This window comes from Bradyrhizobium viridifuturi, assembly GCF_001238275.1.
Taxonomy (GTDB): domain Bacteria; phylum Pseudomonadota; class Alphaproteobacteria; order Rhizobiales; family Xanthobacteraceae; genus Bradyrhizobium; species Bradyrhizobium viridifuturi.
This window is the reverse complement of the sequence record NZ_LGTB01000007.1, coordinates 1-57,671: the sequence shown is the minus strand read 5'-3', so window position 1 is coordinate 57,671 and position 57,671 is coordinate 1. Positions and strand designations below refer to the sequence as shown.

The 57,671-nt window shown below is 65.7% G+C and carries 47 protein-coding genes, 4 pseudogenes and 1 riboswitch (1 of these 52 running past the window's edge); of the genes and pseudogenes, 33 read left to right on the top strand and 18 right to left on the bottom strand.

Annotated features, from left to right (window positions below):
- Positions 1–1,555, bottom strand: a pseudogene (gene hrpB, locus ALC15_RS08235) (ATP-dependent helicase HrpB) (it extends 913 nt beyond the left edge of the window).
- Between the two features lie 217 nt (positions 1,556–1,772).
- On the opposite strand from hrpB, the gene ALC15_RS08230 reads away from it, so the two are divergent.
- The 9 genes and pseudogenes from ALC15_RS08230 to ALC15_RS08195 all read left to right on the top strand — a co-directional run bounded on the left by ALC15_RS08230 (position 1,773) and on the right by ALC15_RS08195 (position 9,954).
- Positions 1,773–2,864, top strand: coding sequence for an acyltransferase family protein (locus ALC15_RS08230; RefSeq protein ID WP_050626808.1), 1,092 nt, complete (start codon positions 1,773–1,775; stop codon positions 2,862–2,864).
- Positions 2,865–3,109: 245 nt separating this feature from the next.
- Positions 3,110–3,721, top strand: a complete 612-nt coding sequence (locus tag ALC15_RS08225) for a sigma-70 family RNA polymerase sigma factor (RefSeq protein WP_050626807.1) — start codon at positions 3,110–3,112, stop codon at positions 3,719–3,721.
- 413 nt (positions 3,722–4,134) lie between these two features.
- Positions 4,135–4,830: a cytochrome c biogenesis CcdA family protein gene (locus tag ALC15_RS08220; protein WP_050626806.1), complete on the top strand. Its 696-nt coding sequence runs from the start codon at positions 4,135–4,137 to the stop codon at positions 4,828–4,830.
- Positions 4,831–4,848: 18 nt separating this feature from the next.
- Positions 4,849–5,427 carry a thioredoxin family protein gene (locus tag ALC15_RS08215; RefSeq protein ID WP_050626805.1) on the top strand — a complete coding sequence of 193 codons (579 nt, stop codon included), beginning with the start codon at positions 4,849–4,851 and terminating at the stop codon, positions 5,425–5,427.
- A gap of 127 nt (positions 5,428–5,554) precedes the next feature.
- Entirely contained in the window at positions 5,555–6,961 is a 1,407-nt protein-coding gene (locus ALC15_RS08210; protein ID WP_050626804.1) for a cytochrome ubiquinol oxidase subunit I, read from the top strand.
- A pseudogene (cydB, locus tag ALC15_RS08205) lies at positions 6,958–7,958 on the top strand (cytochrome d ubiquinol oxidase subunit II). The gene ALC15_RS08210 and the pseudogene cydB overlap by 4 nt, the downstream one beginning before the upstream one ends.
- Complete coding sequence (locus ALC15_RS41715) at positions 7,958–8,086, top strand: DUF2474 domain-containing protein (RefSeq protein WP_094193759.1); 129 nt, start codon at positions 7,958–7,960, stop codon at positions 8,084–8,086. The pseudogene cydB and the gene ALC15_RS41715 overlap by 1 nt, the downstream one beginning before the upstream one ends.
- A gap of 172 nt (positions 8,087–8,258) precedes the next feature.
- A complete protein-coding gene (locus ALC15_RS08200; RefSeq protein WP_050626803.1) occupies positions 8,259–8,852 on the top strand; it encodes a L,D-transpeptidase in 594 nt (197 codons plus the stop codon).
- Positions 8,853–8,916: 64 nt separating this feature from the next.
- Entirely contained in the window at positions 8,917–9,954 is a 1,038-nt protein-coding gene (locus ALC15_RS08195) for an amino acid ABC transporter substrate-binding protein (protein ID WP_050626802.1), read from the top strand.
- A gap of 286 nt (positions 9,955–10,240) precedes the next feature.
- On the opposite strand, the gene ALC15_RS08190 is transcribed toward ALC15_RS08195, so the two are convergent.
- Both ALC15_RS08190 and ALC15_RS08185 read right to left on the bottom strand, forming a co-directional pair.
- Positions 10,241–11,380 (bottom strand): acyl-CoA dehydrogenase family protein, encoded by a 1,140-nt coding sequence (locus tag ALC15_RS08190; RefSeq protein ID WP_050626801.1) that lies wholly within the window; start codon positions 11,378–11,380, stop codon positions 10,241–10,243.
- A 131-nt stretch (positions 11,381–11,511) separates the two neighbouring features.
- Complete coding sequence (locus tag ALC15_RS08185; RefSeq protein ID WP_050626800.1) at positions 11,512–12,696, bottom strand: acyl-CoA dehydrogenase family protein; 1,185 nt, start codon at positions 12,694–12,696, stop codon at positions 11,512–11,514.
- A 168-nt stretch (positions 12,697–12,864) separates the two neighbouring features.
- Between ALC15_RS08185 and ALC15_RS08180 the strand changes: the two genes are divergently transcribed.
- Both ALC15_RS08180 and ALC15_RS08175 read left to right on the top strand, forming a co-directional pair.
- Positions 12,865–13,410, top strand: coding sequence for a carboxymuconolactone decarboxylase family protein (locus ALC15_RS08180; RefSeq protein WP_050626799.1), 546 nt, complete (start codon positions 12,865–12,867; stop codon positions 13,408–13,410).
- A 133-nt stretch (positions 13,411–13,543) separates the two neighbouring features.
- Entirely contained in the window at positions 13,544–14,038 is a 495-nt protein-coding gene (locus ALC15_RS08175; protein ID WP_050626798.1) for a VOC family protein, read from the top strand.
- Positions 14,039–14,052: 14 nt separating this feature from the next.
- Here ALC15_RS08175 and ALC15_RS08170 read toward each other — a convergent pair whose 3' ends face one another.
- Positions 14,053–14,553 carry a DUF2938 domain-containing protein gene (locus ALC15_RS08170; protein ID WP_050626797.1) on the bottom strand — a complete coding sequence of 167 codons (501 nt, stop codon included), beginning with the start codon at positions 14,551–14,553 and terminating at the stop codon, positions 14,053–14,055.
- On the bottom strand, positions 14,546–15,409 hold the full coding sequence (locus ALC15_RS08165) for a class I SAM-dependent methyltransferase (protein WP_050626796.1): 864 nt from the start codon (positions 15,407–15,409) through the stop codon (positions 14,546–14,548). The genes ALC15_RS08170 and ALC15_RS08165 overlap by 8 nt, the downstream gene beginning before the upstream one ends.
- 98 nt (positions 15,410–15,507) lie before the next feature.
- Between ALC15_RS08165 and ALC15_RS08160 the strand changes: the two genes are divergently transcribed.
- Positions 15,508–15,945: a helix-turn-helix domain-containing protein gene (locus ALC15_RS08160; protein WP_050626795.1), complete on the top strand. Its 438-nt coding sequence runs from the start codon at positions 15,508–15,510 to the stop codon at positions 15,943–15,945.
- On the opposite strand, the gene ALC15_RS08155 is transcribed toward ALC15_RS08160, so the two are convergent.
- The 3 genes from ALC15_RS08155 to ALC15_RS08145 form a co-directional block, all read right to left on the bottom strand.
- Positions 15,940–17,172, bottom strand: a complete 1,233-nt coding sequence (locus ALC15_RS08155) for an MFS transporter (RefSeq protein WP_050626794.1) — start codon at positions 17,170–17,172, stop codon at positions 15,940–15,942. The genes ALC15_RS08160 and ALC15_RS08155 overlap by 6 nt on opposite strands.
- 170 nt (positions 17,173–17,342) lie before the next feature.
- Entirely contained in the window at positions 17,343–18,587 is a 1,245-nt protein-coding gene (locus ALC15_RS08150; protein ID WP_050626905.1) for an MFS transporter, read from the bottom strand.
- Positions 18,588–18,785: 198 nt separating this feature from the next.
- Positions 18,786–19,283, bottom strand: coding sequence for a type II toxin-antitoxin system HicB family antitoxin (locus ALC15_RS08145; RefSeq protein ID WP_050626793.1), 498 nt, complete (start codon positions 19,281–19,283; stop codon positions 18,786–18,788).
- Positions 19,284–19,365: 82 nt separating this feature from the next.
- Between ALC15_RS08145 and ALC15_RS08140 the strand changes: the two genes are divergently transcribed.
- Positions 19,366–20,238, top strand: coding sequence for a protein-L-isoaspartate O-methyltransferase family protein (locus ALC15_RS08140; protein WP_094193772.1), 873 nt, complete (start codon positions 19,366–19,368; stop codon positions 20,236–20,238).
- Here the strand turns inward: ALC15_RS08140 and ALC15_RS08135 are convergent.
- A complete protein-coding gene (locus tag ALC15_RS08135) occupies positions 20,229–20,918 on the bottom strand; it encodes a DUF938 domain-containing protein (protein ID WP_050626792.1) in 690 nt (229 codons plus the stop codon). The two genes, ALC15_RS08140 and ALC15_RS08135, sit on opposite strands and share 10 nt — an antisense overlap.
- Before the next feature lie 401 nt (positions 20,919–21,319).
- On the opposite strand from ALC15_RS08135, the gene soxX reads away from it, so the two are divergent.
- The 9 genes and pseudogenes from soxX (at position 21,320) to ALC15_RS08090 (ending at position 27,766) form a co-directional block, all read left to right on the top strand.
- On the top strand, positions 21,320–21,610 hold the full coding sequence (gene soxX, locus ALC15_RS08130) for a sulfur oxidation c-type cytochrome SoxX (RefSeq protein WP_050626903.1): 291 nt from the start codon (positions 21,320–21,322) through the stop codon (positions 21,608–21,610).
- 28 nt (positions 21,611–21,638) lie between these two features.
- Positions 21,639–22,133, top strand: a complete 495-nt coding sequence (gene soxY / locus ALC15_RS08125; RefSeq protein WP_050626791.1) for a thiosulfate oxidation carrier protein SoxY — start codon at positions 21,639–21,641, stop codon at positions 22,131–22,133.
- Positions 22,134–22,155: 22 nt separating this feature from the next.
- Positions 22,156–22,467, top strand: a complete 312-nt coding sequence (gene soxZ, locus ALC15_RS08120; protein ID WP_050626790.1) for a thiosulfate oxidation carrier complex protein SoxZ — start codon at positions 22,156–22,158, stop codon at positions 22,465–22,467.
- Positions 22,464–23,321, top strand: coding sequence for a sulfur oxidation c-type cytochrome SoxA (gene soxA, locus ALC15_RS08115; RefSeq protein ID WP_050626789.1), 858 nt, complete (start codon positions 22,464–22,466; stop codon positions 23,319–23,321). Before soxZ ends, soxA begins: the two co-directional genes overlap by 4 nt.
- Positions 23,318–23,623 carry a hypothetical protein gene (locus tag ALC15_RS08110; RefSeq protein ID WP_050626788.1) on the top strand — a complete coding sequence of 102 codons (306 nt, stop codon included), beginning with the start codon at positions 23,318–23,320 and terminating at the stop codon, positions 23,621–23,623. Before soxA ends, ALC15_RS08110 begins: the two co-directional genes overlap by 4 nt.
- Before the next feature lie 34 nt (positions 23,624–23,657).
- Positions 23,658–25,405, top strand: a pseudogene (soxB, locus tag ALC15_RS08105) (thiosulfohydrolase SoxB).
- Positions 25,402–25,857 carry a DsrE family protein gene (locus ALC15_RS08100; protein WP_050626787.1) on the top strand — a complete coding sequence of 152 codons (456 nt, stop codon included), beginning with the start codon at positions 25,402–25,404 and terminating at the stop codon, positions 25,855–25,857. The pseudogene soxB and the gene ALC15_RS08100 overlap by 4 nt, the downstream one beginning before the upstream one ends.
- Before the next feature lie 126 nt (positions 25,858–25,983).
- Positions 25,984–26,427 carry a DsrE family protein gene (locus ALC15_RS08095; protein WP_094193757.1) on the top strand — a complete coding sequence of 148 codons (444 nt, stop codon included), beginning with the start codon at positions 25,984–25,986 and terminating at the stop codon, positions 26,425–26,427.
- 299 nt (positions 26,428–26,726) lie between these two features.
- Positions 26,727–27,766 (top strand): annotated as a pseudogene (locus tag ALC15_RS08090) (MBL fold metallo-hydrolase).
- Positions 27,767–27,870: 104 nt separating this feature from the next.
- Here ALC15_RS08090 and ALC15_RS08085 read toward each other — a convergent pair.
- The 3 genes from ALC15_RS08085 to ALC15_RS08075 are packed head-to-tail and all read right to left on the bottom strand — an operon-like array spanning position 27,871 to position 30,517.
- A complete protein-coding gene (locus ALC15_RS08085; protein ID WP_050626901.1) occupies positions 27,871–28,701 on the bottom strand; it encodes an ABC transporter substrate-binding protein in 831 nt (276 codons plus the stop codon).
- Between the two features lie 2 nt (positions 28,702–28,703).
- Positions 28,704–29,477 (bottom strand): ABC transporter ATP-binding protein, encoded by a 774-nt coding sequence (locus ALC15_RS08080; protein WP_050626786.1) that lies wholly within the window; start codon positions 29,475–29,477, stop codon positions 28,704–28,706.
- Positions 29,474–30,517 carry a FecCD family ABC transporter permease gene (locus tag ALC15_RS08075; protein ID WP_050626785.1) on the bottom strand — a complete coding sequence of 348 codons (1,044 nt, stop codon included), beginning with the start codon at positions 30,515–30,517 and terminating at the stop codon, positions 29,474–29,476. The genes ALC15_RS08080 and ALC15_RS08075 overlap by 4 nt, the downstream gene beginning before the upstream one ends.
- A 112-nt stretch (positions 30,518–30,629) precedes the next feature.
- Positions 30,630–30,827: riboswitch (cobalamin riboswitch) on the top strand.
- 158 nt (positions 30,828–30,985) lie between these two features.
- On the opposite strand from ALC15_RS08075, the gene ALC15_RS08070 reads away from it, so the two are divergent.
- Both ALC15_RS08070 and ALC15_RS44755 read left to right on the top strand, forming a co-directional pair.
- A complete protein-coding gene (locus ALC15_RS08070) occupies positions 30,986–33,199 on the top strand; it encodes a TonB-dependent receptor (protein WP_050626784.1) in 2,214 nt (737 codons plus the stop codon).
- A 160-nt stretch (positions 33,200–33,359) separates the two neighbouring features.
- Complete coding sequence (locus ALC15_RS44755) at positions 33,360–33,530, top strand: hypothetical protein (protein WP_094193756.1); 171 nt, start codon at positions 33,360–33,362, stop codon at positions 33,528–33,530.
- A 126-nt stretch (positions 33,531–33,656) separates the two neighbouring features.
- On the opposite strand, the gene ALC15_RS08065 is transcribed toward ALC15_RS44755, so the two are convergent.
- Positions 33,657–34,946, bottom strand: coding sequence for an ATP-grasp domain-containing protein (locus tag ALC15_RS08065; protein ID WP_050626783.1), 1,290 nt, complete (start codon positions 34,944–34,946; stop codon positions 33,657–33,659).
- Positions 34,947–35,118: 172 nt separating this feature from the next.
- On the opposite strand from ALC15_RS08065, the gene ALC15_RS08060 reads away from it, so the two are divergent.
- Entirely contained in the window at positions 35,119–36,351 is a 1,233-nt protein-coding gene (locus tag ALC15_RS08060) for an MFS transporter (protein ID WP_050626782.1), read from the top strand.
- Positions 36,352–36,365: 14 nt separating this feature from the next.
- Here ALC15_RS08060 and ALC15_RS08055 read toward each other — a convergent pair whose 3' ends face one another.
- Positions 36,366–37,934 carry a CYTH and CHAD domain-containing protein gene (locus tag ALC15_RS08055; protein ID WP_050626781.1) on the bottom strand — a complete coding sequence of 523 codons (1,569 nt, stop codon included), beginning with the start codon at positions 37,932–37,934 and terminating at the stop codon, positions 36,366–36,368.
- A gap of 385 nt (positions 37,935–38,319) precedes the next feature.
- On the opposite strand from ALC15_RS08055, the gene ALC15_RS08050 reads away from it, so the two are divergent.
- Both ALC15_RS08050 and ALC15_RS08045 read left to right on the top strand, forming a co-directional pair.
- Positions 38,320–40,089 carry a chloride channel protein gene (locus ALC15_RS08050; RefSeq protein WP_050626900.1) on the top strand — a complete coding sequence of 590 codons (1,770 nt, stop codon included), beginning with the start codon at positions 38,320–38,322 and terminating at the stop codon, positions 40,087–40,089.
- Between the two features lie 161 nt (positions 40,090–40,250).
- Complete coding sequence (locus ALC15_RS08045; RefSeq protein WP_050626780.1) at positions 40,251–41,969, top strand: N-acyl-D-amino-acid deacylase family protein; 1,719 nt, start codon at positions 40,251–40,253, stop codon at positions 41,967–41,969.
- A 185-nt stretch (positions 41,970–42,154) separates the two neighbouring features.
- On the opposite strand, the gene ALC15_RS08040 is transcribed toward ALC15_RS08045, so the two are convergent.
- Positions 42,155–43,471 (bottom strand): MFS transporter, encoded by a 1,317-nt coding sequence (locus tag ALC15_RS08040; protein WP_050626779.1) that lies wholly within the window; start codon positions 43,469–43,471, stop codon positions 42,155–42,157.
- A gap of 221 nt (positions 43,472–43,692) precedes the next feature.
- Here ALC15_RS08040 and ALC15_RS08035 point away from each other — a divergent pair, with 221 nt between their 5' ends.
- The 5 genes from ALC15_RS08035 to ALC15_RS08015 all read left to right on the top strand — a co-directional run bounded on the left by ALC15_RS08035 (position 43,693) and on the right by ALC15_RS08015 (position 49,167).
- A complete protein-coding gene (locus ALC15_RS08035; RefSeq protein ID WP_050626899.1) occupies positions 43,693–44,454 on the top strand; it encodes a class I SAM-dependent methyltransferase in 762 nt (253 codons plus the stop codon).
- 36 nt (positions 44,455–44,490) lie between these two features.
- Positions 44,491–45,144 (top strand): ABC transporter ATP-binding protein, encoded by a 654-nt coding sequence (locus ALC15_RS08030; protein WP_094193754.1) that lies wholly within the window; start codon positions 44,491–44,493, stop codon positions 45,142–45,144.
- Entirely contained in the window at positions 45,141–47,600 is a 2,460-nt protein-coding gene (locus ALC15_RS08025) for an ABC transporter permease (RefSeq protein ID WP_050626777.1), read from the top strand. The genes ALC15_RS08030 and ALC15_RS08025 overlap by 4 nt, the downstream gene beginning before the upstream one ends.
- On the top strand, positions 47,590–48,675 hold the full coding sequence (locus ALC15_RS08020) for a lipocalin-like domain-containing protein (protein ID WP_050626776.1): 1,086 nt from the start codon (positions 47,590–47,592) through the stop codon (positions 48,673–48,675). Before ALC15_RS08025 ends, ALC15_RS08020 begins: the two co-directional genes overlap by 11 nt.
- A 102-nt stretch (positions 48,676–48,777) precedes the next feature.
- Entirely contained in the window at positions 48,778–49,167 is a 390-nt protein-coding gene (locus ALC15_RS08015; RefSeq protein WP_050626775.1) for an MAPEG family protein, read from the top strand.
- A gap of 175 nt (positions 49,168–49,342) precedes the next feature.
- Here the strand turns inward: ALC15_RS08015 and ALC15_RS08010 are convergent, their stop codons facing one another.
- From ALC15_RS08010 to ALC15_RS08000, 3 genes are all read right to left on the bottom strand, one after another.
- Entirely contained in the window at positions 49,343–50,533 is a 1,191-nt protein-coding gene (locus tag ALC15_RS08010) for an ABC transporter substrate-binding protein (RefSeq protein WP_050626774.1), read from the bottom strand.
- Between the two features lie 290 nt (positions 50,534–50,823).
- Positions 50,824–53,994, bottom strand: coding sequence for an efflux RND transporter permease subunit (locus ALC15_RS08005; RefSeq protein WP_050626773.1), 3,171 nt, complete (start codon positions 53,992–53,994; stop codon positions 50,824–50,826).
- Positions 53,991–55,226, bottom strand: coding sequence for an efflux RND transporter periplasmic adaptor subunit (locus tag ALC15_RS08000; RefSeq protein ID WP_050626772.1), 1,236 nt, complete (start codon positions 55,224–55,226; stop codon positions 53,991–53,993). Before ALC15_RS08000 ends, ALC15_RS08005 begins: the two co-directional genes overlap by 4 nt.
- A gap of 800 nt (positions 55,227–56,026) precedes the next feature.
- Here ALC15_RS08000 and ALC15_RS07995 point away from each other — a divergent pair.
- Positions 56,027–57,671 (top strand): cadherin repeat domain-containing protein (locus ALC15_RS07995; protein ID WP_162240479.1); only part of this gene is annotated, 1,645 nt, incomplete at its 3' end.

The following is a 57,671-nucleotide window of genomic DNA, read 5'->3' as shown; positions in this document are numbered from 1 at the left end:
TTCTTCGCGACGCGATCCGGGAATGCGAAGGCCAGCATGACGCCGGTGGAGAGATCCTTCTGCTCGCTCACCGCCGCCTTCACCTGCGAGGCCCAGCGCGCGGCCATGCTGCGGGCGCTCGAGGCGCGCTGCGAACGGTCGCGGCGGAACTGGTCGAGCCTGACGTCGAGATCGACGCTGTCGCCGCCAAGCCCGCGCTCGGTCAGCACGGCGGCGATCTCGGCCGCCTCCTCGCCCATGCCGAAGCGGGCGGAATCCACGATCATGCGCGCCAGCCGCGGCGGCAGCGCCAGCGCGCGCAGGCTCTGACCCTCCTCGGTGATCCGGCCGGCTGCGTCGAGGGCGCCGAGTTCGGACAAGAGCGATCTCGCTTCCTTCAGCGCCGGTCCCGGCGGCGGATCGAGGAAGGCGAGGCCTGAGGGATCGCTGACACCCCATTGCGCGAGGTCGAGCACCAGCGATGACAGATCGGCGGAGAGGATCTCGGGCGCGGTATAGGCCGGCAGCGACGCGGTCTGCGGCTCGTCCCAGAGCCGGTAGCAGATCCCGGGCTCGATACGGCCGGCGCGGCCGCGCCGCTGATCGACCGCGGCGCGCGAGGCCCGCACCGTCTCGAGCCGGGTCAGCGCCATGTCAGGCTCGTAGCGCGGCACCCGCGCGAGGCCGGAATCGACCACGATGCGCACGCCTTCGATGGTCAGCGAGGTCTCGGCAATCGAGGTCGCCAGCACCACCTTGCGAATGCCCTTCGGCGCCGGCGCGATGGCGCGGTCCTGCACGGCGGCGTCGAGCGCACCGAACAGCGGCACGATCTCGACCGAGGCATCGTGCACGCGCTCGGTGAGGAAGGTCTGGGTGCGGCGGATCTCGCTGCGCCCGGCAGGAAGGCGAGCACCGAGCCGGCATCGGCGCGCAGCGCGGTCGCGATCGTCTCGGCCATCTGCCGCTCGACCGGCGCGTCGACCTTGCGGCCGACATAGCGGGTCTCGACCGGAAAGGCGCGGCCCTCGCTCTCGACCACGGGCGCATCGCCGAGCAGCTTTGCGACCCGCGCGCCGTCGAGCGTTGCCGACATCACGAGGATGCGCAGGTCCTCGCGCAGGCCGATCTGCGCGTCGCGCGCCAGCGCCAGGCCAAGATCGGCATCGAGCGAACGCTCGTGGAATTCGTCGAACAGCACCGCGGCGACGCCATTGAGCTCGGGATCGTCGAGGATCTGGCGCGAGAAGATGCCCTCGGTGACGACCTCGATCCGCGTCGCGCGCGACACTTTCGAGCCGAACCGCACCCGATAGCCGACGGTCTCCCCGGGGCGCTCACGAAGCGTCTTCGCCATCCGCTCGGCGCTGGCGCGCGCGGCGATGCGGCGCGGCTCCAGCACGATGATCTTTTTGCCCTTGGCCCAGGGTGCATCGAGCAGCGCCAGCGGCACGCGCGTGGTCTTGCCGGCGCCCGGCGGCGCCACCAGCACGGCAGCGTTGTGGCGATCGAGCGTGCGGTCGAGCTCATCGAGCACGGCGTCGATCGGCAGCGGGCTATCGAATTGGTGCGGCAAGGAGTCTCATCGCAGGCCACGGCACTCAGCCAACCCTGCGTCCCGTGGTTAACGAACGTCGGATTCTCTTAGGATTTCCAGGCCTCTTAGACCATTCGCCCGGTCCAGGGAACCGGGGACAGAGCCCAGGGTTCGCTGGCACATCCTTTGTATTGATAAAGGAGAAAGCAACCGGTCGGGTCGATGATAGGCCCGATTTCGCCGAAACGGGACAAGGATGACCACAAACGGCACAGTCGCTGCGACAGATCGTTCCCTCGGTCGATCACTTGATCGATCCCTTGGGAACGCGGCCGCGCGTGTCGATTGGGTCGATTATGCCAAGGGCATCTGCATCATCATGGTCGTGATGATGCACTCTGTGCTGGGGGTCGAGAAGGCCGCCGACCAGACCGGCTTCATGCATTATGTCGTGATGTTCGCGAAGCCGTTCCGGATGCCGGACTTCTTCCTGATCTCGGGACTGTTCCTCTCGGTGGTGATCGATCGCGACTGGCGCACCTATCTCGACCGCAAGGTGATGCACTTCGCCTATTTCTACGTGCTGTGGGTGACGATCCAGTTCGGCTTCAAGGCACCGCTGATAGCTGCCGAGGCCGGCTGGGCCGAGGCCGGACTGCAATACCTCGAATCCTTCGTCCAGCCGTTCGGCACGCTGTGGTTCATCTATCTGCTGCCGATCTTCTTCGTCGTCACCAAGCTGACGCGCAACGTCCACCCGCTCATCATCTGGCTGATCGCAGCCGCATTGGAGTCGGCGCACGTCACGACCGGCTGGTACGTGATCGACGAGTTCAGCGCCCGTTTCGTCTATTTCTACACCGGCTATATGCTGGCCGATCATGTGTTCGCGCTGTCGGACCGTGCGCGATCGCGGCCTGCGCTGGCGCTGCTCGGGCTTGGCCTCTGGGCGCTCGTCAATGGCGGTTTGGTTGCGCTCGATGTCAGCGAGTGGCCTGTTGTCTCGCTGGTGCTCGGCTTTGCCGGTGCCTGTGCGATCATCGTGACCGGCACGCTGCTGGCGCGGGCGCAATGGCTCGGCTTCCTGCGCTTCTGCGGCGAGCACTCGATCGTGATCTACCTCGCCTTCTTCCTGCCGATGGCTGCGACCCGCACGGTTCTGCTGCGGTTCGACGTCATCCCCGACATCGGCCTGATTTCGCTGATCGTGACCGCGGTCGGCGTTGCCGGCTCGCTGCTGATCTGGCGGCTGGCGCTGGCGGTCCGGGCCAATTTCCTGTTCGAGCGGCCCGATGCGTTCTGGATTGCCCCGAAAAAGGCAACGCCCGCTTTGCAGGCGGCCGAATAGACCGCAGGTAGTGCCGAAAGTCATAAGCCGGATTCGTTCCCCAAGGGCCGGATTCGACCGTTCGAATTTTCCGTGCATTGAAATGACAGGCCTTTTGGCCGCGAATGTTTCGTCGCCCGGGCTGCGACGAAACAATTCTCCCGGTCACGAAACCATTTTCCGCTTTTGGCGCAGACATCCGGAAACGGGCGCTAACTAGCTTTCTCCCAACGAACCGCCGCCCAACGGCGAACTGGGAGCCTGTCATGCCGAACGTCATCGCCATCAACTCTGCAGCCAAGAAGCACATCGACGCTGCTCGCGCGACCTCGGATGAAATGCTGCTCGCGCGTATCGCCAAGAACGACCGCACCTCGATGCACACGCTCTACGCCCGTCACAACGTCCGGGTTTACCGCTTCGTGCTGCGCATGGTGCGCGACACCACCATGGCCGAGGATCTGGTCAGCCAGGTGTTCCTGGACGTCTGGCGCACCGCGGCCCAGTTCGAGGGCCGCTCGCAGGTCTCGACCTGGCTGCTCTCGATCGCCCGCTTCAAGGCGCTGACCGCGCTGCGCCAGCGCAAGCACGAGGACATCGACCAGGACGACGTGCTGGAGATCGCCGACGGCGCCGACACGCCGGAAACCTCGCTCGATCGCGCCACCACCAGCGAGATCCTGCGCGCCTGCGTCGCCAAGCTGTCGCCGGCCCACCGCGAGATCATCAATCTGGTCTACTACCATGAGAAGTCGGTCGAGGAGGCCGGCCAGATCATCGGGATCCCGCAGAGCACGGTGAAGACCCGCATGTTCTATGCCCGCAAGCAGCTCGCCGACCTCCTGAGGGGCGCCGGCGTGGACAGCGTCGCGGCATAAAGCTAAGCAAATTCAGTTACTTAGAAGGAGATTGAGGAGCCCGGGCAATTGTCCACGAAGCCAAAAAAGTCAGGCGACGAAACAATTGAAACAATCGACGACATCACCCGGAAAAACGCGATCTCTATACCGATATCCAACGACGCAACCCCAACCCAAGTGACTGACTCAGTTTCGAGACTTCCCTAGTTCTAACCTCCCAAGTAAACCTCCAACGACCCGGCCGGGATGCCCCCCAGCCGGGTCGCTCTGTTTCTGGCGCATGGTCGCGAAGCCGATCACGGCTTGTCTCACACGGACGTGACGGCGCCTGCGATGGCTCCGCCGTAACGGCCGCCCCGCCCCAGCGAAGACCATCAGGCGTACCCGGCACGGCCCTCTGGCGCGCCGGGACTTCTGATGGACGGACGACGATGCTCAGCCTTGCTCTTGCCCTGCTTGCCGGTGTCGCCACCGTCGCTGCCCCTTGCACCCTGCCGATGCTGCCGATTCTGCTTGGGGTATCGATAGGCCAGACCGGCAAGGCGCGGCCCGCGATGATCGCGCTCGGCTTCGTGATGTCATTCTCTGCCGTGGCATTGCTGCTGAGCGCGATCACGCGCGCCTTCGATTTCGATCCGAACGTGCTGCGGACCGGCGCAGCCGTCCTGCTCGCCGGCTTCGGCCTGCTGATGATCTGGCCGGCGCCGTTCGAATGGCTGGCGATCCGGCTGACCGGTGCCGCTGGCGGCTTCAGTCAGACCATGCCGTCGCAAAGCCTGTTCGGCGGCTTTTTGCTCGGCTCGACGCTCGGCCTGGTGTGGACGCCGTGCGCCGGTCCGGTGCTGGGCTCGATCCTGACCATCGTCGCGACTTCGAAGGACACGGCGTGGGCGAGCCTGCAGCTCATCACCTACGCGGTCGGCGCCGCGATCCCGATGCTTGCCATCGCCTATGGCGGACAGGCCGTCACCACCCGCGTGCGCAGCATGGCGCGGATCGCGCCGCGCCTACAGCAGGGCTTCGGCGTCGTGATCATCGGCTTCGCCGCGCTGTCCTACCTGCAATACGACACACTGATCGTGGCGTGGCTGACCCAGTTCTATCCCAACGGCCAGATCGGCCTGTGAATCGCAAAGGAGACATCGATGCCCGTCCGCTTGCTCGCCGTATCAGCCCTCGTCGCTGCCCTTGGCCTCGGCGGCGCCGTGATCCCCGGCCTCTGCACCGAATCCGATGCACCGGCACAGCCGGTGCCGCGCGCAGTTGCCATGACGACTGAACAGAGCCAGACCGCGCCCGAATTCGCCGGTATCAGCAACTGGTTCAACTCGCAGCCGCTCAGGCTTGCCGACCTGCGCGGCAAGGTCGTGGTGGTTGATTTCTGGACCTATGGCTGCGTCAACTGCGTCAACACGCTGCCGCATGTCACCCAACTTTATTCAAAGTACCGGGATCGCGGCCTCGTCGTGATCGGGGTTCATACGCCGGAATTCCCGTTCGAGCATTCGGCCACCAACGTACAGGCGGCGCTGAAGCGGCACGGCATCCTCTACCCGGTGGCGCAGGACAACAATTCGCAGACCTGGAACGCGTACCACAACGAGTATTGGCCGGCGCAATACATCATCGACCAGAACGGCAAGATCGTCTTCCAGCATGCCGGCGAGGGCCAGTACGACGAGATCGACCGCACCGTCGCCCGGCTGCTCAACGCCAATAGCTGATTGGACGTTCCGTCCTGTATTGTCGTCATCCCCGGCGTGGTAGGGTCCACGCCGGGGATGACGCGATTCCGAATGCGCATGCCGTGACCGGATCGCGCCCCAGAGCATTGGCAATGGATGGTGCGGAATGTTCGAAGGCTGGGATGCGGTCGTACTCGCCCGCGCGCAATTCGCTTTCACGATGTCGTTCCACATCGTGTTTCCCGCATTCTCGATCGGGCTTGCGAGCTATCTCGCGGTGCTGGAGGCGCTGTGGCTTGCCACCGGGCGCGAGGTCTACATCAACCTGTTCAATTACTGGCTGAAGATCTTCGCGGTCGCGTTCGGCATGGGCGTGGTGTCGGGCATCGTGATGTCCTACCAGTTCGGCACCAACTGGTCGTCCTTTGCCGACAAGACCGGGCCGGTGATCGGCCCGATGATGGCCTATGAGGTCTTGACCGCGTTCTTCCTCGAGGCCGGCTTCCTCGGCGTGATGCTGTTCGGGCTGTCGCGGGTCGGCCCGAGACTGCACTTCCTGGCAACGTTGATGGTTGCGATCGGCACGCTGATCTCCGCGTTCTGGATCCTGTCGGCCAATTCCTGGATGCAGACCCCGGCCGGTCACGCGATCAATGCCGACGGCCAGTTCGTCGCCGCCGACTGGCTCAAGGTGATCTTCAATCCCTCGTTCCCCTATCGCCTCGTGCACATGGTGCTGGCGGCCTACCTCACCACCTCGCTGGTGGTCGGCGCGGTCGGCGCCTGGCACCTGCTGCGCGACCAGCATCTGGCCGGAGCGCGCGTGATGTTCTCGATGGCGATGTGGATGGCGACCCTGGTGGCGCCGATCCAGATCCTCGCCGGCGACCAGCACGGCCTCAACACGCTGGAGCACCAGCCGGCCAAGGTGATGGCGATGGAAGGCCACTTCCAGAGCCACAAGGACGGCGCGCCGCTGATCCTGTTCGGCTGGCCCGACGAGCGCGACGCCAAGGTGAAATACGCGATCGAGGTGCCGAAGCTGTCGTCGCTGATCCTGAAGCATTCGCTCGACGCGCCGCTCGCCGGCCTCGACACCGTGCCGCGCGAGAACTGGCCGCCGGTGCCGATCACCTTCTGGGCGTTCCGCGTCATGGTCGGGCTCGGCTTCCTGATCCTGGGGCTCGGCCTGTTCAGCCTGCTGATGCGCTGGCGCGGCTTGATGTACCAGTCACCGCTGCTGCACCGCTTCGCGGTGCTGATGGGGCCGGCCGGCTTCATCGCGGTGCTCGCCGGCTGGATCACCACGGAAACCGGGCGGCAACCGTTCACGGTCTACGGGCTGCTGCGCACGACGGATTCGGCCTCGCCGCTGGCGGCGCCCGCCGTGGGCTCCTCGCTGATCGCCTTCATCATCGTCTACTTCGCCGTGTTCATCGCGGGCGTGATCTACATCCTGCGGCTGATGGCGCAGCCGCCGCACCCCGGCGAGCAGGGCCCGGCAACAAACATCCCCGCGCGCGCCGCCGGCATCACGCCGGCCGCCGGCGCTGCCGTGGAGGGCGCGCGATGATCGACCTGACCACGATCTGGGCCTTCATCATCGCCTTCGCCGTGTTCGTCTATGTCGTGATGGACGGCTTCGACCTCGGCCTCGGCATCCTGTTTCCGCTATTCCCGCAGAAGACGGATCGCGACGTCATCATGAACACGGTGGCGCCGGTGTGGGACGGCAACGAGACCTGGCTGGTGCTCGGCGGCGGCGGCATGATGGCGGCGTTTCCGCTGGCCTATGCGGTGCTGATGCCGGCGCTCTACACGCCCATGATCGCGATGCTGCTCGGCCTCGTGTTCCGCGGCGTCGCCTTCGAATTCCGCTGGCGCACCCAGAAGGCGCGCAACAATGGGATCTCGCCTTTGCCGGCGGCTCGCTGGTCGCGACCCTGGCGCAGGGCATCGCGCTCGGCGCCATCCTGCAGGGCATCCATGTCGAGGGCCGCCACTACGCCGGCGGCTGGTGGGACTGGCTGACGCCGTTCAGCGTGCTGACCGGCGTTGCGCTCGTGATCGGCTATGCGCTGCTGGGCGCGACCTGGCTGGTGATGAAGACCGAGGGTGAGCTGCGCGAGCGCGCCTATCAGCTGAGCTGGATCCTGCTGGTCGCGATGCTCTGTGCGATCGGCGCCGTCAGCATCGCAACGCCGTTCCTGGCCGTGCAATACACCCAGCGCTGGTTCGCCTGGCCCAACATCATCCTGACCGCGCCGGTGCCGATCGCGGTCGCCGCCGTCACCGCGCTCTTGCTGCGCGCGCTCGGCAACAGGAACGACCACCAGCCGTTCTTCCTGACGCTGGCGCTGTTCGCACTGTCCTATGCCGGGCTCGGCATCAGCATGTACCCGTACATCGTGCCGCAGAGCATCACGATCTGGCAGGCGGCGGCGCCGGCCAACAGCCAGATCTTCATGCTGGTCGGGGTCTCGATTCTGGTGCCGCTGATCCTCGGCTACACCGCCTGGGCCTATTGGGTGTTCCGCGGCAAGGTACGCCCCGGCCACGGATACCATTGATGCCGCCGGATCCGAGTCAGCGGCCGCTCGGCCAGCGCCTGCTGTGGTTCGCCGTGCTGTGGCTCGGCGGCGTCGGCACGGTGACCCTGGTCTCGTTCGCGTTGCGACTCTGGATCGCGCCGAAATAAGGCCGGCGGGGCCGCACCCCACACGGCCCCGTCGACAAAAAACGGAAGCATTACAGTGATATAGTGTGATGCCCGCCCTAAACTTGCCATCAAGCTGCCGCTGAGATTTGATGCTTCCGAGCGATTTGGGTGGAGCAACCATTTGGCCGCTTGCCAACAAGGAGAGCTTTGCATGACGAAACTTCGTCACCTGGTCTGGATGTTGATCGCCACGGGCGCGCTCGTGCTGTCGACATCGCATGGCTTCGCCCAGAGCCGCCCGGACGCCGACGAGCCGGGCCTGATCGCCGACGACAGCTACGAGCTCGATCCGGAATGGCAGAAGCAGGTCGTCTACTACCGGACCAATGAGGCGCCGGGCACCATCATCGTCTCCACCGCCGAACGCCATCTCTACCTCGTGCAAGGCAATGGCCGCGCGCTCCGCTACGGCATCGGCGTCGGCCGCGATGGTTTCCAGTGGCAGGGCCTCGTGACCATCACCCGCAAGGCCGAGTGGCCGGATTGGGTGCCGCCGCCGGAAATGATCGCTCGCCAGCCCTACCTGCCGCGCTTCATGGCGGGCGGCCCGGGCAATCCGCTCGGCGCGCGCGCGATGTATCTCGGCACCACGGTGTACCGCATCCACGGCACCAACCGGCCCGACACCATCGGCACCGCGATCTCGTCCGGCTGCTTCCGGCTGGTCAATGCCGACGTCGCCGATCTCTACAACCGCGTCCCCGTCGGCACCAAGGTGATCATCCGCCAGAAGCCCGAACTGTAATCGCTACCCGCCCGCCTTCGATATCCGACCTGTTTTTCCCCCGATCATTCGCGAGAGAGAACCCATGCGTACATTTCGAGGCGGCCTGACGATCGGGCTCGCGGTCGCCGCGCTGGTTGCGGCCGCCGCCATCACCTATGAGCGTTACGACACCCGCACGCTGAAGCGCACCGTCCGCCGCGGCGACGTGCTGTGCGGCGTCAACAAGGGCCTGCCGGGCTTCTCGAATCCGGACGATAAGGGCAACTGGACCGGCTTCGACGTCGATTTCTGCCGCGCGGTGGCCTCGGCGATCTTCGACGATCCGACCAAGGCAAAGTTCGTTCCGCTCGACGCCAGCGAGCGCTTCAAGGAGCTGCAGAACCGCAAGGTCGACATCCTGTCGCGTAACTCCACCTGGAGCATGTCGCGCGAGACCAATTACGACCTCTATTTCCCGGCGGTCGCCTATTATGACGGCCAGGGCTTCATGATTCCGCGCTCGCGCAACATCGATTCCGCGCTCGATCTGAACGGCAGCAAGGTCTGCGTGCAGGCCAACACCACGACCCAGCTCAATCTCGCCGACTATTTCCGTGCCAACAACATGAAGTACACGGAGATGAAGTTCGAAAAGCTCGACGACGTGGTGAAGGCCTATGACAGCGGCCAGTGCGACACGCTGACTTCGGACGCCTCGCAGCTCTATGCGCTGCGGCTCAACCTCGCCAAGCCGAACGACCACACCATCCTGGCCGACATCATCTCCAAGGAGCCGCTGGCGCCGGTGGTCCGGCAGCGCGACGACGACTGGATGATGATCGTGAAGTGGACGCTCTATGCCATGATCAACGCCGAAGAGCTCGGCATCACCTCGAAGAACATCGACGAGGCGCTAAAGTCGAAGAAGCCGGAAGTGATGCGGCTGGTCGGCACCGAGGGCTCCTATGGCGAGGATCTCGGCCTGACCAAGGACTGGGCGGTGCGCATCATCCGCCATGTCGGCAATTACGGCGAGGTCTACGACCGCAACGTCGGCGCCGATTCCAAGCTGAAGATCCCGCGCGGCATGAACCAGCTCTGGAACGCCGGCGGCGTGCAATACGCACCGCCGATCAGGTAGCCTTTCTGCGGCGTCATTGCGAGGAGCAATAGCGACGAAGCAATCCATCGCTCCGCACACGCGGTGAAGTGGATTGCTTCGCGTCGCCCGCAATGACGGGCCTACTCAGGCCGCCAACCCTCCGCTGTCATCACCCGCGAAAGCGGGTGATCCAGTACGTCGCGGCTTCTCCGCTCAAGCACCACTGTCTCTGGAATACTGGATCGCCCAGTCGAGCCGGGCGATGACAGTGTGCGGTGTGGCGGCGTCGTTGCGCTGCGCTGTTACGCGGCGCTGACGCGTCGGCTCAGTAGCCCTTGCCGCTGGCGAGCTGGTCAGTGTGGAAATTGCTGTCGCCGAACAGCTCCTGGCAGACGCGGGCGCGCTTCATGAAGAAGCCGATGTCGAACTGGTCGGTCATGCCCATGCCGCCATGCATCTGCACGCCTTCCTGCACGGCCAGCGTCGCGGTGGTGCCGGCGCGCGCCTTTGCTACCGCGACCGCAGTGGCGGCCTTCGCGACGTCGGCATCGAGCGCCTGCAGCGCCTTCAGGACTGCGGCGCGGGTGATCTCGATATCGATGTAGAGCTCGGCGGCGCGGTGCTGCAGCGCCTGGAATTCGCCGATCGCCTTGCCGAACTGCTTGCGCTCCTTAAGGTAGGTCACGGTGCGGCCGAACACCTCGTCGGAGAGGCCGACCATTTCGGATGCGACCGCGCCGCGGCCGATATTGAGCACGCCCTCGAGCAGTCCAAAGCCCTGATCGACCTCGCCGAGCACGCTGTCGGCGTTGACCTCGACATTGTCGAACACGATGCGCGCCGCGTTGTGCGAATCGACCATCGCGGTACGCTCGACCGCGAGTCCCTTGGCTTTGGGATCAACCAGGAACAGGGTCAGCCCGTTCTTGTCGCCGGCGCTGCCCGCGCTGCGTGCGGCGACGATCAGGAGATCGGCGGTGTGGCCGTCGACCACGAAAGCCTTGTCGCCGGACAGCTTGAAGCCGTTGCCGGCACGCGTCGCCTGCAATTTGGTCTGCAGCGGCCGATGCTTGGCGCCCTCATCGATCGCGAGCGCCGCGAGCAACGAGCCGTCGGCGATCTTGGGCAGATGCTGCGCCTTCTGCGCCTCGCTGCCGCCGCGCGACAGCGCTGAGGCCGCAAGCACCGAGGTCGCGAGGAACGGCGACGGCATCAAGGTGCGGCCGATCTCCTCCATGACGATGCCGGCCTCGACGCAGCCGAGACCGCTGCCGCCGAACTGGTCCGGCACCAAGAGGCCGGAGAAGCCCATCTCGGCAAAGGTTGTCCAGAGCTCGCGCGAGAAGCCGGTGGTGTCCTTGGCATCGCGCAGGCCGCGCAGATGCGCCACCGGCGCCTTGTCGCTGATGAGACCGCGCGCACTGTCGCGCAGCATGGATTGTTCTTCGGTGAGGACGAGGGCCATGGATGGATCCGATCTAACGTTCTAAGCAGAAAAATTCCGAGTCCGTCATTCCGGGGCGATGCGGCAGCATCGAACCCGGAATCTCGAGGTTCCGGGTTCGCCGCTTCGCGCCGCCCCGGAACGACCGGTAGCTACGCCCCCGGCAGATCGAGGATGCGCTTGGCGACGATGCCGAGCATCACCTCCGAGGTGCCGCCCTCGATCGAGTTGGCCTTGGTGCGCAGCCAGGCGCGCGGGCGGGCGCCGCCGCGGGAACGGTCGCTTTCCCATTCCAGGGCGTCGATGCCGCCGGCCGACATCAGGATCTCGTAGCGCCGCTTGTTGAGCTCGGTGCCGTAATACTTCATCGCCGACGAGAACGCCGGATGCGACTGCCCGGCCTTGGCGAGATCGACCGCGCGCTCCGCGGCGGCGGCAAGCGCGGCCTCATCGACCTCGAAATTCGCGATCTGGCTGCGCAGCTGCGCGTCGTCGAGCTTGCCTTGCGCATCCGCGCCGACCGAGTCGGCCGCGATCTGGCCGAGCGGACGGCCGACGCCACGCTCGCCCATGCCCGAGATCATCGCGCGCTCGTGCTGCAGCAGGTACTTCGCGACATCCCAGCCGCGATTGACGGTGCCGACGACATGCGACTTCGGCACGCGGACATTGTCGAAGAAGGTTTCGCAGAACGGCGAATAGCCGGAGATCAGCAGGATCGGTTTTGTGGACACCCCCTTCGACGTCATGTCGAAGAGAATAAAACTGATGCCGTCGTGCTTCTTGGCCGCGGGATCGGTGCGCACCAGGCAGAAGATCCAGTCGGCATAGTTGGCGTAGGAGGTCCAGATCTTCTGGCCGTTGATGATGTAATCATCGCCGTCGCCGACCGCGCGGGTTTGTAGCGAGGCGAGATCGGAGCCGGCGTTCGGCTCGGAATAGCCCTGGCACCAGCGGATCAGACCCGCGGTGATCTTCGGCAGATGCTCCTTCTTCTGCTCCTCGGTGCCGTATTTCAACAGCGCCGGTCCGAGCATCGAGATGCCGAACGAGGTCAGCGGCTGGCGCGCCCCGATCGCCGCCATCTCCTGGCGCACGATCTTGGCTTCCTCGCCGTCGAGGCCTCCGCCGCCATATTCCTTCGGCCAATGCGGCACGGTCCATCCCTTGTCGCGCATCCGCTCGAACCAGACCCGCCGCGCCTCGGAGGAGAATTTCGTGTTGCGGCCACCCCAGAAGGTGTCGCCATCCGAGGTCATCGGTTTGCGCATCTCGGCCGGGCAGTTCTGCTCCAGCCAGGCGCGGGTCTCAGCGCGGAATTTCTCGAGGTCAGCCATGGTGCGTTTCCAGTCAAAATCGACGAATTGGATTCGACCTTAGACCTACGCAGCCGCCGAATTCAATATGCCTCGCGGCCGCGCCATGCTCTGGCGTCGCTACTCACCTTGCGCGATCGGGTGTATCGCCGAGACGGGGTAGCGATTGAAAAACAAGAGGAAACGGACATGCGGCTGAAACTGCTTTCGCCTAGCGAAATGAACGCCGCCCAGAAAGAAACCTACGACGAGTCGATTGCCGGCAAGCGCGGCGCGCCACCGGCGCCGATGATGGCCTGGCTCAACAGCCCGGAGATGGCGCGGCATGCCACGCGGCTCGGCGAGGTCTTGCGCTTCGACACGATCTTTCCGCCGAAGCTGTCGGAGATCGCGATCCTCGTCACCGCGCGGCACTGGACCGCGCATTACGAATGGTATGCCCACAAGCGCCTCGCACTGAAGGGCGGGCTCGACCCGAAGATCATCGAAGACATTCGCGTGCGTCGGACGCCGACCTTCGACGATCCCAAGGCCAGGGTGATCTACGACGTCGCCAAGGCGCTGCACGAAGGTCACGGCCTGCCGAAGGCACTGTATGACGAGGCGATCGAGGTGCTGAGCCAGCGCGGCCTGGTCGAGGTGATCGGGCTCTGCGGCTACTACACCATGGTGTCGATGACGCTGAACACGTTCGAATTCCAGCTGCCCGGCGGCGAGCTGTCGGAGCTATGCTAGATCCGGCCGCCGTGGCGTCATTCGGAAACGCTGCGTTTCCGAATGGATCGCTCCGGCCCCGGCAAATCCAGACTATATCAGGCGGCGAAGCCCTGCCCTGATGGCACGGCATTGATGCCAACGGAGCCAGGTCATGCCGGAAAATCCCCCCATCGTCGCGGGCACGCGGATCGGGCATGTCCACCTCAAGGTCGCCGATCTCGAGCGGGCGCTCGGCTTCTATTGCGGCGTGCTCGGTTTCGAGTTGCAGCAACGCCTCGGGACCGATGCGGCCTTCATCTCGGCCGGCGGCTATCACCACCACATCGGTCTCAACACCTGGGAGAGCAAGGGCGGCCGTCCGCCGCCGCCCGGCACCACCGGCCTGTTCCACACCGCCATCCTGTACCCGACCCGCCCGGCGCTCGCCGACGCGCTGCATCGGGTGCTGTCGGCCGGCATCCAGCTCGACGGCGCCAGCGACCACGGCGTCAGCCAGGCGCTGTACCTGCGCGATCCCGATGAGAACGGCGTCGAGCTCTATTGGGACCGCCCCGAAGCCGAGTGGCCGCGCAGCGCGGACGGCAAGCTTTCGATGTTCACGCGTCGGCTCGACCTCGAGGAATTGCTGAAGCAGCGCGCAGCGTAATTTCGCGATACGGACTATGGCAGCAGCGCGCGCACCAGCCAGCCGGCCGCATAGAGTCCGAGGCCGAACACCGTGTGCGTCACGAGGCTCTGCAGCCGTGCGAACCATGGATGCGGCATCCGGCTCGCGGCAATGCCGGCGCCCATCGCGGGCTGCATGATCAGGAACGGCGCGGCGACAGTGCCGATCCCGACCAGCAAAGCCGGACCGATCGTGGGCTGCCGCGCCCAATCGAGGCCGAAGATCGCGAGCAGCACGCCGGCAAAGCCGATCCCGATCAGATAATGCGCGGCCCATCCGACGGCCCGCTCGCCCGCAACTGGCGGCGACGCGGCGATGCGGTCGTGATGCAGGCGCCCGGATGCGAGGTGGCCGAGCCAGCGGCCGACCAACGCGTAATCCAGCGACGGCATGCCGAGCAGATGCTTGCGGACCATCCCCCAGATATCCATCGCGACGGTCGCGCCGGTGCCGATCAGCACCGCACTCGCCAGATAGCCCACGGCGTCAGCCATTGGCAGCCTCCACCGGCGTTCGCGCCGCGACCATCCAGCAGGCCGCGGTGAAGCGAACTTCACCGGCCTCGAGATAGCGGTCGAACGCACTGCGCACGGTGTCGATCACCTGCGAGCGACGCGGCTCTTCCATCGCCTGCAGCATCGTGCCGACCGGGCCGAGCCAGCTCACGTAACGGGTCAGCTCCGCTGCCGGAAAACTCAAGGCGATATCGATCGGCGCGACCGCGACCGCGTCCCAGCCGCTATCCGCCAGGATGCTCTCGACCCGCTTGCGGTCCGCGAAGCCGAACTGCCCCGGCGCATCGGCGCGCCGCGGCGGAAGATCCGGCAGCAGCGGCTTCGCCGCCCGTTCCGCCGTCGTCATGAACGGGTTCTCGGCGGCGCTCCGCCAGACGATCAAACGGAGTGCAGCGCCCGGGCGGGTAGCGCGGCGGAGATTGGCGAAGGCCTGCGCCGGGTCGGCAAAGAACATCACGCCGAGACGCGAGATGATCATGTCGAAGCTCGCCGGCGTGAACGGATGGGTCTGCGCGTCCGCGCAGATGAAGCCCGCGGATCGCCGTTCCCGCTCGGCGCGATCGCGCGCCGCTGCGATCATCGGCTGGGAGATGTCGATGCCGGTGCAATGCCCCTGCGGGCCGAGCGCCTGGGCAACCGCAAACGTCGTGGCGCCGGTGCCGCAGCCGATATCGAGCACGCGGCCGGGCCCGACATCGGACACAGCCCGAACCAGCAGCGCTTCGAGCGGCTCGAACATCGCTTCGAGCACGTCCCGTGTCTCGACCCAGGCGCGCCCGGCGGCGCCGTTCCAGAGCTTGACCTGTTCGTCCCTGTCCTGTGATGCGGTACTCATGATCTCGTCCTTCTTGCCTGGCTGGCAACGATGATGCTTGCTCCAGGCAAGCGTTAGGCTGCACACTGCCAGTTCAAGTGAACTTGAGGTCAAGAGCCATGCGGGACATCGACATCGCGGAGGTAGCGGAACTGTCGGGCGTTCGCGCCTCCACGCTGCGTTTCTACGAGGAAAAGGGACTGATCGCCTCGCATGGACGGCGTGGGCTGCGCCGCCTGTTCGATCCTGCCGTGCTGGACCGGCTGGCGCTGATCGCGCTCGGCCGCGCCTCCGGCTTCACGCTCGACGAGATCGGACGAATGTTCGCGCCCGACGGCAGGCCGCGGATCGACCGGAAGATGCTGGCAACCAAGGCGGACGAGCTCGACCGCACCATTCGCAGGCTCAACGCGATGCGCGACGGCCTGCGCCACGCCGCCGTCTGCCCGGCGCCGAGCCACATGGAATGTCCGACCTTCCGCCGTCTGCTGCGGGTCGCTGCGGCCGGGAAGATGGAGGCACCGAAGAAGACGAAGAAGTCACGTCGAAAATCATAACCGGGATTGCTGGCTTCGTCCGCGAGTCATGATCGTCACCGCCGCGATCAGCTCCAGGCCGATGCAGCCGTAGAACGGCAGCGTGTAGCTGCCCGAGAGATCGTGCAGCAGCCCGATCACGCCGGGACCGAACGCATAGGTGATCTGGTTGATCGCGGTGATCAGGCTGACCAGCACGCCGAACGCCCGCGGGTCGAACTCGCGCTGCACGATCAGCGCCGGCAGCGTGATCAGATTGCCGACCGAGAATCCGAACAGCGCGCAGGCCGCGATCTGCACGACGTCATTGTGCACGTTGATGATGAGAGCCAACGCGATCGCCTGGCTGACAAAGGACAACGCCGACGCGAGGCGCTGGTTGAGCTGGTCGATCACGAAGGAGAACGAGACCCGGCCGACCACGGCCATCGCGGTCAGCAGCGCCATCGCCACCGTGGCGCGCTCGCGGCCGATCACCTGGTCGAGATAGGCGATCAGATGAACGATGAAGCCGACCTGGGCGAACAGCACCAGCGCGAACGCGATCGAGACCGAGAGGAAGCGGATGTCGCGCAGCGCCCGGGCTCGCACCTGGGTCGCCGACGGGGCATCGGCGGCCGCAGCCGTCACGGCGTGCAGGTGCGCCGGCGGCCGCCCGACGAAGATCAGGATCACCGGCACCATGATCACGATCAGCAGCACCGCGGCCGCGATCATCGCGCCGGAGAAGCCGAACGCGCCGATCCCCGCGACCAGCAGCGGTACGCCGACGATGCCGCCGAAGCTCGCGCCGTTCAGCGCCAGGCTGATCGCCATGCCGCGCTTCTTGTCGAACCACAGGCCGAGCGTGTTGGTGATGATGCCGAGGCTGGTGCCGGCCCAGCCGAACGCCAGCAGCGCGTCGGCAAGATAGAGCTGCCACGGTTCGCGCACCTCGCCGATCGCAACCGCCGCCACCGCCATCGCGAAGGTGCCTGCGATCAGGCAGCTGCGCGCGCCGAACGCCTTGATCGCCTCGCTGACGAAGGCGACCAGCGCGGCGCCGAACAGATAGAAGAAGGTGGTGCCCGACGAGATCAGCGACGCCGGCCAGCCGTGCAGCTTGTGCAGCTCGGCGACATAGACGCTCTGGCCGTAGAAGCCCAATCCCCAGCCGAAGGTCGCAAGCAGGAAGCAGACGACGACGATGCGCCAGCCCTCGTAACCAAGCGAGGATTCATCTGGCAGCGTGGGTGATGATGCGTCCATTTCTTGCTCTTGCTTCCGACATCGTCAGGACCGGATTATCCGTTCTCACGATGTAAGGAGCCGTGCAAGCCGATCATTTCGAAGCTGATCGAAGTGTCAGCAATTGGCAGCAGCATGATCCGGAAAAGTGCGAAGCGGTTTTCCGAAAAGATCATGCTTAAGACAAAGCTTTAGATGCTCGGATCCGGGATTTCTTCCACCGCGCGCAATTTCGCCCGCCGCCTGGCGAACGAGGCCAGCGACAGCACGGCAAGCCCGAGCAGCACCGGCGGAAACACCACCATGTTGACGGCGTTCCAGCCGTAATGCGCGAGCAGCTGGCCCGACGAGAACGAGCCGATCGCCATCATGCCGAACACAAGGAAATCGTTGAACGCCTGCACCTTGTTGCGCTCCTGCGGGCGGTGCGTCTCCAGCACCAGCGCGGAGGCGCCGACGAAGGCGAAATTCCAGCCGACGCCGAGCACGAACAGCGTCGCCCAGAAGTGCGGCGCCGTGATGCCCGACAGCCCAATCGTCGCGGCCACCGCCTCCAGCACCAGGCCGAGCGCGACGATGACGGGCGCACCGAACCGCGCGATCAGCGAGCCGGTGAAGAAACTCGGGCCATACATCGCCACGATGTGCCACTGGATGCCGAAATTGGAATCGCTGACCGTGAGCCCGCACATCTTCATGGCGAGCGGCGCCGAGGTCATCACCAGGTTCATCATCGGATAGGCGATTACGCCGCACAGCGCCGCCGCGACGAAGCGCGGCTGCCTGGCGATCTCGAGCAGGGGACGGCCGCCATGCAGGTCCGCCGCCGCGGGCTTCGGCGCGTCGACGCCCGACAGCACCGCCATCGCCACCAGCGCGACCAGCGCCTGCATCACGAACGAAAACGCGAACAGATAAGGCGGCCAGATGTCCATGGTCCATTGCACGAGCTGCGGCCCGAGCACGCCGGCGAACACGCCGCCGGCCATCACCCACGACACCGCCTTGGGCCGGAACGCGACGCTGGCGCCATCGGCCGCCGCGAAGCGATAGGACTGCGCGACGGCGCCATAGAGTCCGCCGAGGAAGGTCGCGCCGCAGAACAGCCAGAACGACGAGTGCAGAATCGCGAAGGCGCCGAGCGCGCCGGTGAGCGTGCCGCAGAAGGTGCCGACGATGAAGGCGATGCGCCTTCCATAGGCGCGCGAGATCGCGCCGGTCGGCAGCGTGCCCGCGGCAAGCCCGAGCACATACATCGAGAGCGGCACCGTCGCGAGCGAGATGTCGGGCGCCAGCGTCGCGCCGACGATCGAGCCGGTGGCGAAGATCACGGCCGAATTGGCGCCGGTCAGCGCCTGCGCCGCCGCAAGCCGCCACACATTGCTGCGCGCCCGCGCGTCATCGCTGGTCTCGTCGGCTGCTGTCACGTCGATCATCGGCATTCCCGCATGGAAGCCCCGGCGGGAGCCTCGAATTTGCCGGCACTATGGAGAGCAGGCGCAGGGCGATCAACCAGCGCAAACGGACGTAGGCCATGCGGGAGGCGCACGGGGGATGGCCGCTCGAATACCCACACGTTGGCGTCGTCCTGGCGAAAGCCAGGACGACGTCACATGTATTCCAACAGGCGCCGCCTACCGCACCGGCTTCTTGGCCGGCCGCTTCTCGGCGCGCAGCGCGCCGGTCTTGTGCACCTTGGAGCGCGGCGCGATCGGGGCGCCGCGCGGATAGCCGCCCGGCCATTCGAGCGCGAGCGAACTCGCAAAGCCGAAGAAGCTCGAACGGCTCATGCCGAGCTCGGCGGCACGCTTGTCGATCCGCGTGATCAGGCTCTTCGGCAAGTAGACATTCACGCGCTCGGACGGGTCGGGCGGATCGACGCCGACCATGAAGAACGCCGCGACGTCGGAGCCCTTGGGCGGCACGATCCGCTCGATCGGCGTCGGCTCCGGCAACGCGTTGCCCTGCTCGACCCAGCCGTCGACCGCCTGCGCCAGCGCATGCTCGGCGCGTTCGATCGCCTCCTCCTGCGACTTGCCGCCGGCAACGCAGCCGGGAAAGTCCGGAAACCATGCCCCGAACGTGCCGCGCGGTCCGCGTTCCAGCACAGCCGGATAGAGCCGTCTCTTCATTCTGGCCTCCGTCGTCGATGTATGCTATTTCACACACCCCGGTGTGTCAAATGACACAATGAAAATGCAGGAGGCCGCGGCCATGGACCCGCAAGCCGAACTCCGCATCGTCCGCGCAGCCTATGCCAAGCAGATCCTGGCTGCCGCCAACGTCGTCGATGCGCGCCTGGCCGCGGCCTTCGCCGCGATTCCCCGCGAGGACTTCGTCGGTCCGGGGCCATGGATGATGCTGCGATGGTGGACACGCGACTACGTGCCGACGCCCGATGCCGATCCGGTCTACCTCTACACTAACGACCTCGTCGCGTTGCTGCCCGAGCGCCGCCTCAACAACGGCCAGCCCTCGCTGCACGCCCATCTGATGCACCAGGCCGCCCCCGCTCACGGCGAACACGTGGTGCATGTCGGAACCGGCACCGGATACTACACGGCTCTGCTCGCGCATCTGGTCGGAGCGACCGGCCGGGTCACCGGCATTGAATACGACCCGGAGCTTGCGGCGCGCGCCCGCGCCAATCTCGCCCCTTATGAGAATGTCGAGATCATCGCGGGCGACGGCACGCAGGTGCCATTTGGGCCAGCCGACGTGATCTACGTCAATGCCGGCTGTACCCGGCCCGCCACGCGATGGCTCGACGGCCTCGCCGACGGCGGTCGCCTGATCCTGCCGCTGACATCGGATGAGGGATTCAAGGGCGGCACGCCGGAGCAGGTGGCGCGGTCCGGCGCGGTGTTCCGGGTCCGGCGCAACGGCGCGGAATATCATGCCGACTGGATATCAGGGGTTGCGATCATTCCGTGCGACGGCGGCCGTGACGAACGATCAGAAAAGGCCCTGGCCGAAGCCTTCGCCCGCGGCGGCTGGCAGAAGGTGACGCGACTCATCCGCGACGCGGAGATTCCCGACGAACGCCGCTGGCTACGCGGGGATGGGTGGTGCTTGGCCTACGACTGAGCCACATCCTTCCGCACGAACATCAGGATCATGTTGTTGGCCGGCATCTCGAAGCTGCCGTCGAGCTTGAGCCCGACGCGCTCCGCGAGCGCTTCGAGATCGGCGATGTCGCGCACGCCCCACTCGGCATCGCGCTCGCGCAGCGAGGTGTCGAACACCGCATTGCTGAGCGCGGTGTGCTTGCCGCCGCGTTTGAACGGGCCGTAGAGGAACAGCCGGCCATCGGCGCGCAGATGCCGCGCGGCGCCGGCGAACAGGCCCTCGGCGACGCGCCACGGCGCGATGTGGATCACGTTGGCGCAGAAGATCGCGAGCAGCTTGTCCGGACCTTTGCCGTCCGGCGGCATCGGTGACCAGTCGGGATCAGACAGATCGATCGGCTGCGGCGGCCGGATGTTGGCAAGCCCGGCGTGGACGCGCCAGGCCTCGATGCTGCGCAGATGCGCGGCATGGAGGTCGCTCGGCCACCAGATGATGTCGGGCGTCTGTCGGGCAAAATGGACGACATGCTGGCCGGTGCCGCTGCCGGCCTCCAGCACGTCGCCGGATCGGTTGGCGAGGTAATTCTTGAGGACCGCCCAGATCGGCTGATGGTTGCGGTGGAAGGCCGCCGCGTCGAGCCGTCCGTCCGCCTCGACCGGCCTGCCGTCCTTGCCGAACTCCACCACAAACTCCGCCACGCCACTTCTCCTGTTAGCTGTATGTAGCCGCACCTGGCAAAAGCGGAACCGCCGGACTGCCTGATCCGTCACCCCCGCGCAAGGGCTTTGCCCTTGTCGCTGGAGGCGCGAGCCCTTGCGAGCCTCGAAGGATGCACGGCCACCAGCCGGACCGTCCACCCTTCGAGGCTCGCTTCGCTCGCACCTCAGGGTGACGGAAGCGATTTCATGCCCGCGGCCATTTCCGCAAAGGCATTAACCCCGTCGCAACGCGCCTATTCTCCAAGTTGCCAGCCGATGGCCTTTGTGCTTTCCACTCTTTATATTGCGATGGGATCATCGAGATTGAAGCCCGGGAAACGTCCTTGATCGCCACTTTCTCCAAGCCAGCCTTCGTTCTGGCGCTGCTGGCCGGCATCGCCATGGCTGTGCCCGCGCAGGCCCAGTCCGCCGCCGACGGCCAGAAGCTCGCTTTCGACCGCGGCAAGGGCAATTGCCTGACCTGCCATGTCATCAGGGGCGGCGAGCTGCCCGGCACGATCGGCCCCGAGCTGACCGGCCTGAAGGCGAAATACAGCCGCGACGAGCTGATCGCGATCGTGACCGATGAGACCAAGCGCAACCCGCAGACCGTGATGCCGCCGTTCGGCCGAAACCGGATCTTGAGCGAGAAGGAAATCAACGCGGTGGTGGACTTCCTGCAGACGCTGTGACGCCGCACCGCTTGAGGAGAATGTTTCGATGAACATCACGACCAGCGAATTTTCCGGAACACGCCGCCTGCTGCTGAAAGGCGCGGGTGTCGCCGCACTGATCGGCCTTGGCGTCATTCCGTTCGACGTCCCGCAGGCGCTCGCCGCCGCCAACGACAAATATCCGGAAGAGGCGTTCAAGCAGAAGAACCTGGCCGACGCGATCAAGGCGCTCTACGGCAAGACCGCCGAGCCCTCGGACAAGGTCAAGATGGACGCGCCCGAGATCGCCGAGAACGGCGCTGTGGTGCCGATCTCCGCCACCACGACGCTATCAGACGTCACCTCGATCTCGTTCCTGGTCAGCGAGAACCCGATCTCGCTGATCGCATCGTACAAGATTCCGGCCGGCACGCTGCCGAGCGTCGCCAACCGCATCAAGATGGCCAAGACCAGCAACGTCACCGTGATCGTCGAGGCCGGCGGCAAGCTCTACAGCGCCCAGAAGGAAATCAAGGTCACCGTCGGCGGCTGCGGCGGCTGAGCTCAATCAAGGGACAATCAAGATGGCATCGAGCATTCGCGTGCGCGCCACCTCAAACGGCGACACCACCGAGGTGCAGGCGCTGATCCAGCATCCGATGGATTCCGGCTTCGTCAAGGACGCCAAGGGTGAGATCATCCCGCCGCACTTCATCCAGGTGCTGACGTTCGAATATGACGGCAAGCCGGTGTTCGTCGCCGACTGGGGCGGCGGCGTGTCAAAGGATCCGTACGTCAAGTTCGCCTTCAAGGGCGGCAAGAAGGGCGACGATCTGAAGATCAGCTGGGTCGACAACAAGGGCGCAACCGACACCACGACGGCGAAGATTCAATGACGCGGCGCCACGCAATCCGCGCGGCCATCGCGACATTTGCGCTCGGCGTGCTGGCGCTCGCGCCGGCGCACGCGGCCGACAGCGTCGATCCCGCCGCCGACAAGGCCGCGTTCCAGAAGTTCTTCACGACCAAATTCCCCAAGCTGAAGCTCGAGGATTTCGTCAACGGTCCCTATTCGATGAATGAGGACCTGCACAAGCAGTGGGAAGAGAAGGAAGAGTTTCCGCCCTACGAGTTCTCGCTCGAAGCTGGCAAGGAGATGTTCTCGACGCCGTTCAAGAACGGCAAGACCTATGCCGACTGCTTTCCGAACAAGGGCATCGGCATCCGCCAGAATTATCCCTATTTCGACGAGAAGGAAGGCAAGGTCGTCACGCTCGAGCTCGCGCTCAACCGCTGCCGCGAGGCCAATGGCGAGGCGCCGTTCTCCTACGTGAAGGACGACATGGCGGCGCTCACCGCCTACATGGCCTTCACCTCGCGCGGCAAGCCGATGGACATCAAGATCCCGAACGATCCGCGCGCGCTTCAGGCCTATCAAAAGGGCAAGGAGTATTTCTACACCCGCCGCGGCCAGCTCAATTTCTCCTGCGCCACCTGCCATATCCAGAGCCCGGGCCAGCGGATTCGCGCCGAGGTGCTGGCGCCGGCGCTCGGCATCCTGAACGCGATGCCGATCTACCGCTCGGAATGGTCAGGCATGGGCACCACCAGCCGCCGCTTCACCACCTGCAACAGCCAGATCCGCGGCGTGCCGCTCAATCCCCAGGACGACGAGTACCGCAACCTCGAATACTATTTGTCCTATGTCAGCAATGGCCTGCCGATTTCGGGGCCGGGAGCAAGGCCATGATGCGAACCATCTTCGCGGCATCGGCGCTGCTGATCGCGACCGCAACCGCGGCGCTCGCCGCCTCCGAGGCCGACTACAAGGCGGCCTACGCCGCGGCCGAAGCCGCCAACAAGGAAGCAGGCTCCCTTCGCAACCAGTGGACCACCACGGCCTCGACGCTCGCCGCCGCAAAAAAGGCCGGTGAGGCTGGTGATTTCGACACCGCAGTCGCCCAGGCCAAGGAGGCCGAGGCGCTGGCAAAGGCATCGATCTTTCAGGCCACCAGCGAAAAGGAACGCTGGAAGGACATGGAAGTTCGTTAAAGGCGCGCAGGCCACGGGCCGCGCGGAGAGAGCGATGATCATCCGCCGCCGGGATTTCCTGAGAGCTTCGGCTGCCGCGACGTTTGTGGCCGGCCTGCCCCGCCTCGCGCGCAGCGCCGATACCGCCAGCGTCTACGACCTCGAACGCTTCGGCAACGCCCGCATCCTGCATTTGACCGACACCCATGCGCAGCTGAAGCCGGTGTTCTTCCGCGAATCCGGCGTCAATATCGGCGTCGGCGCGATGGCCGGCCAGCCGCCGCATCTGGTCGGCAAGGCATTCCTCGACCGCTTCGGCATCCGGCCCGACAGCGCCGACGCCTATGCCTTCACTTGCGTCGAGTTCGAAAAGGCCGCCGTCCGCTTCGGCCGGCTCGGCGGCTTCGCCCATCTGAAGACGCTGGTCGACAAGCTGCGCGCCGATGTCGGCGAGAAGCGCTCGATCCTGCTCGACGGCGGCGACCTCTGGCAGGGCTCGGGGCTCGCCAACGCGATGAACGGCGCCGACATGGTAGAGGCCGCCAACCTGCTCGGCATCGAGGCGATGACCGGGCACTGGGAATTCACCTATGGCGAGCAGGTGCTGCGCGACAATCTCTCCCGCTTCAAGGGCGAGTTCCTGGCGCAGAACGTATTCCTGACCGAGGAAGCCGCGTTCAACGACGCCAAGGCGTTCGATCCAGCTTCGGGGCGGGTGTTCAAGCCGTCCATCATCAAGGAGATCGGCGGCCATCGCGTCGCGATCATCGGCCAGGCCTTCCCCTATGTGCCGATCGCGCATCCGAAGCGCTTCACGCCGGACTGGAAGTTCGGCATCCGCGACGACGAGCTGCAGAAGCTGGTCGATGGCCATCGCAACAACGACAAGGTCGAGGCGGTGATCCTGCTGTCGCATAACGGCATGGATGTCGACCTCAAGCTCGCCAGCCGTGTCACTGGCATCGACGTCATCCTCGGCGGCCACACCCACGACGCGATCCCGATCCCGATCACGGTGACCAATGCCGGCGGCGTCACGCTGGTCACTAATGCCGGCTCTAACGGCAAGTTCATCGGCGTGCTCGATCTCGACCTCGCCAAGGGCAAGGTGGCCAATATCCGCTACCGCCTGTTGCCGGTGTTCGCCGAGCTGTTGAAGCCAGATCCCGCGATGCAGGCGCTGATCGACAAGATGCGCGATCCGCATGCCGACGAATGGAGCGACAAGCTCGGCACCGCCGACCGCCTGCTCTACCGCCGCGGCAATTTCTCCGGCACCGTCGATCAGTTGATCTGCGATGCGCTGCTGAGCGAGCTCAATGCCGAGATCGCACTGTCGCCGGGCTTCCGCTGGGGCCTCACCACGCTCGCCGGCCAGCCGATCACCATGGAAGACGTGCTGTCGGAGACCGCGATCACCTATCCCGAGACCTACGTCGCGACGATGACCGGCAGCCAGATCAAGGACGTGCTGGAAGACTCTGCGACAATCTGTTCAACGCCGATCCCTATTATCAGCAGGGCGGCGACATGGTCCGCGTCGGCGGCCTCGCCTACACCTGCACGCCCGCCGAGAGCGTCGGCAAGCGCATCTCCGAGCTGAAGCTCGGCAACGGCAGGCATCTCGAAGCCGGCAAGCATTACAAGGTCGCGGGCTGGGCGTCGGTCAACCAGCAGAACGGCGCGCCGATCTGGGATGTCGTGGCCAAGCATCTGCGCGCCGGCCGGCCGCCGAACCGCGACGAACCCGGCGTGACGCTGAAAGGTGTCGACGACAATCTGGGCATTGCGAGGCACGGATGACGCGGCGTGCGCTGATCGCGGCGTTCGGCTGTGCTGTGATCGCGCTGGCGACGCCGCCGGCCCGCGCCCAGCTCGCGCCGCTGCAGGACAAGCCGTTCGCCGAGCACAAGGTCGTGCTGCAGCTCTCCGACAACGATCCAAAGAAGCAGGGCCTGGTCCTCAGCGTCGCCAGCAATCTGATGAAGCACTACGACCCCGACAAGGTCGCGGTCGAGATCGTCGCCTTCGGCCCGGGCATCGACCTGCTGAGGCCCGATAACGCCAACCGCAAGCTGGTGGAAAGCCTGGTTGCGCAGGGCGCGCGGGTCGACATCTGCCTCAACACCGTCGATACGATCGAGCGCGGCACCGGCAAGCGGCCGGACTACATCGCCGCCGCCACGCCGGTGCAGGTCGGCGTCGCGCAGATCTTGCTGTTGACCGAGCACGGCTACACGCTGGTGAGGCCGTAAGGCTCTGCCGTCATTGCGAGCGAAGCGAAGCAATCCATGCTTTGCCGCAGGGACAGAATGGATTGCTTCGTCGCTTCGCTCCTCGCAATGAGAGGTGACAGCGGAGCCTCTTCAAGTGAGCTTCCCATGCTTCGCCGTCTCGCCGCCGCCGCGCTGCTTTCGCTCGCCTTCGCAACGAGCGCACTCGCCGCCGACAAGCCGCATCGCATCGCGATCCAGATCGACCAGAACGATCCGCAGGTCATGAATCTGGCGCTCAACAACGCGACCAACGTGATCGAATATTACCGTGCGAAGAACGAGGACGTGGAGATCGACATCGTCACCTACGGTCCCGGCCTGCACATGCTGCGCAGCGACACCTCGCCGGTGCAGGACCGCATCAGGCGCCTCAAGGATTTCGTCTTCCCGGGCAAGATCCAGTTCTCCGCCTGCGGCAACACCAGGCAGGGCATGGAGAAGGCCGAGGGCCACGCCATATCAGTCGTCTCCGACGCCACCATCGTACCGTCGGGTGTGGTCCATCTGATGGAGCTGCAGGAGCAGGGCTGGAGCTACGTTCGGCCTTGAGGCTCACCTCTCGTTCCCGAATCGCGAACCTGGACCGTCATCCTGAGGAGCGCGATCTTGCGCGCGTCTCGAAGGATGGACGGCCCGGATGATTCAGCGCGCATTGCCTTTCCCCGGAAATGAGCCGGGCCGTTCACCCTTCGAGGCTCGCTTCGCGCGCACCTCCAGCGACAACGGCAAAGCCGTTGCGCGGGGGTGACGGGGATGGCGTGTGCACGGGGATGGATTTGCTTTGAATCAACCCTATCTATGAAATAATATGCTTTCAACGACTTGACCCATAGAATAGGTAAGCCGTCATGATCTTTCGCCAGCTGTTCGACAGCGTATCCGGCACCTACAGCTATCTGCTCGCGAGCCGCGCGGGCGGCGAGGCGCTGATCCTCGATCCGGTGCTGGAAAAGGCCGATCGCTACTGCAAGCTGCTGCAGGAACTCGACCTCCGGCTGGTCAAGGCCGTCGACACCCATCTCCATGCCGATCACGTCACCGGCCTCGGCGAGCTGCGCGATCGCACCCAATGCATCACCATCATGGGCGAGCAGAGCAAGGCCGACGTGGTGTCGATGCGCGTCTCCGACGGCGACAAGGTGACGATCGAGGGGCTCTGCCTCGAGGCGATGTACACGCCCGGCCACACCGATGATTCCTATAGTTACTTGATGGGCGACCGCGTCTTCACCGGCGACACGCTGCTGATCCGCGGCACCGGCCGCACCGACTTCCAGAACGGCAGCGCGCGGGCGCAGTACGATTCGATCTTCAACCGCCTGCTCAAGCTGCCCGAGGAAACCTTGGTATTCCCGGCGCATGACTACAAGGGCGACACCGTCTCCACGATCGGCGAGGAGAAGCGCTACAATCCGCGGCTCCAGGTAAAGTCGATCGACGCCTATGTCGAGCTGATGAACAATCTCAACCTGCCGAACCCGAAGATGATGGACGTCGCGGTGCCCGCCAACATGCATGTCGGCCTGCACCAGGACGAACTCACCAAGGAAGGCCTCGCGCTCAACGCGCGCGACGCCATTGCGAGCCTCGGCCGGCCCGATATCCTCCTGGTCGATCTGCGCGAGAGCGGCGAGCGGGCCAAGCACGGCACGCTCGCCGGCGCGATGCACGCACCCTATCCGCAGATTTGCGCCATGCTGCAGCCCGGCGGTATGTTGCGTGAAGTGGCAGCTGCGACCGGCCGCCGCGTCGTGTTCTTCTGCGCCTTCGGCGAGCGCTCGGCGATGGCCGTGGCCGCCGCCAAGAAAGCCGGACTGACCAACACCGCCCATATCGAAGGCGCATCGATGCCTGGAAGAAGGCCGGTGGGCCGGTGGTGATGGGATAGGTCACTCGCCGTCATTGCGAGCGAAGCGAAGCCATCCATTCCTCCGCTTGCGGAAGCATGGATTGCTTCGTCGCAGTCGCTCCTCGCAATGACGATGGCAACACCTACTTCGTCACGCGCCGCAGTTCTTCCGTCAGCCGATCCAACGCATCCGCCAGCATCACGCCGCCGCAGACGGTGAGCCGCTCGGGCAGCACGATGCGCCTGCTCTCCGGATAGAAGCGCTCCAGCGCCGGATGCAGCAGGAAGGCGCGGCCTTCATCCTCGGCACGATCGCCGGCCTCCGACACCAGGATGAAGTCCGGCCGCAGCTTGACGATCGCCTCCAGCGACGCAAACCCGCCCGCGCCGAGGCCGAGCTCGCCGGCCGCATTGGTCAGTCCCGTCGCCGTCAGCAACGAGCTGATCAGGCTGCTGTCACCGGAGACAAAGCCACGCCGCTCCACCGGCAGCACGCGATAATGATGCGTGCTCGCCTCCGCCCGCGCACGGGCGATCGCCGCATCGAGGCGCGCGATCTCGGCCTTGGCGCGGTCCGGATGCTGCAGCACATCGCCCATTGCGCGGATCTGGTCCCTCACCTCGTCCAGCGTGCGCGGCACGGTGAATTCGACCAGATGCAACCCGTGGGCCTTGAGCAAGTCGCGGGTCGCGCGCTTGTCGAACAGGCTGACGACGACGAGATCGGGCTTGAGCGGCAGCACATCCTCGGCCCCGCCGGACAGGCGCGGATAGTTTCGCGCCTTTTCGGCGGCCCAGGATTGCCAGGCGTCGCGCGAGAAGCGGCTGAGACCGAGGATCTGGTCCGGATCGGCCAGCGACAGCACGAGTTGGTCGCTGCACACATTCATCGAGACGATGCGCGGTCCGGCGGCGAACGCGGCACCACAGCAAATCAACCATGCCGCGGCGGCCAAGGCTGCGAGACGCCGCATCATCACAAGCCCGCCCACGGCACGATAACCGCCTCGCGCCGGAATTCGGCGCGATAGGCACTGACCCGGAACACGCTGGCGAGCACCGCTTCCGACAATGCCTCAGCGGGCGCACCTTGAGCGGCCAGCCGTCCGTCGGACAGCACCAGCACATGATCGGCAAAGCGCGCGGCGAGCCCGAGATCGTGGGTCACCACGAGCACAAGTACGCCGGTGTCGGCGACACTACGCAACTTCTGCATCACGTCGATCTGGTGGCGTGGATCGAGCGATGCAGTCGGCTCATCGGCTAGGATCACCGGCGCCTCCACCGCGAGCACCCTGGCCAGCGCGACGCGGCTGCGCTCGCCGCCGGACAGCTCGGTGACGCGGCGGTCGCCGAATTCGACGACGTCGACCGCTTGCATCGCTCGCAGCACCGCTTCCACATCCCTCGGCGACAGCCGCGCCGGGTCGGTCGCACCATGCGGATAGCGGCCGAGCGCGACGATGTCGCGCGCCGGCAGCGGCCAGTGCACCATGTGCCCCTGCGGCAAATAGGCAAAGCGCTTCGCGCGCTCGCGCAGCGGCAGCGACCCCAGCGCATCGCCGCCGATCCGGATCTCACCGTCCGACGGGATCAACCCGGCAAGCGCGCGCAGCAGCGTGGTCTTGCCGGCACCGTTCGGACCGACCAGCGCAACCAGGTGACCTGATGCCAGCGACAGCGAAATATCATGCAGCACCTCGCGATGGCCGAGCGACGCATGGAGACCGCTCGCGGTGAGCAATGTCATGCCACGCCTCCACCGAGCGCGCGGCGCTCGCGCATGATGAGGTAAAGGAAGAACGGCACGCCGATGATCGAGGTCAGCACGCCGACCTTGATGTCCGAGGTCGAGGGGATGATGCGCACCGCGATATCGGCGGCGAGCAGCAATGCCGAGCCGGTGAACGCGCTCGGCACCAGGAGCCGCGCCGGATCGTGGCCGATCAACGGTCGCATCAGGTGCGGGGCGACCAGTCCGATGAAACCAATCGAGCCTGTCACCGCGACCGCGCCGCCGACGCCGAGCGCAACGCCCGTGATAACGAAGAGCCGCAGCCGTCCGACATCGACGCCGAGGCTCTGCGCGGCCTCCTCGCCGAGCGTCAGCGCACGGAACGCGCTCGCCTGGCTGAGCAGGATAGCGGCGCCGGCAACGATGAAGGGCAACGCCAGCGCCACATGCTGGAAGCTGCGATCCTCCAGCGAACCGAGCAGCCAGAACGCGATCTCCAGCACCACGAACGGATTGCTGGAGAGGTTCATCACCAGCGCCGTGGCGGCTCCCGCAAAGCTCGAGATCGCAAGCCCCGCGAGGATCAGGATCAACAGCCCGGCATTGCGGCCGGCGATCGCGAGCAGTGCGAACACCGAGCCGAAGGCCGCGATGATCGCCGCCACCGGCAGCGCGTAGGAGCGCACATCGGCGAGGCCGAGCGCAATCACCAGCACCGCACCGAACGCCGCCGATTGCGGCGCGCCGAACAGCGATGGCGAAGCCAGCGGATTGCGCAGCAGGCCCTGCAGCGCAGCGCCCGACAGCCCGAGAATACCGCCGATCGCGAACGCCAGGATGGTGCGCGGCAGACGGATCTCGCGCACGATCACCTGCGCCACGTCGCTGCCGCCGCCGAACAGCGCCTCGATCACCGCAAGCGGCGACAACCGCACCGGCCCGACGCCGAGCGAGATCACCAGCAACAGGACCACGAGCGCGAGCAGCGCCGCGGTGGCGCTCCACCGGCGCCGCGCCGCGACCTCGGCCGCCAAGGCAAAATCCTGCACGCTCATTGGACCCATGCTCTTACAGCGATCGCCGTGGCAGACAAGCGACACTCGACAAAAACCGTGGCCGTGCGGTCCTTGCCCGACTTCCGCCGGATTGACTTTGCTGCGCGGCCGAACCCTAGATGAACATGACGGTTCTTTGATGAGATGAAAAGGGAATGCGGTGCGGGGAAACTTCCCCAAGGCCGCGGCTGCCCCCGCAACTGTATGCGGTGAATCCTTCGTCAGATGCCACTGGGAAACTCGGTCCTGGGAAGGCGACGAAGGGTAACGACCCGCGAGCCAGGAGACCTGCCGTCAGCCGTGGTCACACGCGAGGATGCCGGTCGGGGAGTACAGGCATGAGCTTCACCTGATGCTGCAAGCACATGGTGAGACTGGTTCGCGGTGACGTGCCACTGACGTTGCCGAGGTCTCGCCTATGTTCCCCTTCCCGTCCCGTCGCGCCGCGCGTTTCTGCTCGCGTCGACGATGATCGTGCCGACGATCATCGTCTCGACCGCGCAGGCGCAGCAGGCGCCCGCTCCCGATCAGCTGCCCGCGATCGAAGTCACCAAACCGGGCGACCAGAATGTTACGCGCGCCAAGCCGGCGGCTGACGAAACGCCGGCGCCACGGCGCCCGGCGCCGGGCACCACCCAGAGCAACGACACGGGCAGCGGAAGCGGATCGGGCACGACCGGGGCCGGCCTCGCCACCGGAGCAGGCGGCGCGGATGGCGGCCGCCAGTTCGCCGGCATCGTCGGCTCCTCCTCGACCGTGATCACCGCCGACGACATCGCGCATTCGCCGGTGCAGTCGCTGCCCGAGATTCTCGCGCAGGTGCCGGGCGTGCAGCTGCAATCGCTTTACGGCGGACCGAACGGCGCCAAGACCTCGGTCGACCTGCGTGGCTTCGGCGCGTTCGCCTCCGACAATACCCTGTTCCTGCTCAACGGCCGCCGCCTCAACGATGTCGACAAGGCCGGCTTCGACCTCACCACGATCCCGCTCGATTCGATCGCGCGCATCGAGATCGTCAGAGGCAACAGCGGCGCGGTGCTCTATGGCGACAACGCGGTGGGCGGTGTGGTCAACATCATCACCAAGACCGGCGCCGGCGGTCCGCCGGCCACGATCCGGGCCGAAGGCGGGTTCGGTTCCTTCAACACCCGCATGGCGGCCGTGTCCGCGGCGCTCAATTCCGGACCCTGGTCCACATCGTTCTACGGCCACGGCATCAAGTCCGACGGCTACCGTGTCAACAACGCGCTCGACCAGCGCAGCGCGGTCGGCAACGTCAACTACAACACGTCGGACCTGTCCGCCTTCCTCACCGTCACCGGCAGCGACCAGAAACTCGGCCTGCCCGGCGGGCGGCTGGTCGATCCGTCGATCGGCGTCAACGAGCTGCTCACCGATCGCCGCGGCGCGGCGACACCGTTCGACTATGCCAACCAGCAGACATCAAGCGTCACGGCCGGCTTCACCAAGACGCTGACCAACGGCGTCGACCTCATCGTCGATGGTGGTTGGCGGCAGCGTGAGACGCAAAGCGGCTTCTTCGGCACCGTGCCGACCATCAGCTTCGCCTCGACCTATAACGATGCGGCGCTGCAGACCTGGTCGCTGACGCCGCGGCTCAGCGTCAAGAACGTCGCGTTCGGAATGCCGTCGACAATCCTGACCGGCATCGACTATTACGATTCGACGTTCCGCGAGGCGCGCGGCGCCTATCAGGGCGTCGACCCCTTCCACATCTACAATATCGATCAGCAGACCGTCGCCGGCTACTGGCAACACACGCTCGGCCTGCTGCCGACGACCGACTTCTCGTACGGCGCGCGCGTTCAGAACACCAACGTCTCGGCGCGCGACCGCTACGACCCGAACGCGCCGTTCGCATTCGATACCCAGGCGGCTCCGCTCGACAGCAACGAAACGCAATACGCGGCTCATGTCGGCGTCGAGCATCGCTTCAGCGACACGTTCTCGGTGTTCGGCCGCGCCGCCCGCGCCTTCCGCACCCCCGATGTCGATGAGCGCGTCGCATCCGGCCCGTCTTTCGATCCGCTGACCTTCGCGCCGATCCCGCAGAACTTCCAGCTCAAGACCCAGACGTCAGAGGACGTCGAAGGCGGCTTTCGGGTCAAGACCAATCTGTTTCAGGTCGAGACCAGCGTCTATCTGATGGACCTCGAGAACGAGATCCATTTCAACCCGGTGCTGTTCTACAACGTCAACCTCGATCCGACCCGCCGCTACGGCTCAGAGAGCAGCGCCTCGCTCAAGGTCAGCGACACCGTGACCCTGCGCGGCGGCATGGCGATCACCCGCGCCGTCTTCCGCGAAGGCATGTGGGCCGGCAACGACGTGCCGCTGGTGTCGCGCTATACCGGCAACATCGGTGTGACCTGGAATATCTGGCAGAACTATCTGGTGTTCGACGCCACGGTGCGGGCCTGGAGCTCGCGCATCATGGACAACGATCAGGCCAACACCCAGAGCCGGATTCCCGGCAACGCCACCGCCGATTTGAAGCTGAGCGGGCAGGTTGACCGCTTCTTCTGGTCGCTCAGCGTGAACAATTTGTTCAACGCGCTGTACTACGACTACGCCATCGCGAGCTCGTTCACGGCCGGCCGCTTCTCGGCCTACCCGCTGCCCGGCCGCACCTACATGGTCAAGGCCGGCGCGACGTTCTAGAGCATGATCCGGAAAAGTGGGGACCGGTTTTTCGAAAAGATCATGCTCGAACAAAGCGCGGTGCGGCGGGTGATCCCGCCGCACCGTTTGCTTACGTTACAAGCGCCCGGGAACTGGAGTAGAGTTCCGGCAGCTGATTTGACCCGTGCAGGGGAAACGCATGGCCAAGGCCGGAAAGACGAGCAAGGGCGGCGACAGGATCAAGGACAAGACCGACGACCCGGCGAAGAAGCCTCCGCCACGAGCCGCCCAGGATGACGATTATTACGAGGATGGCGACATCGCCACGCCGAAGCTGGACCGCTACGGCAATGATGATGAGCCGTTGTGAGGACGAGACGAGATTTCTCCTTTTGTCGTCCCGGGCAAGCGAAGCGCGACCCGGGACCCATAACCACCGATGGTGATGGCTGAGTTCGGCTGGGGCCACAGCCCAGTCGACGATCAGCTGCGGTGGCTATGGGTCCTGGCTTTCGCCAGGACGACGCGGTGAGGCACCGTTTAAAAAATCCTCCCCCTCGATCTTCCTGATACTCCCGCGATCGAGCAGGTGCGCACCAAAGCCGCCGCGCGCCAGCGATGCGGCGATCGGCGGTGATGCCAGCAGCAGCGCGGCCGTTATCCCAAGCGGTACGGCGCTGAGCCAGTCGATCCGGACCGGTGTCAATTCCTCGGCGCTGCCCTGATAGAGGCCTTCGCCCGCGGCGATGCGGCCGCATTCCCGGATCAGGTCGCGCCGCGTGCCGTCGCGCGAGGCGCTGCCGAGCAGCGCCTGCATCGCCAAATGCGTCCGCACCCCGGCGCGGCTCTCGGCGAGCGGCGCCGGCGTCTCGCCGCGCGAGACCCGCAGCAAGAGATCGACCAGATCGGTGCCCGACTGATAGGCGTTCATGGGCTCGACCAGCCGCGGGTTACAGTCGATCAACAGCGGCGTTGCGCTGTCGAGCGGCATGATGACGTCGACCGAGAGCGCGCCGTGCCAGCCGAGATGCGCACCGATGGTCTCGAGCGCGGCGCAGATCGCCGGCCGGCTCACGCTCTCCTTGATCGCCTCGCCGCCGCCGACCCCGGCCGCGATCTGCCGATAGGCGTGGAAGCCAACGAGCGTGCCGCGGCAGAACACCGACTGCGCCTTCTCGACCGTGCCGGTGATGAGATCCTGCGCCAGCACTTCGCCGGCAAAATCGCCCGAGGATTCGAGATCGTAGAGCGCGCGATTGAGATCGCCGGCGTCGCGCACGAACCAGATGCCGCGGCTCGCGGTGCCGACCGAGGTCTTGACAACAGATGGAAACCGCAGGCCGTCGCGCAGCTCCTCGGCCGAATTCACAATCCGGGTCGGCGGCTGCGGCAGGCCGAGCTGGTCGAGCAGCCGGCTGAAGCCCGCCTTGCCGTGCACGGCGCGATAGGAGGCGAACTCCGGCAGCGCGAGGCCGGTGCGCGATGTCAGCCGCGCCGCTGCGCGGGCGAAGACGAAGCCCTGCTCATGGGTCGGCAGCAGCACATCGAAATGCTGCGACGCCAACAGTTGCTCGACGAAGCGCAGGAAGCCGGCCGGATCGGTGCGCAAAGGCGGGCAATGGTGGTATTTGCGGACGAAACGGGAATAGCGCGCCAGGCACCAGCGCGAGGGATCGCAGACCTCGACATGATGGCCGGCCAGCCCCAGGATCGTGATCGCCTCGCGGCCGGAGGTGCTGGAGCCCTCCGACACCAGCACGCGGAGCGGCTTTTTGGCGTCGATCATGGCCGATCATCACCGCGCGGCCGCACTTTGTCGCCGCCTTTAATGCCGCATGTGTCGATCCGGCACGCCCGCGCCGGGGGCAGCCATGCGCCTGCGTTCATGGACAATTAGCGGCCAGCCTCTATTTTCGGGCCGCCCTGCCGGGCCTTGGAAAAAGTGGGTTGTCGCAGACATGGTCGATATTCTGGCCGCACCGCAGCAAGCGAAGGCCGACAGCGCGCTGCGCACCCTGACCGGGATTTCGGTCGCCCATTGGGTCAGCCATTTCCATATCTTCGTGCTGCCGATGCTGTTCCCGTTCCTGAAGCAGCAGCTCGGCGTCGGCTATGTCGAGCTCGGCTTCGCGCTGACGGTGTTTGCGGTGGTCTCCGGCCTGACCCAGGCGCCGATCGGATACCTCGCCGACCATATCGGCGCGCGCAAGATCCTGTTGGTCGGACTGACCGTCGGCGGCTGCGCGCTGATCGGGCTCGGCCTGCATCTGAGCTATACTTCGCTGATCGTCTGCGCCGTGCTGCTCGGCCTTGCCAACAGCGTCTATCATCCGGCCGACTACGCCATCCTTTCGGCCCATATGGACGAGGCGCGGATGGGCCGCGCGTTCTCGATCCACACCTTTGCCGGCTTCCTCGGCGGCGCGGTCGCGCCCGCGATCATGGCGGCGCTGGTCGCCTCGATCGGCGGTCTCGGCGCGCTGATCGTGGCCGGCGCAGTCGGTCCGCTGGTGGCGTTGTTCCTGATCGTGCTCGGCATTCCCGATGCCGGCGCCAACAAGACCAAGGCCAAGGACGACGCCGCACCGAAGGCCAGCGTGATCACGCCGGCGCTGATGGTGCTGACCGCCTTCTTCACGCTGCTCAGCCTGTCGACCTCCGGCATCAACAATTTCGGCGTGGTCGCACTGATGGGTGGTTACGGCGCGTCGTTCTCGACCGCCAACATCGCGCTGACCGCATTCCTCGGCGCCAGCGCCGCGGGCGTGCTGGCCGGCGGCTATCTCGCCGACTGGACCCATCGCCACAGCCAGCTCGCCGCGGCCTGCTTCGCGGTCAATGCCGTGCTGGTGCTGCTGATCGCGCTGATGAACCTGCCACCGGTGGCGCTGACGCTCGCGATGGGGCTTGCCGGATTCCTCGGCGGCGTGATCGCGCCGTCCCGAGACATGATGGTGCGCAATGCGGCGCCGCCCGGTGCCGCCGGCCGCGCCTTCGGCATTGTCTCGACCGGCTTCAACTTCGGCGGCATCGTCAGTCCGCTGCTGTTCGGCTGGATCATGGACCAGCACATGCCGCATTGGGTATTTGGCGCCTCGGTGGTCTTCATGGTGCTGACCGTGCTGCTCGCGCTGGTCACCGAGCGCAAGCCGCAGGCATCTACGATGGCGGTCCAGGCGCAGTCCCGTTAGATCGACTGAAGGCCTCACCGGCCCCAGAACACGGGGGTCGTCTTGAACCGCTGCCAGCTCTTGCGCAGCGTTTTGGTCACCACGATCTGATCGCGGGCCAGCCAGCCGGCCATCGCTCCGATGCCGAGATGCAGCGCGGGCTGATCGTCCTGCGCGACCGTATGGAGCAGCACCCGCGTGCTGCCGATGTCGCACACCCGCCCGAGGCTGTTCTGCAACCTGGCAAGCCGCTTCACGTAGCGCTTCGCCGGCGCGTGGGCGGCATAAAGTGGCAGGAAGAACTCGGCCGCATAGCGCAACTTCTTGAGGTTGATCCTCAGATTGTGCTGCGCATGAATATCTAGCCGACGGAAGCGCGCACCACGCTTCAATGTCTTGCGATGCAACCGCTGCAGAATTCGATCGGCAAGCACCGGCATCGGTTGCGACAGGATCGCCAGCGCTTCGCTGTCGATCTCGTTGCGCCAGCTGCGACGTTCCACCAACTGCCCCAGCGAGAGCAGGAAGCGGCTGCAACGGGGATCGGCCAAAACGCCATGCAAGGCGCCGTAGCTCGATTTCTGGCGCTGCTCGACCGCCTGGCGGAGGCCGCCGAGATCGATATCCGGAACCGCCTTGACCAGGCGGGTGATCGTCGTCTCGGCGAACACGTCCCAATCCCGCGCCTTGCCGAGTTGCCGCATCAGCCATTTTGCTTCGCTGTTGACGGTCAGAAATGCCGGCGATGGAATGTCGCGCCGGAACAGCGCACAGATCGTGCGCAGGCGCCGCAAGGCCACGCGCATCTGGTGCACGCCTTCGGGGTCCGCCCCCTGCTCGGCCACCGCGTGATTCTTCAACAGATGATGCCAGCAGGAACCCACCAGCAGTGCGATGACGTCGTCGACCACGTGATCCGCGGTGATGTCCGACGCCTCGGCCTTCACCGCGGATGGCGCGACATCGAACGCCAGCGCATAGCCACGTTCCGCCTTGCTTCGCGTGCCGATCTGCAGCGGCGCCGCGTCGAGCAACTGCGTTCCTAGGTCGAACAGGACGCCAGCATTGCCGCTCTTCAGTTCAATCTCGATTTCCGACAGGACCTCCTGGCGCGAAGCGGCCTCGATCGTCCCCTCGTCGAATGCGACTTCAACCGAGGCATCGGGCAGGTCGAGTTGCCGGGCGTGCCGGCGCACCTTTGTCTCGAACACCGGCACCAGCGCATCGTTGCTCAGCGCGGCAATGGGATCGCCGACCTCGTCGGCGGGGAGCCGCGCCAGATCGGGGGCCATGCCCTCAACCGGCATCTCCCATTGGCGGCGCATTAGCGGCTGCCCGCCATTGGGTGAAAGCTTTAGCGTCTGGATGAAGGTCTTGCCGCTGCGCCGCACACGCAGCGACATGCCATGCTGGAACAGCAGGTGCTCGGCCGTATCGTAATACACTGTTTCCAGCCTGTGAAATGCACCGCGATTGCGCGCGTGCTGCACGATGCAGGGCGCCTCACGCAGCTTTTCGAGGCTTCCTTGCGGCGCAAGCAGCTTGAGTTCGAATTCCGTCTGATCGCCATGCGTGACAGCAATGGCAGTGCCCGCCTCGGTCACGACCGGCCGCCGTCCATTCAATGATATCGCCCCCGGCGCTGGTTTATGAAGGTTTCATGACCATGACAAGCCAAATCCCTGGCATGGCAGCGTGCGTTGGCTGCGAATTGTAGCCGAATCCACGCGGTCACGTTGCAGGGAATTGCGCCGCTATCCGGGGGAAGGACCGCCTCCCTCGCGCTTCGTTCTCCGCGAGCAAGCCGGCCGCACGGCCGGGAACCCGCGGGCCGGCGGCTCGCAGGCGCCTGCAACGCCGCCATCCGAGGCCACGCTTGTAATTATATCGCAATACGATATTACGCCGGCATCCTCTCACCCGAGCCCTGCGCCGCCAATGAGCGTCATTTCCACCAAATCGAACGCCGCCGCCAACACGAGCGCCAAGATGGGCGACAAGATCGGCGACAAGGCCAGCCACCTTCTGAGCGACTTCACCACCGATCCGCGCGTCGTAGTGATCTCGGCGATCGCGGTGTTTGTCTCCGCCGCCGGCGTGCTGGCCGGCGCGGGCCTGCTGCAGCTGATCAAGCTTGCCACCAACATCGCCTATTTCGGTCGGTTCAGCTTCGCCGACCTGAAATTGCAGGCTTCGCCGCTCGGCCTGTGGACCGTGCTGGTGCCGGTCGCGGGCGCGCTGATCATCGGCCTGATGGCGCGGTTCGGCAGCGAGAAGATCCGCGGGCACGGCATTCCGGAAGCGATCGAGGCGATCCTGCTCGGCCGTTCGCGGCTCGACCCCAAGGTGGCGATCCTCAAGCCGTTGTCGTCGGCGGTGTCGATCGGCACCGGCGGCCCGTTCGGCGCCGAGGGTCCGATCATCATGACCGGCGGCGCGATCGGCTCACTGATCGCGCAGATGCTTCCCGTCAGCGACAACGAGCGAAAAACCCTGCTGGTGGCCGGCGCCGCCGCCGGCATGACCACCGTGTTCGGAACGCCGATCGCGGCGATCATGCTCGCGGTCGAACTGCTGCTGTTCGAATGGACACCGCGCAGCTTCATTCCCGTCACCGTCGCCGCCGTCGTGGCCGCCGTCGGCCGCACCTTCCTGCACATGCCCGCGCCGCTGTTTCCGTTCACCGGCGGCGTCGACATCTCGGTGCTGCAGCTCGGCGCATGGATGCTGATCGGGATCCTCTCCGGTCTGCTGTCGGGCGTGCTGACTCAACTGGTCTATGGCTGCGAGGACATCTTCCTGAAGTTGCCGATCCACTGGATGTGGTGGCCGCTGATCGGCGGACTGGTCGTCGGCCTCGGCGGCCTGATCGAGCCGCAGGCACTCGGCGTCGGCTACGACAATCTCGCATCGATGCTGCAAGGCGATGTGGTGCTGAAGGCCGCGCTGCTGCTGCTCGTGGTAAAGGCCGTGATCTGGTCGGTCGCGCTCGGCTCCGGCACCTCGGGCGGCGTGCTGGCGCCGCTGCTCATCATGGGCGGCGCGATGGGCACGGCACTGAGCGGATACCTGCCGGCGGCGAGTCCCGGCTTCTGGGCGTTGCTGGCGATGGCGGCGACGATGGGCGGCACGATGCGCTCGCCCTTGACCGCGACCTTCTTCGCGGTCGAGCTCACCGGCAACACCCATGTGCTGCTGCCGCTGATCGCGGCCTGCTGCAGCGCGCATGGCGTCACAGTGCTGCTGATGCGGCGATCGATCCTGACCGAGAAGGTGGCTCGGCGCGGCCACCACCTGGTGCGCGAGTATCGCGTCGATCCGTTCGCGCTGACGCGCGTGCGCGACGTCATGACCAAGGCGGTCGAGACCGTCGCCGACACCATGACGCTGCACGGCGCGGCAGCCTTCCTGACCAACCCGAAGACCGGTCATCCGAGCTTCCCGGTCATCGACACCAACCATCACGTGCTTGGCGTGATCGATCCACCGTCCGTGCTGCGCTGGCGTCGCGCCGGCAAGCATCGCACCGCGACGCTCGGCCAGCTTTTGACCGGGAGCAAGATCACCGTCGCCTACCCCGACGAATTTCTCGACCGGCTGGCCGACCGGCTGATGCAGGTCAACGTCTCGCACCTGCCCGTGATCTCGCGCGAGGACCAGCGCCTGGTCGGCTATATCGGCTGGAAGGATTTGATGCGCGTGCGCGCCAGGTTGCAGGCCGAGGAGACCCAGAAGACAGCGTTCTTCGGCGCGCGCTAGCTCCGCGACGGCTTGCCTGGCGGAACAAATTTCCGCCGGGCGGCAACGCCAGGGCGCGACGAACTATCAGCGCATCCCAGAGCTTCACCGGCGATGGTTGACAGCATCAAGGGCTCTCCCATGATGCGGCATAACCAAGAACAGCCTCGGGATGAAATGCCATGACCTCAACCCCAGACCTCGTGATCCGCGGCGGCAACATCGCCGACGGCAAGGGCGGCGATCTCTATGAAGCCGATGTCGCAATCACCGGCGGCAAGATCACCGAAGTCGGCAAGGTCACGGCAAAGGGAAAGGAAGAGATCGATGCCCGCGGCAAGCTGGTGGCGCCCGGCTTCGTCGACGTCCACACCCATTACGACGGCCAGGTGACCTGGAGCCAGGACATCACGCCGTCGTCGCAGAACGGCGTCACCACAGCGATCATGGGCAATTGCGGCGTCGGCTTCGCACCGTGCCGGCCGAGCGACCACGTCCGGCTGATCCAACTGATGGAAGGTGTCGAGGATATTCCCGAGCCGGTGCTTTCCGCCGGCATTCCCTGGGCGTGGGAAAGTTTCCCCGACTACATGGAATGGCTGTCGAAGCGCAATTTCGACATGGATATCGGCGCGCAGCTGCCGCATGCAGCGCTGCGGGTCTATGTGATGGGCGAGCGCGGCGCGCGCCGCGATCCGGCCACACCCGAGGACAACAAGCAGATGGCGGCACTCGCCGGCGATGCGGTGCGATCGGGCGCGCTGGGGTTCTCGACCTCGCGCACGCTGAATCACCGTACCTCGACCGGCGACTACACGCCGACGCTGAAGGCCGGCGAGGATGAATTGACCGCGATTGCCGGCGCGATGCACGGCGTCGGCCGCAGCGTGCTGCAATTCGTGCTCGACCAGAGCACCGTCCACGAAGATCTGCCGATGATGCTGCGGGTCGCCGAGAACACCAAGTGCCCGATCTCGTTCTCGGTTGCCCAGGCCGACAAGGCGCCGCGGCGCTGGCGGCAGACCATGGACACCATCAATGAAGCCGCCGCGCGCGGCCTGTCGATCACGACCCAGATCGCGGCGCGGCCGGTCGGGCTGCTGCTCGGGCTGGAATTGTCGCGCAACCCGTTCCAGACCCATCCGAGCTACCGTGAGATCGCGAAGCTGCCGCTGGCCGAGCGGCTCAAGCATCTGCGCCGGCCCGAGGTACGCGCCGCGATCCTGAGCGAGAGCGCGACGGCGACCGACGATCCGCTGTTCTTCCGGCCGAACTACGACAAGATGTACCTGCTCGGCAATCCGCCGGACTATGAACAGCCGCCGGAGAACGCGCTCGGTCCGCAGGCGCGCCGCCAAGGCCGGCAGCCGGAAGAGCTCGCCTATGATGCGATGCTGACCGACGAGGGCCGCGGCATGCTCTATGTGCCGTTCCTGAATTATGCCGACGGCAATCTCGATGCCGTGCACGAGATGCTTCGCGAGCCGAGCGCGGTGCCCGGCCTGTCCGACGGCGGCGCGCATTGCGGCATCATCTGCGATGCCAGCTTCCCGACCTATCTGCTGACGCACTGGACCCGCGACCGCAGCCGCGGCGACAAGCTCTCGATCCCGTTCGTGATCGCGGCGCAGTCGCGCAAGACCGCGCTGTCGGTTGGCCTGCATGATCGCGGCGTGCTCGCGCCGGGCTTCAAGGCCGACGTCAATGTGATCGATTACGACCGGCTGCATCTGCATCCGCCGAAGGTGCATTACGACCTCCCTGTCGGCGGCCGACGCCTCTTGCAGCAGGTCGACGGCTACGACGCCACCATCGTCTCCGGCATCGTCACCCAGCGCGCGGGCCAGGCCACCGGCGCGCGGCCGGGCCGGCTGGTGCGCGGCGCGCAGGGTTTGAATTGAGATAGGCGCAACGCCGTACCCTCCCCTGGATGGGGAGGGTCGGATCACATTGAGCGAAGCGAAACGTGAGACGGGGTGGGGTGATCTCTCAACACGGGCAGTACCCGAATGGAGAGATCACCCCACCCCGCCGCTCATTTCGTTCGCCTTGACCCTCCCCTGAAGGGGGAGGGTCAAGGCGCCCGTTACGTCGACGACACGGCGCCCCTGATCGCGCCCGCGGGCCGTGACGTGCCGGCGAGCCTTGCGCGCTCGGTGTTCGGCCACAGCAGCAGTAAGCCGAGCACGCCGGATCCCACCATGATCGCGGCGTTGATGGTGAAGCCGGACATGTAGCCGGCCATCGGCGTCGCGGCATGCTGGATCACACTGCCCATCACCATCGGCGCCAGGACGCCGGAGATGGTGTAAAGCGCGCCGTAGATCGCGATGATCGCGCCGCGCTGCGACACCGGGGTGAACTCGCCGAGCATCGGCGGGCACACCACGTAGATCGAGCCGCACAGACCCGAGCCGATCACCAGCAATGCGATCATCAGACCGCCCTGTGGTGCATAGGGCAGCGTCGCGAGAATGCAGCCGCCGATAATCAGGGGCACCGAGCCGAGCACGCCGCGCGCACCGCGGGTGGTGAAGCCGCGCGCCAGCATCAGCTGCGAGATCCAGCCGGTCAGGATCACGATCGTCGCACCGAAGATCCACGGCAGGATCGAAACGAAGCCGGCCTGCTGCTGCGAAAAGCCGAGGCCCTCGATGATGAAGGAGGTGAACCAGGTCAGCCCGAGCGACAGCGCCCAATAGGCGCCGAAGGTCGCGACCACGCAGCCGATGAAGGTGCGCGAGGTCAGCAGCTTCCAGTAGGGAATCCGCGGCTCGTCGGCGGCGACGGCCATCGTGGAGACCAGCGGCCCTTCCTTGCCGAGCGCAAGCCAGGCCACAGTCCAGATCAGGCCGACGATGCCGAGCGCGCCGAAGGCGTGATGCCAACTGTGATTGACGATGATCCAGTTCAGCGCCGGCACCGCGAGAATCACGCCAAACGCCGACCCCTGCGACAGGATCGCGGTCGGCAGGGTGCGCTTCTCGTCCGGAAACCATTTGTAGATGGCGTGTGCTGCGACCGAGAAGGCCGGTCCCTCGCCGGCGCCGAGGATAACGCGGCAGATCACCAGCGTCGCATAGCTCACGGTGCCGATCATCGGAAATTGCGCCAGCGACCAGATCACCGCCAGAATCAGCAGCACCCAACGCGTATCGACACGGTTGACGATGAAGCCGACCACGATCGCCGAGATCGAGAACAGGATGAAGAAGGCCGAGCCGAGGTCGCCGAATTGCTCCGGCGTGAGACCCATCTCCTTCCGGATCGGCACGCCGGCCAGCCCGACCACGATCTTGTCCGCGAAGTTCACCACCATGAACAGGAACAGAAGGAAGGTGATTTGCCAGGCGCCTTTGGGCGTCCCCGTTGACGTCCCCTTGGGCGTCGGTTGCGTCGTCATGTCTGGCTCCCCGTCGTTTCGTTTTTTGGCTTCGTAAATTCGGCCCCAATCGGCGATGCTAGCCACGCCTCGCTGCGCAACGCAACAACGCATTTTCCGGGGTCGCACGGCCCGGCGCGCCTGTCACGGCCGATCACGATCGCGTCGTCGCGGCCGCGAAACGGTGATCTGTCATGGCCCGGCTGCTATGCTCAGGCGCAACGAAAAGCCGGGGTTATTTCATGAACAAATTGATCCTTCGCGCGGTCGCCTGCGCTGCACTCGCGTCTGCCGCCGCCTTCACTGCACCAGCTGTTCGCGCCGAGAACACCGCCAGCCCCGACTATGCAGCGATCGTCGCCGCGCCCGATCGCAGCGACGCCGATCGCCAGGTCGACCAGCGCCGCCAGCCGGCCAAGATGCTCGCCTTTGCCGGCGTCAAGCCAGGCATGACCATCCTCGACATGGCCGCGAGCGCCGGCTACAGCACCGAACTATTGGCGCGCACCGTCGCCCCGTCGGGCAAGGTCTACGCCCAGGATTCGGCCAGCGTGCTCGAGCGCTTCGTCAAGGACAAGTTCGACAACCGGGCGAAGGCGCCCGCGATGAAGAACGTCGTCCATGTGGTGCGGGACTATGACGACCCGATCCCGCCCGAGGTCAAGGACCTCGACATGATCACCTTCTTCTTTTTCTATCACGACATCAGCTATCTGCCGGTCGATCGCGCCGCGATGAACAAGAAGATGTTCGCGGCACTCAAGCCGGGCGGCTTCCTGATCATCGCGGATCACTCGGCCAAGCCGGGCGACGGCACCAATGTCGCCAAGACCCTGCACCGGATCGAGGAGAGCACCTTGAAGCAGGAAATCGAGGCGGCCGGCTTCAAGCTGGTGGCCGAGGGCGATTTCCTGCATCATGCGGAAGACCCGAAGGACATTCCCGTCTTCAAGGCCCCGGTGCCGATCGACGAGTTCGTCCTGAAATACCAGAAGCCGCAATGAGGCACCGCCATCGCTTCGCCTGACCAGACCGCCGCGCTGCTTCGCGTCACCGGCCTGACCAAGAGTTACCGCTCCGCCGGCGAAGACGTCGCGGTGCTGCGCGGCGTCGATCTCACGGTGGCAACCGGCGAGAGCGTCGCGCTGACGGGTGAATCCGGCAGCGGCAAGAGCACGCTGCTGCATCTGATCGCGGGGTTGGATGCTGCCGACAGCGGCGAGATCGCCCTCGCCGAGATCATCGTCTCCGGCCTCAACGATGCCGGCCGCGCCGAGCTGCGCCGCGATCGGCTCGGCCTCGTGTTCCAGCAATTCAATCTGATCCCGAGCCTGACGGTCGCGGACAATCTCGTATTCCAGTCGCGTATCGCCGGCCGGCACGATGCGACCTGGCATGACGAGTTGGTCGAGCGTCTCGGCCTGAAGAACCTGCTCAGGCGCTATCCGGAGCAATTGTCCGGCGGCCAGCAGCAGCGCGTCGCGATCGGCCGCGCGCTGGCACCGAAGCCGCTGTTGCTGCTCGCCGACGAGCCGACCGGCAATCTCGACGAGGACACCGCCGACGAGGTGCTGCATCTGGCGCGCGATCTGGTTGTCCGCACCGGCTGCGGCTTCCTGATGGTCACCCACAGCGCGCGGCTCGCGGCCACGCTCGACCGTCAGGTCACCTTGCATGCGGGAGTGGTGGCATGAGGCGCGCGCTTTGGATCCTCGCGGTGCTGCTCAGCCACTGGCGGCGGCATCCGATGCAGCTTGCGACGCTCTTGATCGGGTTGATCTCGGCGACCGCACTGTGGAGCGGCGTGCAGGCGTTGAACCAGCAGGCGCGCATCGCCTATGACCGCGCGGCCGCGACCTTCGGCGGCTCGCGCACCGCCATGCTGGTGAGCCGCGACAGCGCGACCTTCCCGCAACAACTGTTCGTCGATCTGCGCCGTGCCGGCTGGCAGGTGTCGCCGATGCTGGAGGGCCGCGTCCAGATCGACGGGCGAAGCTTCCGCCTGCTCGGCGTCGAGCCGGTGACCTTGCCCTCCGAGGTCGGCACCGCGCCGGCTGTGGGACGCGGCACCCTGCAGGCCTTCGTCACGCCGCCCGGCGAAATGCTGGTGGCGCCGGAGACGCTGCGCGATCTCGCCCGCAAGGAAGGCGAGCGGCCGCAGGCAAACGGCATGAGCCTGCCGCCGCTGCGCGTGCAGGCCGAGCTCGCGCCCGGTGCGCTGGTCGTCGATATCGGCATCGCGCAGGATATCCTGAAGCTGCCCGGCCAGGTGTCGCGCCTGCTGGTCGGCAAGTCCAAAACGCCTCACGCAACGCTCGACAGCGTGGCGGGTGACAAACTCCACCTGGTCGAGCCGAGTGCCGAGAGCGACCTCGAACGGCTCACCGACAGTTTCCACCTCAACCTCACCGCATTCGGCCTGCTGTCGTTCTTCGTCGGCCTGTTCATCGTCAATTCCGCGATCGGGCTCGCCTTCGAGCAGCGGTTGCCGATGCTGCGCACGCTGCGCGCCTGCGGCGTCTCGGCGCGAATGCTCAACACCGTGCTGGTGATCGAGCTGGTATCGCTGGCGCTGGTCGCCGGCCTGATCGGCTTGGTCTGCGGCTACTTCATCGCGGCGGCCCTGCTGCCCGACGTCGCGGCGTCGCTGCGCGGGCTCTATGGGGCGCAGATCCCCGGGCAGCTTTCGCTGAAGCCTGTCTGGTGGTTCGCCGGAATCGCCATCAGCATTCTCGGCGCGCTGGCAGCTGCGGCCGCGAGCCTTGCCAAGGCGATCCGGATGCCGGTGCTGGCGACGGCGCAGCCGCAGGCCTGGCAGCAGGCGCAGCGGCGCTGGCTGATGTTCCAGAGCGCGGCGGCGCTCGCGGTGTTCGCGGCCGCAGCAGTGCTCATTCAGTTCGGCGATTCCCTGATCGCGGGCTTTGCCGTGCTGGCCGCGCTGATGCTCGGCGCGGCATTGATCCTGCCGATGGTGCTGCAGATCGCGCTCGCGATCGGCCAGCGCAGCGCGCGCGCGCCGGTTGGCATCTGGTTCTGGGCCGACAGCCGCCAGCAGCTTTCCGGTTTGTCGCTGGCGCTGATGGCGCTGCTGCTCGCGCTCGCGGTCAATGTCGGCGTCGGCACCATGGTGGACAGCTTCAGCCGCACCTTCCTGGTCTGGCTCGACGGAAGGCTTGCCGCCGACGTTTATGTCAGCGCTGCCAGCGACGCCCAGGCAAGACAGATCAAGGCATGGCTGCGCGATCGGCCGGAGGTCGAGGCGATCCTGCCCGGCGGCCGCGCCGACACCCAGTTCGGTGGCGCACCGATCGAGGTGCTCGGCCTGCCCGACCACAGCACTTACCGCGACAACTGGCCGTTGCTGGAGAGCGCGGCGAATGCCTGGATCAGACTGCGCCCCGGCGACACCTGCCTCGTCAGCGAGCAATTGTCGCGACGAATGAAGCTTGCGATCGGCGATCACATCGAGTTGCCCGCGCCGGGCGGCAACTGGCCGCTCGAGATCGTCGGCATCTACGCCGATTACGGCAACCCGAAGGGCCAGATCGCGGTCAACTTCGCTGCGCTGACGCGCCACTTCCCACAGACCCCACTGACCCGGATCGGGCTCCGCGTCGCACCAGATAAGATCGCGCCGTTGATCACGGCGTTGCAGGAAAAATTCGGCCTGGATGACCGCAACGTCGCCGACCAGGCGACGATGAAGCGCGAATCCAAGCGGGTATTCAATCGCACCTTCTCGGTGACCGCGGCGCTCAACGCCTTCACGCTCGGCGTCGCCGGCATCGCGCTCTTGACCAGCCTGCTCACGCTAGCCAATTCGCGACTGCCGCAGCTGGCGCCGCTGTGGGCGATCGGGCTAACGCGGCGGCGGCTTGCGGCGCTCGAACTGCTGAAGACGATGGCGGTCGCGCTGATCACCGCGCTGTTCGCGCTGCCGCTCGGACTTCTGGTGGCGTGGTGCCTGCTTGCGATCGTCAACGTCAAGGCGTTCGGCTGGCGGCTGCCGTTCCACGTCTTTCCGCTGCAATTGATCGAGCTGCTCGCGGTGGCGATGGCCGCAGCGCTCTGTGCCGCGGCGCTGCCGGTTGCTAGACTGGCCCGCATGCAGCCGGCCACCCTGATCCGGACCTTCGTCAATGAGCGCTAGCGGCACGATCACGCGGCGTGCCTTTGCCGGCGGCGCGCTGGCGCTGGCACTCGGCGGCAAGGGCTTCGCGCAGGGCTTTGCCGGGCTCGGCGAGAATGCCGAAGGTTTTGCCGCCGTCACGCCGGGCAAGCCGTTCGTCTTCCCCGTCGATCACGGCCCGCATCCCGAGTTCCGGATCGAATGGTGGTACCTGACGGCGAACCTGTCGGATGCCGGCGGCGCAGCCTATGGCATGCAATGGACGCTGTTCCGCCAAGCCATGACGCCGGGCGGGCCCAGCGAGGGCTGGGCCAATCAGCAGGTGTGGATGGGCCACGCTGCCGTGACCAGCGCCACCACGCACCGCTTCAGCGAAACGTTTGCGCGCGGTGGCGTCGGGCAGGCCGGTGTCGAAGCCACACCGTTCCGCGCCTGGATCGACGCCTGGGAGATGCGCGGGTTGAACGACTTCGATGCACAACGCGTCGCGCCGCTCGAGTTGAGGGCCTCCGCCGCCGACTTCTCGACCACGCTCCGGCTCGAAACCGACCGCGCGTTGGTGCTGCAAGGCGACCACGGTTACAGCCGCAAATCAGATCGCGGACAGGCCTCCTATTATTACAGCCAGCCGTTCTACAGGGCGTCCGGCCGCATCGTGATCGAGGACAAGGCGGTCGACGTCACCGGCACAGCCTGGATGGACCGCGAATGGAGCAGCCAACCGCTCGCCGCCGACCAAACCGGCTGGGACTGGTTCTCGCTGCATCTGCCCGGCGACGAGAAGCTGATGCTGTACCGGCTGCGCCAGAAAGACGGCCGCGAGAACCTGTTCGGCAACTGGATCACGCCGGATGGCCGCTCGACCGAGATCGCAGCCGCCGGCAACAGCATCGCGCCAACAGCGACAACCGAGATCAACGGCCGCAAGCTGCCGACCTCATGGCGCGTGACACTTCCGGCGCGCCACCTTGCCATCGAGACCACGCCGGTCAATCCGAAGGCCTGGATGGGAACCAGCTTCCCTTATTGGGAAGGCCCGATCCGCTTTTCAGGCAGCCATGCCGGAATCGGCTATCTTGAGATGACGGGATACTAGGACGTCGACGGAAGATCGGCGCCGCAAAGAAAGCCCCGCTTGTCACACCGCGCGGCGCCGCCGCGTCATGACATCGGAGCCAACAGAGAGGACACGCCTGCCATGTACCATTACACGGCCATCGTCACCTGCCTTGCGGTCGCGTTTTATTTCTTCACCTCCACGCAAGTCGCGCGCGCCCGCGTCGCCTATGGCGTCAAGCTACCGGCGATTTCAGGTCATCCGGATTTCGAGCGCATCTTCCGCATCCAGATGAACACGCTGGAATGGATGCCGATCTTCCTGCCGTCGCTGTGGCTGTTCGCGAACTATGTCGGCGATGCCGCGGCGGCGGCGATCGGCGCGATCTGGGTGGTCGGCCGCATCGTCTACTTCATCGGCTATCGCGAGGCAGCGGCCAAACGCAGCCCCGGCTTCGCCATCCAGGCAGTCGCCTCCGTCGTGCTGTGGGTCGGCGCGATCGGCGGCGCGGTGTGGCGGCTGGCGCATTGAGGGCGCGATCGCGCCACAACTTCCGCTGTCGTCCCGGGCTTGACCCGGGACCCAAAACCACAGCGTCCAGTCTTGCGAAGGCCGGGGCCACAGCGCAGCAGAATAGCGAACATCGGTGGTTATGGGTCCCGGCTTTCGCCGGGACGACACCGATATTTGTTGCCCCAGCTCCGCGTCACTTCGTCAGCGGGCAGCCGGAGTCCTTGGCCCGCGGGAAGGCCTGGTCGCCGGGCACCACGGCGAGCTGCTTGTAATAGTCCCACGGCTTCTTCGATTCCGAGGGCTTCTTGACCTCGAACAGATACATGTCGTGCACCATGCGGCCGTTCTCCTGTACCTTGCCCTGGGCGAAGGCGTCATCGACCGGCAGCTCCTTCAGCTTCTTGGCGACCGCGTCGGAGTCCTTGGAGCCGGCGGCCTTCACCGCCTTCAGATAGCTCAGCGTCGCCGAATAGGTGCCGGCGTGGATCATGCTCGGCATCCGCCCGGTGCGCTTGAAGAAGCGCTCGGAGAAGGCGCGGCTCTTGTCGTCATGATCCCAGTAGAACCCTTCGGTCAGCACCAGGCCCTGCGCGGCCTCGAGGCCAAGACCGTTGACCTCGGCGAGCGTCATCAAAAGGCCCGCCATCTTCTGGCCACCCCTGACGATGCCGAACTCGGCGGCCTGCTTGATCGAGTTGGTGGTGTCCTGGCCGGCATTGGCGAGGCCGATCACCTTCGCCTTCGAGCTCTGCGCCTGCAGCAGGAAGGAAGAGAAGTCCGACGAGTTCAGCGGCACGCGGACCGAACCCAGCACCTTGCCGCCCGCGGCGGTGACGACCTCGCTGGTGTCCTTTTCCAGCGCGTAGCCGAACGCGTAGTCGGCGGTGAGGAAGAACCAGCTGTCGCCGCCGGCCTTCACCAGCGCGCCGCCCGTGCCGACCGCGAGCGCATGGGTGTCGAACGCCCAGTGGAAGCCGTAGGGCGTGCAGGCCGCGCCCGTGATCGCCGAGGTCGCGGCGCCGACCACGATGTCGATCTTCTTCTTTTCCTTGGAGAGCTCCTGCACCGCGAGCGCCACCGACGAGGTCGTCAGTTCGGTGATCATGTCGACGCCATCGGCGTCATACCAGCGCCGCGCGATCGAGGTCGCGAGATCGGGCTTGTTCTGGTGATCGGCGGTGACCATCTCGATTTTCTGGCCGAGCACCTCGCCGCCGAAATCCTCGATCGCCATCTTGGCGGCTTCGACCGAGTATTTTCCGCCGTAGTCCGCGTAGACGCCCGACTGGTCGTTCAGGATGCCGATCTTGACGCCCTGGGCCATTGCCGGCGCCGCAAGCATCAGGCTGCACGCCGCGACCGCGGCCAAAAATCCCGACTTCATTGTTATGCTCTCCCAGCAGTTTCTATCAGGAAAAATCGGCGCGACATTATTTTATAACCTAGCCGCTGCCCATCGATTTCAGTTCAGCCAAAAGTATGGGCTTCCCTTGTCATTCCGGGGCGCGCGCAGCGCGGACCCGGAATCCATCGGGCCGCAGTCCACGTAGAAGAATGGATTCCGGGCTCGCGCATCCAAGCCGGCTGTAGCCGACTTGGATCAGTTTGGAATGTCGAACTCGGGTAAACCCGAGTTCGATGGCGCGCCCCGGAATGACGACGGGGGAGCAGTGCTCACCCGGCCACGGCCGCCGGTTCCTTCGGCTTACCCTCGTTCTTTCCTTCCGCGAGGTTGCGCACCACCATGTAGAAGATCGGCGTGAAGACGAGGCCGAACAGGGTGACGCCGAGCATGCCGAAGAACACGGCGACGCCGACCGCCTGACGCATTTCCGAGCCCGAGCCGGTCGACAGCACCAGCGGCAGCACGCCGAGGATGAAGGCGAACGACGTCATCAGGATCGGCCGCAAGCGGAGCCGGCACGCCTCGATGACCGCCTCCAGCCGCGGCCTGCCCTCGAGCTCGATGTCGCGCGCGAACTCGACGATCAGGATCGCGTTCTTGGCGGCGAGCCCCACCAGCACCACGAAGCCGATCTGGGTCAGGATGTTGACGTCCTGACCCATGATGCGCACGCCGATCGTGGCCGCGAACAGGCACATCGGCACGATCAGGATCACCGCGAACGGCAGTGTCCAGCTGCCATATTGCGCGGCCAGCACCAGGTAGACGAACAGCACGCAGATCGGGAACACGTAGAGGCCGGCATTGGCGCCGTTGACCTGCTGGTAGGACAGGTCGGTCCATTCGAACGAGAAGCCGCTGGGCAGGGTGTCGTCGGCGATCTTCTTGATGGTGTTAAGCGCCGTCGTCGAGCTAACGCCCGGCGCCGGCTCGCCCTGCAGTTCGGACGCCGAGTAGAGGTTGTAACGCGCCACTCGGTCGGGGCCCGAAATGTCCTTGAAGTCGACGACACTGCCGAGCATCACCATGTCGCCATTGGCGTTGCGGGTGCGCAGCCGCGACAGATCCGTGGTTTCCTTGCGGAACGGCAGGTCGGCCTGCGCGGTGACGTGGTAGGTGCGCCCGAACAGGTTGAAGTCGTTGACATAGGTCGAGCCGAAATAGGTCTCGATCGTGTCGGTGATGTTGGCGATGGGAACGCCGAGCTTCTGCGCCTTGACCCGATCGATATCGACGAACAGCTGCGGCGTGTTCGCAGAATACGGCGAGAACACCGACGTCAGGCTCGGCGACTTGCGAGCGGCCTGCACCAGCTCGTCGGTCGCGGACGCCAGCAGTTCGGGCCCACGCCCCTGCCGGTCCTGGACACGGATCGTGAAGCCACCGCCGGTGCCGATGCCAGGCACCGCCGGCGGCGGAATCACGATGATGAAGGCCCCCTGGATCACCGACAGCCGCTTGCGCAGGTCGGCGGTGATCGCGGTCGCCGTCAGCCCCTTCTTCAGCCGCGCCTCCGGCTCGTCGAACACCGGGAACAGCGCCGCGGCGTTGCCCGCCTGGGTGCGCGTCGCGCCGGAGAAGCCGGCGAACGCCGCGACGCGAACGATGCCCGGCGTATCCAGCGCGATCCGCTCGATCTCGCGGACCACGGCCGTGGTCCGCGCCAGCGACGCGGCGCCCGGCAACTGCGCCGAGATGATGACGTAGCCGCGATCCTGCGCCGGGATGAAGCCCTGCGACGTGGTCGCGAGCAGCCAGCCGGCGCTGCCGATCAGGACGAGGTAGATCGCGACCATCACCACGGTATGCCGGATCACGAAGTCGGCGACACCGGCATAACCATGGGCCAGCCGGTCGAACACTCGGTTGAACAGCGCGGTGAAGCTGTCCCAGCCGCGGGCGATGAAGTTCCAGCGCGCCGGCGGCCGCTTCTCCTCGTGCGGGACCAGGATCTGCGAGGCCAGCGCCGGCGACAGCGTCAGCGAGCAGAAACAGGAGATCGCGGTGGCGACCGCGATGGTGACGGCGAATTGCTGGAAGAATTGACCGGAGATGCCGCCGAGGAAGGCGGTCGGCACGAACACCGCGCACAGCACCAAGGCGATCGAGACCAGCGCACCGCCGACCTCCTCCATGGTCTTGAGCGCGGCGTCGCGCCTGGACATGCCGTGCTCGAGATGCCGCTCGACATTCTCGACCACCACGATGGCGTCGTCGACCACGATGCCGACCGCAAGCACGAGGCCGAACAGCGTCAGATTGTTGATCGAGAAGCCGAGCGCGGCCATCACCGCGAAGGTGCCGACCAGCGATACCGGGATCGCGATGATCGGGATGATCGCGGGCCGCCAGCCCTGCAGGAATACCAGCACCACGATGACGACCAGCGCCATCGCCTCGTAAATGGTCTTGATCAGCTCATGAACCGATTGGGCGATGAATTCGGTCGGGTTGTAGCCGATATTGTAGTCGAGCCCCTTCGGGAACGTCGCCTTCATCCGCTCCATCGTGTCGGAGATGCTCTTGGCGGTGGCGAGCGCGTTCGATCCGGGCCGCTGCGTCACTAGCAGCGCGACCGCCGATTTGCGCAGCAGGAAGCTGTTGGTGGCATAGGACAGCGCACCGAGCTCGACCCGCGCGACGTCGCGCAGGCGCACGGTGCGGCCGTCGGAGCCGGCCTTCACCACGATGTCCTCGAATTGCCTGATATCCTTGAGGCGGCCTGTGAAGACGAGGTTGGGCTGGAAGGCGCGATCGGCGATCGGCGGTTCGGCGATCTGGCCGCCCGCGATCTGCAGGTTCTGCGCCCGGATCGCCGCCAGCACCTCGGTCGAGGTCAGGCCGAGATTGGCAATCCGGTCGGGATCGAGCCACAGCCGCATTGAGTAATCGCGCGCGCCGAACATCTGGATGTCGCCGACGCCGTCGAGCCGCAGCAGCTGGTCGCGGACCTGCAGCAACGCGTAGTTGGAGATGTAGAGCTGGTCGAACGTATCGTCGGGCGACAGCATGAACACGACCATCAGGATGTCGGGCGAGTTCTTGCGGGTGACGACGCCGTTGCGCTGCACCTCTTCAGGCAGCCGCGGCTGCGCGATCGCGACGCGGTTCTGCACCAGCACCTGCGCCTTGTCGAGGTCGGTGCCGAGCTTGAAGGTCGCGGTGATGGTGAGCTGGCCGTTCGAGGTCGCCTGGCTGTACAGATACAGCATGTCCTCGACGCCGTTGATCTCCTGCTCGATCGGAGCCGCGACGGTGTCGGACACGGTCTGCGCCGAAGCGCCCGGATATTGCGTGGTGACCGTGACGGTCGGCGGCACCACCTGCGGATATTCCGAGACCGGCAGCGTCGGATAGGCGATCGCGCCGACGATCAGCAGCACGATCGACAGCACCATCGCGAGGATGGGCTGGTTGATGGAAAGCCTGCCGAGATTCATGGCTTGGCACCTGCCGCCGGCTTGTCTGCTGCCGGTGCTTTGTCACCTGCCGGCGCCTGCGCCATCTTCGGCGTCACCTTGGCGCCGACGCGGGCGCGCTGCAGCCCGTCGACGATCACGTGATCCTCCGGCTTGAGGCCTTCGCGGATCACGCGCAGGCCTTCATCCAGCGGCCCGAGCGTGACCGCCCTTGCTTCCACCGTGTTGTCGTCCTTGACCACGAACACGATCTTGCGCGACTGGTCGGTGGCGATGGCGGTATCGGGGATCAGCAGCGCCTCATAGGGCGAGGAGCCGATCAGGCGGACGCGACCGAATTGGCCGGGCAGGATCGAGAGATCATGGTTCGGGATCACCGCGCGGCTGCGCAGCGTCGCGGTGGAAACATCGAGGCGGTTGTCGAGGAAGTCCATCTTGCCCTCATGCGAGGGCTTGGTCTCGCCGGTCAGCGCCACCTGCACCGGATTCGCGGTGTCGCGCGAGCTCGGCCGCCGGCCTTCGAACCACAGCTTGCTGTTGCGCTGATAGGTCGCCTCGTCGACGTCGAAATAGATGTAGATCGGATCGAGCGACACGATCGAGGTCAATAGCGTCGCGCCACCCTCGCTGCCCTGCACCAGGTTGCCAGGGGTCACCAGATGCCGGCTGACGCGGCCGGTGATCGGCGCCAGCACATGGGTGAATTCGACGTTGAGCTGCGCGGCCTTCAGCGTGCCCTCGGCCTGCGTCTCGGCGGCGCGCGCCGCCTGCAGCGCCTGGCGGCGCTGGTCGACGACCTGCTCCGAGACCGCGCTGGTCTGCACCAGGTTCAGCCCGCGCTCGAGATCGCGCTTGGCAAGCTCGCCCTTGGCCCGCGCGTCGGCGAGTTGGCCTTCGGCCTGCAGCACGACGGCTTCGAACGGCCGCGGGTCGATGATGTAGAGCAGATCGCCGGCGTGGACGATCGCACCATCCTTGAACTCGACGCTGTTGACGAAGCCGCCGACGCGGGCGCGGACCTGAACCTCCTCGATCGCCTCGAACCGGCCGGTGAATTCGTCCCAATCGGTGACGGTGCGCTTGACCGGCTGTGCCACGGTCACGGGCGGCGCCGGCGGCGCGGCCTGCGATTGCGCGCTCTTGTCACCGCAGCCGCCGAGCGTCAGCGCCGCCAGCAGGCCGAGCGGCGCGAGGCCGCGCCAAAGGCCGTACGATGCATGGCGGCGAAGCGAATGACGCCCGACGCCGATCACCGGAGCCGGACGCTCCGCTCTGTCAATCGAACTCAATTCACTCTCCCCCAAAAGACCACGAAGCACGCCGACCGAAGCAGGGCTACCAAAGTCGCAATTGAATTTGCGGTGATTCAACGCGGATGGACCACCGCGATGCCGCGGCGGCGGACGTCACAGATGTAGCCGCACCCCAGTCTGTTCAAGATGGCCGCCGGATCAAGCAAATAGTTGCGGAATCTGAACGCCTTACGACACCCTCGCGAAACCGTGACGACGAAAAGGGGCAGATTTGCTGGCCTATCGAAAGCGGAAGGTCACAGATGGACTGTCCCGAATCAATCACAGCGCGAATTCGTTTCACGGATCCGTCACACCGCCCCCATTTCGACTTTCGACGTAACAACCCCGACGCGCAGACGGCAAGACCGGCCAAGTTCCATTACTCTACCTCCCGCTGCACGGCCGAAATCATCGTTAACGACGCGGTTGTCATCCGGACACACATTGACACTCGGAAATATCGCCAATACGGTCATGGTTGCCAAAGCATAAATTTTGTTGGCCGGCCGCATTTTTCTCGAACATTCATTATGTTTTGTCGCGGCGCGAGTGTGTGAAAGCGACTACGTAAATGGCAAGCGCATTTGACCTTGCTGATGTGACGGCTCCGCGGGCATCGCGGCTTTCCCGAATTGCAGGCGACTTGGTGCGATCGCCAGTCGCGGGCGGTCAACTTCAACGTGTGAGCGGCTTCACACGTCATCGTCCCCAATAATTGTAAATAATGATCGGCTTCCACGCCGGTCGCAGGAGCGCTCATGACGACCATACCTGCCTATACAATCGGTGGTTTAACGCGCCCCGAGCTTCACCTCGATCCGACCGGACATATCATCCTCGATCCGGCCGCGCAGGCATTCGCCGACACGTATGGTCTGCAATATCTCTACATCGGCTGCCCTCCCGGAACCCTGTGGCCGCCGATCCAGGGCTTCCTGGCGCCTCCGAGCGACGTCAATTCCAGCACCAACACGGTCGTTGAAGGCGCAGCAGCCAACACCTCGGTCGGCATCACCGCGCAGTCGAGCAGCCTGATCGGCCTTCCCGTCACCTATTCGCTGACATCAGATTCCTCCCATGGCGGCTTCAAGGTCGATCCGAATACCGGCGTGGTCTCGGTCTCCGATCCCACCAAGGTCGACTTCGAAAGCTCCGGCGGAAGCTACGTCGTCAATGTGCAGGCAACCGACGGTATCTTCGTCTCGTCGCAGAGCTTCGTGATCGCGGTCAGCAACGCGCCGCCGTCGACACCGGCCGACAGCAACGCCGCCGCCAACGCCGTCAACGAAGGCGCCGCCGTTAATACCCTGGTCGGCATCACCGCATCGTCGGCCGACGTCAACGGCCCCGGCGTCACCTATTCGCTGACGGCGGATTCCTCCAGCGGCGGCTTCAAGATCGACCCCAACACCGGTGTCGTCACCGTCGCCGATTCCACCAAGATCGACTTCGAGACCGCGCCGGGCCACGCCTACACCATCACCGTGCAGGCCAGCGACGGCCATGGCGGCGTCAGCACGCAGACCTTTACCATCAACGTCAACGACGTTCCCGTCTCCACGCCGATCGACGTCAATTCGGCCGCCAACGGCGTCGTCGAAGGCGCCGCCGTCGACACGCTGGTCGGTATCACCGCGTCCGCGGTCGATCCGAACGGTCCGGCAACTACCTACTCGCTGACCGGTGACACCTCGGGCGGCGGCTTCAAGATCGATCCCAATACCGGCGTCGTCACCGTCGCCGATCCGACCAAGCTCGACTACGAGAGCGCGCCCGGCCACGCCTATACCATCACGGTGCACGCGACGGCCGGCCCGACCTCGTCGACGCAGACCTTCACCATCGGTGTCACCGACGCACCGCCGTCGACACCGACCGACACCGACGTCACGGCCAATTCGGTCGCCGAAGGCGCGGCCATCGGCACCGTGATCGGCGTTACCGCGCATTCGACTGACATCAACGGCGGCGCCGTGACCTATTCGCTGGTCGGCGATGCCCATGGCTTCACCATCGACGCCGCGACCGGCGTCGTCAGCGTCGCCGATCCGACCAAGATCGATTTCGAAACCGCGCCCGGTCACGCCTACACCATTACCGCGCAGGCCAGCGACGGCACGCTGACCAGCACGCAGAGTTTCACCATCAACGTCACCGACGTCGCGCCATCGACCCCGGTCGACAGCAACGCCGCCGCCAATACCGTGGTCGAAGGCGCCGCTGCCGGCACCACGGTCGGCGTCACCGCGTCGTCGACCGACGTCAACGGTCCGGCCATGACCTATTCGCTGACCGGCGATACCTCCGGCGGCGGCTTTACCATCAACGCCACGACCGGCGTCATCACCGTCGCCGATCCGACCAAGCTCGACTTTGAGGCCAGCGCCCCGGGCCATTCCTACA

Coding starts and splice junctions, on each gene's coding strand:
- ALC15_RS08195 (WP_050626802.1), top strand. CDS start 8,917: ATGCGTACATTTCGAGGCGGCCTGACGATCGGGCTCGCGGTCGCCGCG.
- ALC15_RS41715 (WP_094193759.1), top strand. CDS start 7,958: ATGCCGCCGGATCCGAGTCAGCGGCCGCTCGGCCAGCGCCTGCTGTGG.
- soxZ (WP_050626790.1), top strand. CDS start 22,156: ATGGCATCGAGCATTCGCGTGCGCGCCACCTCAAACGGCGACACCACC.
- ALC15_RS08010 (WP_050626774.1), bottom strand. CDS start 50,533: ATGAAGTCGGGATTTTTGGCCGCGGTCGCGGCGTGCAGCCTGATGCTT.
- ALC15_RS08085 (WP_050626901.1), bottom strand. CDS start 28,701: ATGCGGCGTCTCGCAGCCTTGGCCGCCGCGGCATGGTTGATTTGCTGT.
- ALC15_RS08040 (WP_050626779.1), bottom strand. CDS start 43,471: ATGACGACGCAACCGACGCCCAAGGGGACGTCAACGGGGACGCCCAAA.
- ALC15_RS08160 (WP_050626795.1), top strand. CDS start 15,508: ATGCGGGACATCGACATCGCGGAGGTAGCGGAACTGTCGGGCGTTCGC.
- ALC15_RS08035 (WP_050626899.1), top strand. CDS start 43,693: ATGAACAAATTGATCCTTCGCGCGGTCGCCTGCGCTGCACTCGCGTCT.
- ALC15_RS08045 (WP_050626780.1), top strand. CDS start 40,251: ATGACCTCAACCCCAGACCTCGTGATCCGCGGCGGCAACATCGCCGAC.
- ALC15_RS08015 (WP_050626775.1), top strand. CDS start 48,778: ATGTACCATTACACGGCCATCGTCACCTGCCTTGCGGTCGCGTTTTAT.
- ALC15_RS08150 (WP_050626905.1), bottom strand. CDS start 18,587: ATGATCGACGTGACAGCAGCCGACGAGACCAGCGATGACGCGCGGGCG.
- ALC15_RS08190 (WP_050626801.1), bottom strand. CDS start 11,380: ATGGCCCTCGTCCTCACCGAAGAACAATCCATGCTGCGCGACAGTGCG.
- ALC15_RS08200 (WP_050626803.1), top strand. CDS start 8,259: ATGACGAAACTTCGTCACCTGGTCTGGATGTTGATCGCCACGGGCGCG.
- ALC15_RS08215 (WP_050626805.1), top strand. CDS start 4,849: ATGCCCGTCCGCTTGCTCGCCGTATCAGCCCTCGTCGCTGCCCTTGGC.
- ALC15_RS08145 (WP_050626793.1), bottom strand. CDS start 19,283: ATGAAGAGACGGCTCTATCCGGCTGTGCTGGAACGCGGACCGCGCGGC.
- ALC15_RS08220 (WP_050626806.1), top strand. CDS start 4,135: ATGCTCAGCCTTGCTCTTGCCCTGCTTGCCGGTGTCGCCACCGTCGCT.
- ALC15_RS08100 (WP_050626787.1), top strand. CDS start 25,402: ATGACGCGGCGTGCGCTGATCGCGGCGTTCGGCTGTGCTGTGATCGCG.
- ALC15_RS08110 (WP_050626788.1), top strand. CDS start 23,318: ATGATGCGAACCATCTTCGCGGCATCGGCGCTGCTGATCGCGACCGCA.
- soxX (WP_050626903.1), top strand. CDS start 21,320: ATGGCTGTGCCCGCGCAGGCCCAGTCCGCCGCCGACGGCCAGAAGCTC.
- ALC15_RS08020 (WP_050626776.1), top strand. CDS start 47,590: ATGAGCGCTAGCGGCACGATCACGCGGCGTGCCTTTGCCGGCGGCGCG.
- ALC15_RS08005 (WP_050626773.1), bottom strand. CDS start 53,994: ATGAATCTCGGCAGGCTTTCCATCAACCAGCCCATCCTCGCGATGGTG.
- ALC15_RS08140 (WP_094193772.1), top strand. CDS start 19,366: ATGGACCCGCAAGCCGAACTCCGCATCGTCCGCGCAGCCTATGCCAAG.
- ALC15_RS44755 (WP_094193756.1), top strand. CDS start 33,360: ATGGCCAAGGCCGGAAAGACGAGCAAGGGCGGCGACAGGATCAAGGAC.
- ALC15_RS08170 (WP_050626797.1), bottom strand. CDS start 14,553: ATGGCTGACGCCGTGGGCTATCTGGCGAGTGCGGTGCTGATCGGCACC.
- ALC15_RS08025 (WP_050626777.1), top strand. CDS start 45,141: ATGAGGCGCGCGCTTTGGATCCTCGCGGTGCTGCTCAGCCACTGGCGG.
- ALC15_RS08165 (WP_050626796.1), bottom strand. CDS start 15,409: ATGAGTACCGCATCACAGGACAGGGACGAACAGGTCAAGCTCTGGAAC.
- ALC15_RS08210 (WP_050626804.1), top strand. CDS start 5,555: ATGTTCGAAGGCTGGGATGCGGTCGTACTCGCCCGCGCGCAATTCGCT.
- ALC15_RS08095 (WP_094193757.1), top strand. CDS start 25,984: ATGCTTCGCCGTCTCGCCGCCGCCGCGCTGCTTTCGCTCGCCTTCGCA.
- ALC15_RS08070 (WP_050626784.1), top strand. CDS start 30,986: ATGATCGTGCCGACGATCATCGTCTCGACCGCGCAGGCGCAGCAGGCG.
- ALC15_RS08080 (WP_050626786.1), bottom strand. CDS start 29,477: ATGACATTGCTCACCGCGAGCGGTCTCCATGCGTCGCTCGGCCATCGC.
- ALC15_RS08060 (WP_050626782.1), top strand. CDS start 35,119: ATGGTCGATATTCTGGCCGCACCGCAGCAAGCGAAGGCCGACAGCGCG.
- ALC15_RS08050 (WP_050626900.1), top strand. CDS start 38,320: ATGGGCGACAAGATCGGCGACAAGGCCAGCCACCTTCTGAGCGACTTC.
- ALC15_RS08175 (WP_050626798.1), top strand. CDS start 13,544: ATGCCGGAAAATCCCCCCATCGTCGCGGGCACGCGGATCGGGCATGTC.
- ALC15_RS08155 (WP_050626794.1), bottom strand. CDS start 17,172: ATGGACGCATCATCACCCACGCTGCCAGATGAATCCTCGCTTGGTTAC.
- soxA (WP_050626789.1), top strand. CDS start 22,464: ATGACGCGGCGCCACGCAATCCGCGCGGCCATCGCGACATTTGCGCTC.
- ALC15_RS08180 (WP_050626799.1), top strand. CDS start 12,865: ATGCGGCTGAAACTGCTTTCGCCTAGCGAAATGAACGCCGCCCAGAAA.
- ALC15_RS08230 (WP_050626808.1), top strand. CDS start 1,773: ATGACCACAAACGGCACAGTCGCTGCGACAGATCGTTCCCTCGGTCGA.
- soxY (WP_050626791.1), top strand. CDS start 21,639: ATGAACATCACGACCAGCGAATTTTCCGGAACACGCCGCCTGCTGCTG.
- ALC15_RS08225 (WP_050626807.1), top strand. CDS start 3,110: ATGCCGAACGTCATCGCCATCAACTCTGCAGCCAAGAAGCACATCGAC.
- ALC15_RS08185 (WP_050626800.1), bottom strand. CDS start 12,696: ATGGCTGACCTCGAGAAATTCCGCGCTGAGACCCGCGCCTGGCTGGAG.
- ALC15_RS08065 (WP_050626783.1), bottom strand. CDS start 34,946: ATGATCGACGCCAAAAAGCCGCTCCGCGTGCTGGTGTCGGAGGGCTCC.
- ALC15_RS08075 (WP_050626785.1), bottom strand. CDS start 30,517: ATGAGCGTGCAGGATTTTGCCTTGGCGGCCGAGGTCGCGGCGCGGCGC.